Annotated in this window: 46 protein-coding genes (2 of these 46 running past the window's edge); 18 read left to right on the top strand and 28 right to left on the bottom strand. The window is 40.0% G+C overall.

Annotated elements, in window-relative coordinates:
* Positions 1-520, bottom strand: partial view of a response regulator transcription factor gene (locus AAG807_RS02905; protein WP_341900625.1) — the 5' portion only. Its footprint begins 173 nt before the window's first position; 520 of the gene's 693 nt are visible here — the first part of the coding sequence; the start codon lies at positions 518-520; the stop codon falls past the left edge of the window.
* 109 nt (positions 521-629) lie between these two features.
* On the opposite strand from AAG807_RS02905, the gene AAG807_RS02900 reads away from it, so the two are divergent.
* The 4 genes from AAG807_RS02900 to AAG807_RS02885 all read left to right on the top strand — a co-directional run bounded on the left by AAG807_RS02900 (position 630) and on the right by AAG807_RS02885 (position 5821).
* Positions 630-3098: a GEVED domain-containing protein gene (locus AAG807_RS02900; RefSeq protein WP_341900624.1), complete on the top strand. Its 2469-nt coding sequence runs from the start codon at positions 630-632 to the stop codon at positions 3096-3098.
* 1 nt (position 3099) lies between these two features.
* A complete protein-coding gene (locus AAG807_RS02895; RefSeq protein ID WP_341900623.1) occupies positions 3100-4224 on the top strand; it encodes a glycosyltransferase in 1125 nt (374 codons plus the stop codon).
* The gene (locus AAG807_RS02890) at positions 4217-5329 is read left to right on the top strand and encodes a hypothetical protein (protein WP_341900621.1); all 1113 of its coding nucleotides are present in this window, start codon (positions 4217-4219) and stop codon (positions 5327-5329) included. Before AAG807_RS02895 ends, AAG807_RS02890 begins: the two co-directional genes overlap by 8 nt.
* A gap of 114 nt (positions 5330-5443) precedes the next feature.
* A complete protein-coding gene (locus tag AAG807_RS02885) occupies positions 5444-5821 on the top strand; it encodes an endonuclease domain-containing protein (RefSeq protein ID WP_341900619.1) in 378 nt (125 codons plus the stop codon).
* 68 nt (positions 5822-5889) lie between these two features.
* Here AAG807_RS02885 and AAG807_RS02880 read toward each other — a convergent pair whose 3' ends face one another.
* A complete protein-coding gene (locus tag AAG807_RS02880) occupies positions 5890-6600 on the bottom strand; it encodes an ATP-binding cassette domain-containing protein (RefSeq protein ID WP_341900617.1) in 711 nt (236 codons plus the stop codon).
* 236 nt (positions 6601-6836) lie between these two features.
* Here AAG807_RS02880 and AAG807_RS02875 point away from each other — a divergent pair, with 236 nt between their 5' ends.
* Entirely contained in the window at positions 6837-9923 is a 3087-nt protein-coding gene (locus AAG807_RS02875) for a tetratricopeptide repeat protein (protein ID WP_341900615.1), read from the top strand.
* Positions 9923-11647 (top strand): hypothetical protein, encoded by a 1725-nt coding sequence (locus AAG807_RS02870; protein ID WP_341900613.1) that lies wholly within the window; start codon positions 9923-9925, stop codon positions 11645-11647. The genes AAG807_RS02875 and AAG807_RS02870 overlap by 1 nt, the downstream gene beginning before the upstream one ends.
* Here AAG807_RS02870 and AAG807_RS02865 read toward each other — a convergent pair.
* On the bottom strand, positions 11644-12012 hold the full coding sequence (locus tag AAG807_RS02865; protein ID WP_341900611.1) for a helix-turn-helix domain-containing protein: 369 nt from the start codon (positions 12010-12012) through the stop codon (positions 11644-11646). The genes AAG807_RS02870 and AAG807_RS02865 overlap by 4 nt on opposite strands.
* Positions 12013-12182: 170 nt before the next feature.
* On the opposite strand from AAG807_RS02865, the gene AAG807_RS02860 reads away from it, so the two are divergent.
* Positions 12183-12554 carry a DoxX family protein gene (locus AAG807_RS02860; RefSeq protein ID WP_341900609.1) on the top strand — a complete coding sequence of 124 codons (372 nt, stop codon included), beginning with the start codon at positions 12183-12185 and terminating at the stop codon, positions 12552-12554.
* Positions 12555-12603: 49 nt separating this feature from the next.
* Here the strand turns inward: AAG807_RS02860 and AAG807_RS02855 are convergent, their stop codons facing one another.
* The 4 genes from AAG807_RS02855 to AAG807_RS02840 form a co-directional block, all read right to left on the bottom strand.
* The gene (locus AAG807_RS02855; protein WP_341900607.1) at positions 12604-13284 is read right to left on the bottom strand and encodes an ABC transporter ATP-binding protein; all 681 of its coding nucleotides are present in this window, start codon (positions 13282-13284) and stop codon (positions 12604-12606) included.
* Position 13285: 1 nt separating this feature from the next.
* Positions 13286-14536 carry an FtsX-like permease family protein gene (locus AAG807_RS02850; RefSeq protein ID WP_341900605.1) on the bottom strand — a complete coding sequence of 417 codons (1251 nt, stop codon included), beginning with the start codon at positions 14534-14536 and terminating at the stop codon, positions 13286-13288.
* Positions 14533-15609, bottom strand: a complete 1077-nt coding sequence (locus tag AAG807_RS02845; protein WP_341900603.1) for an efflux RND transporter periplasmic adaptor subunit — start codon at positions 15607-15609, stop codon at positions 14533-14535. Before AAG807_RS02845 ends, AAG807_RS02850 begins: the two co-directional genes overlap by 4 nt.
* A 67-nt stretch (positions 15610-15676) precedes the next feature.
* Entirely contained in the window at positions 15677-16888 is a 1212-nt protein-coding gene (locus AAG807_RS02840) for a hypothetical protein (protein ID WP_341900602.1), read from the bottom strand.
* Positions 16889-16987: 99 nt separating this feature from the next.
* On the opposite strand from AAG807_RS02840, the gene AAG807_RS02835 reads away from it, so the two are divergent.
* Positions 16988-18565, top strand: a complete 1578-nt coding sequence (locus AAG807_RS02835) for a T9SS type A sorting domain-containing protein (protein ID WP_341900600.1) — start codon at positions 16988-16990, stop codon at positions 18563-18565.
* A 48-nt stretch (positions 18566-18613) separates the two neighbouring features.
* Here AAG807_RS02835 and AAG807_RS02830 read toward each other — a convergent pair whose 3' ends face one another.
* From AAG807_RS02830 to AAG807_RS02805, 6 genes are all read right to left on the bottom strand, one after another.
* Positions 18614-20080: an oligosaccharide flippase family protein gene (locus AAG807_RS02830; protein ID WP_341900598.1), complete on the bottom strand. Its 1467-nt coding sequence runs from the start codon at positions 20078-20080 to the stop codon at positions 18614-18616.
* The gene (locus AAG807_RS02825) at positions 20081-20863 is read right to left on the bottom strand and encodes an enoyl-CoA hydratase-related protein (protein ID WP_341900597.1); all 783 of its coding nucleotides are present in this window, start codon (positions 20861-20863) and stop codon (positions 20081-20083) included.
* An 80-nt stretch (positions 20864-20943) separates the two neighbouring features.
* Positions 20944-21492, bottom strand: coding sequence for a protoporphyrinogen oxidase HemJ (hemJ, locus tag AAG807_RS02820; protein WP_341900594.1), 549 nt, complete (start codon positions 21490-21492; stop codon positions 20944-20946).
* Positions 21493-21565: 73 nt separating this feature from the next.
* On the bottom strand, positions 21566-22096 hold the full coding sequence (locus tag AAG807_RS02815) for a hypothetical protein (RefSeq protein ID WP_341900592.1): 531 nt from the start codon (positions 22094-22096) through the stop codon (positions 21566-21568).
* 71 nt (positions 22097-22167) lie between these two features.
* A complete protein-coding gene (locus tag AAG807_RS02810; protein WP_341900590.1) occupies positions 22168-22935 on the bottom strand; it encodes a cyclase family protein in 768 nt (255 codons plus the stop codon).
* Positions 22936-22939: 4 nt separating this feature from the next.
* Entirely contained in the window at positions 22940-23746 is an 807-nt protein-coding gene (locus tag AAG807_RS02805; protein ID WP_341900589.1) for a M48 family metalloprotease, read from the bottom strand.
* A 127-nt stretch (positions 23747-23873) separates the two neighbouring features.
* On the opposite strand from AAG807_RS02805, the gene uvrC reads away from it, so the two are divergent.
* Entirely contained in the window at positions 23874-25661 is a 1788-nt protein-coding gene (gene uvrC / locus AAG807_RS02800; RefSeq protein ID WP_341900766.1) for an excinuclease ABC subunit UvrC, read from the top strand.
* A gap of 4 nt (positions 25662-25665) precedes the next feature.
* Here uvrC and AAG807_RS02795 read toward each other — a convergent pair whose 3' ends face one another.
* Positions 25666-26340 (bottom strand): hypothetical protein, encoded by a 675-nt coding sequence (locus tag AAG807_RS02795; protein WP_341900587.1) that lies wholly within the window; start codon positions 26338-26340, stop codon positions 25666-25668.
* 84 nt (positions 26341-26424) lie between these two features.
* Positions 26425-28767 carry a TonB-dependent receptor gene (locus tag AAG807_RS02790; protein ID WP_341900585.1) on the bottom strand — a complete coding sequence of 781 codons (2343 nt, stop codon included), beginning with the start codon at positions 28765-28767 and terminating at the stop codon, positions 26425-26427.
* 44 nt (positions 28768-28811) lie between these two features.
* On the opposite strand from AAG807_RS02790, the gene dprA reads away from it, so the two are divergent.
* The 3 genes from dprA (at position 28812) to AAG807_RS02775 (ending at position 31825) form a co-directional block, all read left to right on the top strand.
* Entirely contained in the window at positions 28812-29915 is a 1104-nt protein-coding gene (gene dprA, locus AAG807_RS02785; protein ID WP_341900583.1) for a DNA-processing protein DprA, read from the top strand.
* 324 nt (positions 29916-30239) lie between these two features.
* Entirely contained in the window at positions 30240-31436 is a 1197-nt protein-coding gene (locus AAG807_RS02780) for a C1 family peptidase (RefSeq protein ID WP_341900582.1), read from the top strand.
* A 65-nt stretch (positions 31437-31501) separates the two neighbouring features.
* A complete protein-coding gene (locus tag AAG807_RS02775) occupies positions 31502-31825 on the top strand; it encodes a BlaI/MecI/CopY family transcriptional regulator (RefSeq protein ID WP_341900580.1) in 324 nt (107 codons plus the stop codon).
* A 227-nt stretch (positions 31826-32052) separates the two neighbouring features.
* On the opposite strand, the gene AAG807_RS02770 is transcribed toward AAG807_RS02775, so the two are convergent.
* The 10 genes from AAG807_RS02770 to AAG807_RS02725 all read right to left on the bottom strand — a co-directional run bounded on the left by AAG807_RS02770 (position 32053) and on the right by AAG807_RS02725 (position 50141).
* Positions 32053-34170: a M43 family zinc metalloprotease gene (locus AAG807_RS02770; RefSeq protein ID WP_341900578.1), complete on the bottom strand. Its 2118-nt coding sequence runs from the start codon at positions 34168-34170 to the stop codon at positions 32053-32055.
* 257 nt (positions 34171-34427) lie between these two features.
* Positions 34428-36749, bottom strand: coding sequence for a DUF2357 domain-containing protein (locus AAG807_RS02765; RefSeq protein WP_341900576.1), 2322 nt, complete (start codon positions 36747-36749; stop codon positions 34428-34430).
* The gene (locus AAG807_RS02760; protein WP_341900574.1) at positions 36736-38262 is read right to left on the bottom strand and encodes an AAA family ATPase; all 1527 of its coding nucleotides are present in this window, start codon (positions 38260-38262) and stop codon (positions 36736-36738) included. The genes AAG807_RS02765 and AAG807_RS02760 overlap by 14 nt, the downstream gene beginning before the upstream one ends.
* A 105-nt stretch (positions 38263-38367) precedes the next feature.
* Positions 38368-40098, bottom strand: a complete 1731-nt coding sequence (locus AAG807_RS02755; protein ID WP_341900572.1) for a response regulator receiver domain — start codon at positions 40096-40098, stop codon at positions 38368-38370.
* Entirely contained in the window at positions 40061-42958 is a 2898-nt protein-coding gene (locus tag AAG807_RS02750) for an ATP-binding protein (RefSeq protein WP_341900570.1), read from the bottom strand. Before AAG807_RS02750 ends, AAG807_RS02755 begins: the two co-directional genes overlap by 38 nt.
* The gene (locus AAG807_RS02745) at positions 42948-44036 is read right to left on the bottom strand and encodes a DNA cytosine methyltransferase (RefSeq protein WP_341900568.1); all 1089 of its coding nucleotides are present in this window, start codon (positions 44034-44036) and stop codon (positions 42948-42950) included. Before AAG807_RS02745 ends, AAG807_RS02750 begins: the two co-directional genes overlap by 11 nt.
* Complete coding sequence (locus tag AAG807_RS02740) at positions 44033-44473, bottom strand: very short patch repair endonuclease (RefSeq protein WP_341900566.1); 441 nt, start codon at positions 44471-44473, stop codon at positions 44033-44035. The genes AAG807_RS02745 and AAG807_RS02740 overlap by 4 nt, the downstream gene beginning before the upstream one ends.
* A gap of 412 nt (positions 44474-44885) precedes the next feature.
* Positions 44886-45503 carry a hypothetical protein gene (locus tag AAG807_RS02735; protein ID WP_341900564.1) on the bottom strand — a complete coding sequence of 206 codons (618 nt, stop codon included), beginning with the start codon at positions 45501-45503 and terminating at the stop codon, positions 44886-44888.
* A gap of 110 nt (positions 45504-45613) precedes the next feature.
* Positions 45614-48955 carry a transcription-repair coupling factor gene (mfd, locus tag AAG807_RS02730; protein ID WP_341900562.1) on the bottom strand — a complete coding sequence of 1114 codons (3342 nt, stop codon included), beginning with the start codon at positions 48953-48955 and terminating at the stop codon, positions 45614-45616.
* 130 nt (positions 48956-49085) lie between these two features.
* Positions 49086-50141: a hypothetical protein gene (locus AAG807_RS02725; RefSeq protein ID WP_341900560.1), complete on the bottom strand. Its 1056-nt coding sequence runs from the start codon at positions 50139-50141 to the stop codon at positions 49086-49088.
* 193 nt (positions 50142-50334) lie between these two features.
* On the opposite strand from AAG807_RS02725, the gene AAG807_RS02720 reads away from it, so the two are divergent.
* From AAG807_RS02720 to AAG807_RS02705, 4 genes are all read left to right on the top strand, one after another.
* Positions 50335-50862 (top strand): DUF4382 domain-containing protein, encoded by a 528-nt coding sequence (locus AAG807_RS02720; protein ID WP_341900558.1) that lies wholly within the window; start codon positions 50335-50337, stop codon positions 50860-50862.
* A 239-nt stretch (positions 50863-51101) separates the two neighbouring features.
* On the top strand, positions 51102-53015 hold the full coding sequence (locus AAG807_RS02715) for an SUMF1/EgtB/PvdO family nonheme iron enzyme (protein WP_341900557.1): 1914 nt from the start codon (positions 51102-51104) through the stop codon (positions 53013-53015).
* A gap of 15 nt (positions 53016-53030) precedes the next feature.
* Positions 53031-53639: a sigma-70 family RNA polymerase sigma factor gene (locus tag AAG807_RS02710; protein WP_341900555.1), complete on the top strand. Its 609-nt coding sequence runs from the start codon at positions 53031-53033 to the stop codon at positions 53637-53639.
* A 1-nt stretch (position 53640) separates the two neighbouring features.
* The gene (locus AAG807_RS02705; protein ID WP_341900552.1) at positions 53641-54252 is read left to right on the top strand and encodes a hypothetical protein; all 612 of its coding nucleotides are present in this window, start codon (positions 53641-53643) and stop codon (positions 54250-54252) included.
* On the opposite strand, the gene AAG807_RS02700 is transcribed toward AAG807_RS02705, so the two are convergent.
* The 3 genes from AAG807_RS02700 to fbp form a co-directional block, all read right to left on the bottom strand.
* Positions 54253-54921, bottom strand: a complete 669-nt coding sequence (locus tag AAG807_RS02700) for a hypothetical protein (protein ID WP_341900550.1) — start codon at positions 54919-54921, stop codon at positions 54253-54255.
* Between the two features lie 97 nt (positions 54922-55018).
* Positions 55019-55375 carry a hypothetical protein gene (locus AAG807_RS02695; RefSeq protein WP_341900548.1) on the bottom strand — a complete coding sequence of 119 codons (357 nt, stop codon included), beginning with the start codon at positions 55373-55375 and terminating at the stop codon, positions 55019-55021.
* Complete coding sequence (fbp, locus tag AAG807_RS02690) at positions 55376-56392, bottom strand: class 1 fructose-bisphosphatase (RefSeq protein ID WP_341900547.1); 1017 nt, start codon at positions 56390-56392, stop codon at positions 55376-55378. It lies immediately after the preceding gene.
* 225 nt (positions 56393-56617) lie between these two features.
* Between fbp and AAG807_RS02685 the strand changes: the two genes are divergently transcribed.
* Both AAG807_RS02685 and AAG807_RS02680 read left to right on the top strand, forming a co-directional pair.
* Positions 56618-57205 (top strand): hypothetical protein, encoded by a 588-nt coding sequence (locus AAG807_RS02685; RefSeq protein ID WP_341900545.1) that lies wholly within the window; start codon positions 56618-56620, stop codon positions 57203-57205.
* A 20-nt stretch (positions 57206-57225) separates the two neighbouring features.
* Positions 57226-57671, top strand: partial view of a DMT family transporter gene (locus AAG807_RS02680; protein ID WP_341900544.1) — the beginning only. 460 nt of this gene lie beyond the right edge of the window; 446 of the gene's 906 nt are visible here — the first part of the coding sequence; the start codon lies at positions 57226-57228; its stop codon lies off the right edge, out of view.

Raw genomic sequence — 57671 nt, 5'->3', positions numbered from 1 at the left:
CCACCTCATCTTTCCTGGAAAAGAATAATTGGATCAGTTCCATTTCGCGTTTACTCAACTCCTGTTTCTCACCGGAAACACTGTTTTCAACTTCAAACGAAGCTGGTAATACACGATAATTTCCGATTTTTATTTCTGAAGGGATGGCAACTTGCTTTTTCGTTGGCTGAACCAAAATGGAACACCGCAGGATGAATTCTTCCAGATCGAACGGTTTCGGCAAATAATCATTTGCTCCCAATTTCAATCCTGCAATCCGATCGATGGTGTTTCCTTTTGCGGAAATGAAGATAATAGGAACTGTTGAAACCTCTCTGAATGCACGGCAAATATCCAATCCACTCACTTCCGGTAGCATCACATCCAGTATCACAAGATTGTAGTTATCCAATTGATTCTTCATTGCCAAAGCCTCTCTACCATTGTTAATTGTGGATACAGAATAGCCTTCCAACTCCAAATTGAATTGAATCATTTCGAGCAAACTTTGCTCGTCTTCGATAACTAAAACCTTATTCATATGACAAACTTCAATAAAAAAGCGTTTTCAAGTTGGTATCTTGTGTTAAAAGAGTGTAATTTTGAGAAAACTACACATAAATATAAGCACAATGCTAAAATATCTTTTAATGCTCGGCATATTCATGTCGGTTGGCACGGCATTAAATGCGCAAATAAGTGAGGGCGGACTTCCGATAGGGTTACAAAAAGTGACTACTGCCGGCGTTGCCCCATTCCAATATCCTCCGTCTGTCTATACGCTTAGCAAACCAAATATTGTCGCTGCTAAAAATGAAGATTCGGCAAATGATTCAAAAGGTGCTTATCGAGTAGGTTTGAATGTGCCTGTTTCCATTTCCATGAACAATTCCGGTAACTGGACTTTATTGCCCAATGGAACAAAGGTTTGGAGATTGGTCATTTCAGGGAACGGAGCACTTGCTCTTGGCTTGTATTTTTCAGAGGCTGTCCGAATTCCCGAAGGAGGAAAATTATTCACATATAATGAAAACGGAAAACAGATCCTGGGAGCTTATTCTGCCTCAACGGATGATTTTCAAGCCATGGAGATGGTGCAAGGTGAAAAGTTGTACCTGGAATATAGTGCACCAACCTGGGTTCAGGAAATTCCCGTTTTTAATATCAATGAGGTCGTTTATTTCTACCGAGGTGTTGAAGAACATCTGAATGCATTCATAAACGACGATATCGTTCATACAAAAGCTGGAACTTGTGAAGTAGATGTGGCTTGTTCTGAAGGGAATAACTGGGCAAATCAGATCAAGTCCGTTGTCCATTATACCTTCAATGATGGAGGCTCCACCTTTGTTTGTTCGGCTTCTACCATTAACAACACTTCAAATGATTGTACGCCTTATATTCTAACCGCCTGGCATTGTGGTGAAAGGGTTGCCGGTCAATCCATTGCAACCTGGGTTTGGTATTGGAAGTATCAAAAAACGACTTGTGCACCAGGTAATGCAAATTACAATGATCCTGCAAAAGGAACGAAGACAATGACCGGTGGAACAGTAAGGGCTTCTTCCGGTAATGGAACACTGAACAATCCGCCGGATCAATACGAAGTGGCCGGTTCTGATTTCTATCTGGTGGAACTAAGTTCCCGACCTCCGACTTCTTATGATGTATATTATGCAGGTTGGGACAGAAGTGCCAATCCTTCGGCAAGTGGTGTGGGAATTCACCATCCGGCCGGAAGCGCAAAGAAAATTTCTACTTACACTCAAGCTTTAGCAAGCGAAACGTTCAACGGCGGTGCTTCCAACGCACACTGGAAAGTGTATTGGGCAACCACTACAAATGGACATGGAGTCACAGAAGGTGGTTCTTCCGGTTCACCAATCTTCAATTCAACTGGTCGGATCGTCGGACAACTTTCCGGTGGTGCTTCCGCTTGTTTTGCCAATGGAGCCGGTACAGGTACCGGACCGGATAAGAACGATCTGTATGGAAAGTTCACGATCGACTGGGATCAGAATGGAAGTGCCGCGAATGCACAATTGAAACCGTGGTTGGATCCAACCAATACCGGAGCAACTTATCTGGTGGGATTAGCCACGCCATGTGCCGTGACACCAACTGAACCCGTAGCGGAATTTATTGCAAACCCGACTACCGTAAGTGTCGGTGGAACTTCACAATTGACAGACCAGTCTACGGGAAGTCCTACCAACTGGGCGTGGGTCATTACACCGGCAACCGGTTGGAGTTATGTCGGTGGAACCAATGCATCTTCGCAAAATCCACAACTTACTTTTTCTGTTGGTGGAACCTATACCGTTCAATTAACTGCTTCAAATTCGGCTGGCTCGGATGTGGAGTTGAAAACAGATTACATTTTCGTAACAACGGCTACTTCTCCCTGTACAGCTACTTCCACTTATTGCGATGAGTTCATTCAAAAAGTGACACTGGAGACAATTAACAATGAAACGCAGTGTACGAATTATACAAACTATAATCTGACCGCGACCCTAATCAAAGGGCAATCATACGATATCACCATTATTCCTCAGATAACGGGTGATAATCCGGGAAGCGCATACGTTGGTGATGAGATAGCTGCTTGGATTGATTTCAACAGCGATTTTGATTTCGATGATTTGGGAGAACGAATTGCTTTTGTATCCGTCACTCCTGGTGTATCGTTGGTTTTCAATTTCCAGGTTCCAACTACTGCTGTGACAGGAATTGTCAAGATGAGAGCCCGCATTACATTCAATGCAGTACAAGGAGGTGAAGGTCCGATAGATCCTTGTGGGATCACGAATTATGGTGAAGTGGAAGATTACAACATCATTCTTTCAAATTCATTGGGATTGGAGCAGAATCATTTGGATGCAATTTCAATTTATCCGAATCCTGCATCTGATGAAGTACGCATAAATCTTTCGGGTATTGAAAGCGGATCCATTTCAATTGAACTTTTGGACATGACTGGAAAAGTCATCCAAACCCAACTTAACATCACAGGCAGTGAGGGAGTCTTCGATTTGAGCAGGGTAGCAAAAGGCAGTTATCATATTCGTATCTCAGACGGAACCATCCAACGCATTGCACGCATCGTAAAACTATAGATTGAAGAAACCAAAAGTGATTGTTAGCGTTATCAACGATTTGAACACCGACCAGCGTGTTCATAAGGTTTGTTCGTTCATTCAGGATCAGGGATATGAGGTGTTGCTTGTTGGGCGCAGACTCAAATCCAGTCAGAAAATGGAAGCCCGAAGCTATCACACCAAACGGTTCCGGATGGTTTTTGAAAAAGGGGCTTTATTCTACGCCTGGTTCAACTTTCGCTTGTTTTGGTTTCTACTCTTTCATCGGTCCGACATACTCGTAGCAAATGACCTGGATACACTGCTTCCAAATTACCTGGTTTCCAGATTGAAACGGAAGAAATTGGTTTACGATTCGCATGAATATTTTACCGAAGTTCCTGAATTGATTAGCAGACCGAAAGTAAAAGCCGTCTGGGAAAGAATCGAACGGTTCATTTTTCCCAAACTTCGGTTCGTGAGTACCGTTAACCAATCCATTGCTCAGAAATATGAAGCAAAATACGGTGTTCCATTAAAAGTGATCCGCAATGTTTCGCCTCTTTGGCATCCCGCAGCTATTCAGTCAAAAAAAGAATTGGGGATTCCGGAAGGAAAGCACATATTGATCATGCAAGGCGCCGGATTGAATGTGGATAGAGGAGTTGAAGAAGCTATCCGCATGATGCCTTTTTTAGAAAATACCGTACTCATCATTGTCGGAAGTGGGGACATCATTCCCGCCATGAAAAAATTGGTTCAGAAAGAGAAGTGGGAAGACCTGGTACTTTTCTTTGGTAAACGACCGTACCGGGAATTACTTCAATTTACGCAACAGGCAGACCTCGGATTAAGCTTTGACCAGCCTACCAATCCAAATTACCTGTTTTCGCTCCCAAACAAAATCTTCGATTATATTCATACCTCCACACCCATTGTCTGTTCCGATCTGATTGAAGTTTCTAAATTGGTGAAAAGCTATGAGGTCGGTGAAATTGTAACTGATTTCGAACCACAACATCTTGCAAAACAAATCCAGGCGATTCTCAGCAATACGCAGTTGATCGAAACCTGGAAAAACAATTGTAAAATTGCAGCCAGCAACGAAAACTGGGAAGTGGAGGTTCAACAGTTAAACGAGTTCTATCCAAAAGTTCATGAATAAACAAATCCATATTGTCTCTTTCGATGTACCGTTTCCTCCGGATTATGGCGGGGTACTGGATGTTTACCTCCGGGCAAAAGGATTGAAAAATTTGGGTTATTCTGTTATTCTTCATTGCTATGAATATGGTCGGGGAAGGAATCATGACTTTTCGGAAATTGCAGACGAAATCCATTATTATGACCGGAAAACCGGGTTTAAGTCGCTCTTTTCAAAACTTCCATACATTGTAAAAAGCCGAAATTCTCACGCACTTCTGAATCGGTTGATGCAGGATCAATATCCCGTTCTATTGGAAGGTCAGCACAACACTTTTTGGGTAAATGAACTCAGCAGGAACAATCGGAAATTAGCTATTCGTATGCACAATATCGAATGGCATTATTACCGCGATCTGGCAACAAATTCCAAGACCTATTCAGAACGAATGTACTGTCGGGTGGAAGCCCGGAAATTGAAAAAACAGGAATTACAACTAAAGAAAATTCCGGTGTTCTGTATTTCCAAAAGTGATTTGGAGTATTATCAGAATTTAGGGTTTCATGGGGTTTATCTTCCTGTAACCATCAACTCAGACCTGATCCTCGAACCGGTGGAAGCGGCGGAAGGAAAATCGTTCGCCTTGTTTCACGGCAATTTGTCCGTTTCGGAAAATCAGGAAGCAATCCACAAACTTATTCAGGAAAATAAACGTGCACCCTTTGATCTTCCGGTCATTATTGCAGGTAAAAATCCAAGTCCGGTCTTGATCAAGAAGATTGAAGCACAAGGTTGGGAATGTATTGCGAACCCGAATGATTCCGAATTGAATGACCTGATGCGAAGCTGCTCATTGCACTTATTGATCGGCTTCAAGACAAGCGGAATCAAATTGAAAGTGATTCGTGCATTACTCACAGGAAAACCGTGCATTGCCACCAAAGAACTGGTCGGACTTCCGACTTTGGAAAAACACTGTGAGATTTGGGATCCGATCTTACCATTGGCCGATAAGATTCAACAGGTAACAGCTAAGAACCAAGTAGCAACAAACCGATTGGAAGAATTGGAAGCGGAGTTTGGAGTGGGGAAATTGGAAGCGGCATTGGCAGAAATTGGGTTTTAAAATTCAATCCTAATAAGGAGATGTTTTAAAACTCCCCCTTGGGAGGGGGACTAAGGGGGAGGATTTTCCAATTCATCCTTTGGAAACAAATTCCAAATTGCGTATCTTAATTAGATGTCTAACAACTATTACAATCCGAATCTGAAAGAATTCGCTCATGAACTACGCACTGAAACAGTTTCAAGAGCAGAAAAGTATTTATGGAAACATGTCCTTTCAAGAAATCAGCAGGGTGTTAAGTTCAAACGTCAGCGACCCATTTTATATTTTATAGTTGACTTTTTCGCACAAGAGATAGGTCTAATAATCGAAATTGATGGGAATTCTCATTCAAATAAAGGAGATTATGATAAAATTAGACAAAACAAATTGGAAGCATTAGGATATACTATTCTTCGTTTTTCAGAAGGAGATGTGATTAATAATTTGGGAGACGTAATCACACAGATTCAACATGTGATTTATTGTTTGAGAGAGACGAAACACATTTAAATTTTTCCTCCCCCTTTATCCCCCTCCAAAGGGGGAAGAGAAAATCCTCTTTGCGAGATCTCTGCAAATTAATCAAACAAAGGCTGGAACGGATCAAAGCGATTCATCATATCCAATGATCGCAACTCCTTGTTTTCTACTTTGTATACCTTTCCGGGGAATTTCTCAATCAAAGACATATCGTGTGTTGCCATGATAACTGCTGCCTTTTCTTCTTTGGCAACAGCCACAATCAGGTGCATAATTTCAGTGGAGGTTTCCGGATCCAGGTTCCCTGTCGGTTCATCTGCAATGATTACTTTCGGGTGATTGATCAATGCACGGGCAATTGCCACGCGTTGTTGTTCTCCTCCGGAAAGACGATGCGGTTGAATGTGTTCCTTTCCTTCCAAGCCAACCATCGATAAAACAGTACGAATCCGCTGATCCATTTCGCGTTTGTCTTTCCAGCCGGTAGCTCGCATTACAAAACGTAAATTGTCATTGATCGAGCGATCCGACAACAATTGGAAATCCTGAAAGACAACTCCCAACTTTCTGCGGAGATTCGGAATTTGCTTCTTCGTCAATTTCTTCAAATCGTAATCTACAATTGAACCGGAGCCGTCACTTAGTTCCAATTCTCCGTAAAGCACTTTCAATAAACTACTCTTCCCGGAACCTGTCTTTCCAATTAGAAAAACCAATTCATCCGATTCCACCTCGAAATTGATGTTATCAAGAACCGTTTGACCTAATTGGTCAATTCGTCCATTTTGAATTCGAATAACTTTCTCCACCTCTTTGAGTTTGTTTAAATGTTCAAAAAGTTAAAAGGTTTCATTTGAACCTATTGAACCCTGTTTGAACAAGCCAAAATTTCAGGATAATACCTAAATGTAAATTTCAGGATTCCAATTCATGAAAATCCGATGTAACAAGATTATCTCTTAACAGTTATACGTTTAAAACTTTTAAACGCGCATCCCCTTTCTCCCTCTGTACTCCTTAATTTTACTATCTTAAAATAGTTGTAATGCGTTTTATTATTTTCCTTTTTCTACTTGTTGCAAGCTCTTCGGCATGGTCCCAAGTGAGCGAGAAGTACCATTCTCCTCTCAGTGGATTCTACAAAGCAGAAGATTTGTTTGAGAAAGAGCAATACAGTGCCGCACGCAAGGAATTTCGGCTATTCATCACTGATTACAAGGGTTCCAAGAATGATTCATACTACATCAAAGCATTGTATTACGAGGGTCTTTCTGCTTTGGAACTCTTCAATAATGATGCGATCGATCTATTGGAAACCTTCAATCGGGAATATCCTGAAAGCATCTACCGAAGCAATATCTTATTCCAGATCGGGCGTTACTATTACCAGAAAAAGGACTACAAGAAATCCATTACCTACTTCAAAGAGCTGAGCCGGTCTTCGGTTGAAAAGGAAAATCAGGAAGAATATTACTTCAAATTGGGTTATGCCTACTTCGATGAGAAGAATTATACCGAGTCCAAGCTGGCTTTCTATGAGGTAAAAGATTCGACCAGTCAATACGGTGCTCCGGCTTTGTATTACTATTCACACATCTGTTATTTAGATAGTTCGTACCAAACAGCGTTGGAAGGATTTGAAAAACTGTTGACCGATAACCGATTCAATCGGGTGGTTCCTTATTACATTACGCAGATTTACTATATCCAGCACAAATACCAGGATGTGGTGGATTTCGCACCAGGCAAAGTGGATAGTTTAAAACCTGCTGAACAGGTAGAAATCAGTCATATCATCGGAGACAGCTATTTTCATCTGGAGAAATACGATGAGGCGCTTCCGTATCTGGAATTATACAATTCGAAATCGAATACCACACGCGACGATGATTATGCGCTGGCATTGGCTTATTCCCGCACTTCCAATTGTACCAAAGCCGTTAAATACTTCGACCGTGTAGCAAGAGAAAAAGATGTTCTCGGTCAAATTGCGCTGTATCATGCCGGAGAATGTTATACCAACTTGGGTGAACTGGTTTACGCGCGAACAGCTTTCGAAGCGGCAAGTCAGTTGGATTTGGACAAAATGATCCAGGAGGATGCCTTGTACAATTATGCCTTGCTTTCCTACAAACTGGACATGAATGCCTACGATGAAGCAGTCGAAGCATTCAAACTATATCTGGAAAAATACCCCGATTCAAAACGCAAACCGGTTATCTATCAATATTTGGTAAACGTTTATACTTCAACCAAAAATTACCAGAAAGCGCTTGAATCCTTGGATCAATTGACCAACAAAGACATTAAACTGAAGTCGGCCTATCAATTGATCGCTTTCAACCGGGGAGTGGAATTATTCCAAAAATCGGAGTATGAAAATGCAATCAAGGCATTCCAGTTGGTTGACAAATACCCGATCGTTCCGGAGGTTAGCGCCAAAGCCATGTATTGGACTGCGGATGCAGAATTCTATTTGAAACGGTATTCTGAAGCTGTGAAAAAGTATACCCAGTTTATGGGAATGTCAGGTTCACAATCCAGCGGCTTGAGAAACGATGCCCTGTACAACAAAGGGTATGCTTACCTGGCTTTGAAAGATTACAAAAGCACTCAGGAAACATTCCGGGATTACCTGAAGCAACCAAACTTGACCGATTTGAACAAAAAGGCTGATGCATACATGCGTCTTGGGGATGAATATTATAGAAACTCTCAAGCAGACAATGTAACCAATCAGGCGGCGATTGATAATTACAAGGCTGCTTATAACATGAAAATGGGTTACGATGATCAGGCTTTGTACTACATGGCCCGTACCTATGGTTTCATGGGGAAATCCAATGAGAAGATCCAAAGTTTGATTGATTTGACCAACAATTATCCGAAATCGCGCTACATGCAACGTGCTATCGAGGAAATTGCTTTCTCCTATTATTCGGTGGAGAATCTGGACAAAGCGGAACGTTATTACAAACAGATCATCTCGGACTATCCAACGAGTTCCCGTGTTCCGGAAGTATATCACTACTTGGGTGACATTGCTTTCAAACGCGCTAATTTCAATCAGGCAGAAAGCTATTACCTGAAAGTGCTCAACGAATTCAATCTCAACGACACCATCTGTGAACGCGAGGTAAGTTCCTTGGCTGATGTCTATCGTGCGCAGCGTTTGTTGAACAAAATTGAAGCATTGGCCGGAAAATACAGCTGTGCCGATTCCATTGCAACTCAAGTCGAAGATGAATACTATCGTCTGGGATTCGATCAGTATGAAAAATCAGAATGGAACGCTGCAATCACGGAATTTGATAAGTATCTGAATAAATATCCGAATGGTAAATTCTACCGGGATGCAATGAATCAAAAAGCGGATGCCTTGTATAAACTGAAAAAAGAAGCGGAAGCGATCGCCATTTATCAGATTACACTTGCCGGTCCGAATGATGATTACACCGAGTTGGCCTCCGTCCGAACAGCAAAATTCCTGTTCAATGGAAGTCAAAAAGAGGCAGCTCTTCCTTACTATAAACGAACGGAAGAATGCAGTTCCAATCCGGAATACCTGAACAATGCCCGAATTGGTTTGATGCGTTGCCATTTCTTATTGGAGAACTACGCAAATGCTGTGGAATACGCTCAAAAAGTATTGGGAGTTCAACAAACCACCCAGTTGAAATTGGAAGGGGAATACATCAAAGGAATCTCGCTTTCGAAAGAAAAACGTTATACAGAAGCGCAGCTTTCCTTGGACTATGTCGTCAAAAATGCCACAACTGTTTGGGCGGCTGAATCAAAGTACACCATTGCAGACAACGCATTCCAGCAAGCAGATTATACCAAAACAGAAACAATCATTCGTGAATTGCTCAAAATGAAACCGGGATATGATTTCTGGATTGCGAAGGGCTTAATTCTACAAACCAAAGTACTCCTGCAGAAGAAAGACTTGTTCCAGGCTGAAAATACGATCAAATCTGTCATTGACCATTATCCTAAAAAAGACGATGGTGTTTTGCAGGAAGCAGGTGAACTGTATGACGAGATTATGCAATTGAAAACACAACCAAAAACTTTGACCAATCCGAGTGATCCGACGGTAATCGAAGTTGACGAAAAAACGGGGAAATAATGAAGAGAGGTACACACATATTCATGCTTATAAGTGCAGTATTGATCGGATCATTTTCGAATGTGTTCGGGCAAGAAAACAATGTAACTATCCATACAACTGGCGATAGATCCGTTGAAGAGGCACACCGTCAGAATTCTCAACCAAAAATTTTGGATACGGTTTTCCCTATTCCGACAACTTCTTATCCATTGCTTTCAATCAATTACGAGCCTACATTTGAGATTCCGAAGATTGAACCTGCAAAAGTGAATTTGCAGCAAAAGTTACCCCAATTGTATAACGGATACGCACGGATCGGGATCGGTTCCTTGTTGATGCCATTGGCAGAAGTCTATTACAACAATGGCCGCAGCCGTAAAATGAACTACGGAGGAAATATTCAACATCTGAGTTCTTTCGGGAAAATGCGGAATGTTGCTCCGGCAAATTTTGACCGCACAAATGTTCGTGGATTTGTGGGTGTGAGCGAAAAGAAATACAGCTGGGATGCTGAATCCTATTACCGCAATCAGGGACTTCATTTTTATGGTTTCCCTAATGAAGATGCAAATAAGGATAGCATTGCCCAACGTTTCAATACCTTTGGGCTGAAAGGAGGTTTCTATTCTCACGCACACGACAGTTTGGGATTAAACTGGAAATTAGGGATCGAATACCGTCATTTTAGCGACAAAAAACCAAAAGAGGATTCGATCAAGGATTGGAATGCGCGGGAGAATTTCTTTGCAATCCGCACGGGAGCCGAATACAAATGGGGAAATGAAATTTTTGCCGCTGATCTCGACATTCTTCACAATTCATACAAGTATGGCGTTTTGAATGATACCATGCCGGTTACCCTGAATACCGGATTAGAGAATAAGAATACGATTATCAGCTTACGTCCAAGCATCAGTACTTATTCCAAAAACCGCAAGTTAAAAGCGAAAATCGGAGTGGACCTGACAGCTAGTCTGGGTACGAAAAACAAAGTGTATCTCTACCCGATTGCAGAAGTGAAATATTCCTTGTTCAATGATATCCTGATTCCTTATGCAGGAGTGACAGGAGGTTTGACACAACAATCATTCAAGCGGATTACGGATGAAAATGAATTCTCTTTATCGAATGTTTCTCTTCAAAATGAGCACAAAGCGGCAGACGGATTCGTTGGAATCAAGGGAACCTTATCCAAACGCATCGGATTCAATGCCTTCATCAGCTTTTCACACGTGAAAAACAAAGCACTTTTTGTAACGGATACGCTTCATTCAGGTAGGAACCGTTTCAATGTCATTTATGATACCATGAACATCACCAAGATTGAAGGTTCGATTTACTATCAGTTGAAAGAAAAAGTGAAAATTGACGCAATCGGAAGATACTATTCCTACAACGCAAGAAACAACATTTTTGCCTGGAACTTACCTCAATTTCAAGTCATTCTGAGAGCAACTTACAACTTGTACGACAAGTTCATCCTGACTGTTGATGCGAATTTCGAAGGCGGAAGAAGAGCGCAAGTATTTGCCCCGGGGAAAGATATACTGGAAGAAAACAACCAATATGCATTGAAACTTGGTTTCCTGGCTGACGCAAATATCGGGTTGGAATACCGTTATAACAAGCGTGTTTCAGGGTTCATCAATTTGAACAATGTCGCTGCTCAGCGTTATAAAAGATGGTATAATTACCCAACTCAAGGTTTCCAGGCCATGGTTGGTGTGACTATCCGTTTCTAATTGCTTGCAGTCGTACTGAATAAATGCTTCCGGTGATTTGTTCCCCAAGTTGCCAATTCGGCAATAATCGGTTCAAGTGTCAAACCGTAAGGTGTGATCTTGTATTCAACCGTAATTGGTTTGGTGTCGCAAACTGTCCGCGTGATTAATTGATTGATTTCCAATTCCTGCAATTCTTTTGAAAGCATTTTCGCTCCAATTCCGGGGATATTCCGTTTCAATTCCATAAACTTCATCGAGTTCTCGAATACCAGGGTTCCGATAATCTGGATTTTCCATTTACCGGAAAGTAATTCTACGGTATCCCGGATCGCCAACATTCTTCCTGCGCAAGCTGCCGGCTCATGAATTAGTTTCTTTTTCATTACCATAATACAAAAATACAACCTTAACCCACTGATTCTACAATGGGTTTCTTCATGGAAACTAGTTTCCAAAAGGAAATATAGGTAAAAAATAAACTGATTATCCTCTAGCTTTGCTCAAAATTCAATCCTGGTCCCGCACGTGTGGGATGAGATCTAAAAAAGAACAAATGAAAAAGAACAACATTATTTATTGGACGACAACTAGTTTATTCTCAGTCATGATGCTATTATCCGCATCTATGTATTTTACATCCCCGGAAGTCCAGGCAGGTTTTATCAAAATGGGATTTCATGACGCTTTCCGAATAGAATTAGGATTAGCGAAAATTATAGGGGCATTGGTATTGATGATTCCATTTTTTAAAGGATCTATTAAAGAGTGGGCTTATGCCGGATTTGGAATTACGCTCATTTCGGCAAGTATTCTTCACGCATCAATTGGTGACCCCGTTTCCAAGATTGCCGCTCCAATTATCTTCTTGGGAATTTTAGCTGCTTCGCACATTTTCTGGAAGAAACGTTTGCAAGCAACAGCATAATAAATGAAAAGATGGCTTCGACTCCGCTCAGCCAACTTTTCAATTCTTCTTACATACGAATAATCGCCCCGTCCTCCATCTCAATGATGCGATGGGTTCTTTCTGCGAATTCATTATCATGGGTAACGATCAACAAGGATTGATTGAACTCTTCTGCCAATTCTTTAAAAATATCGAACACAATTTCCGTGTTTTTTTTGTCCAGGTTTCCTGTTGGCTCATCTCCCATTAAGATCAACGGATTATTGATTAAAGCCCGTGCAATTGCCACCCGTTGCTTTTGTCCACCCGAAAGTTGATTCGGCATTTTGAGTGCTTCATCCTGAATTCCGAGAATTTTCAGCTTTTCATAAGCATGCTGTTCCACTTCAGCGGCACTCAATTTACCCAATTTCAATCCGGGCAACATCACGTTCTTCAATACCGAAAACTCGTTGAGCAAATAATGGAATTGGAAAACAAATCCGATCTTCTCATTTCGGACACGCGCCAAATCCGCTTCTTTTTTACCACGCATCAATTGACCATCCAGTATCAAATCCCCTTGATAGTCTGTGTCCATAGTCGAAAGGATATACAACAACGTTGATTTTCCACAACCCGACTTCCCGATAATGGAGGCGAATTCCCCTTTTTGGATTTCAAAACTGATATTCTTCAATACCTGAATGTCGTAGGGATCATGAAAATATTTCGAAATATCTTTGGCTTGCAGAACTTGTGTACCCATCTTACTTTCCTCTAATGATTACAACCGGATCCACTTTACTTGCTTTCCGTGAGGGAAAATATCCGGCAAAATAGGTCGTGATTATTGAAAAAATTCCCCCTATGAGATAATATCGTGGGTCATAATTGATCGGATAGGTTTTAATCGTTGGAAGAGCTTCTGTTTTAAACGGAATCTGATCGATTCCGGAGGATATCAAAAAACCAAAAAAGAGTCCGAATAATCCCCCGAAAACCCCAATTGTTAAGGCAATGGTTATAAAAACACGTTTGACATCCTTCCCGGAAAATCCGGTCGCTTTTAAGATTGCGATGGTATCCATTTTCTCGTAAATCATCATATTCAGAATGTTGTAAATCCCGAAACCTGCAACAATCAGCAAGGTAATCCCAACAGCATAAGAAATCAGCGTTCTGATAGCCGTTCCGGTTTCAAATTGCGAATTGGCGGTTTGAATATCAACGGCTTCAACTTCATAGATCTGTTCGTACTCCTTAGCAATTGCAGGAGCCTGATTCATGTCTTTCAATTTCACCTGGATGTCTGTGATGTAGCTATTGCTTTCACCAAGTAATTTTTGAGCGGTTGCCAGCGAAACGTAACTCTGTACCTTATCAATATCCTGCAACCCGGATTGAAAATAACCGACGACTTTCAATTGAACACGCTCTCCCTTGGAAGTTGTGATTTGGATATTGTCACCGATGTTTGCCAGAATTTTCTCCGCAGCCCCTTTTCCCAGAATGATGCTATTGGGAACGTATTTGAGATCCTGATAATCTCCCTCAACCACGTATTCGGAAAATGTAAACAACCGGTTTTCTTCTGCAACGTCGATTCCATTCAATACCCCATTCAAATCTACCGCTCCGACATTGTAAAAAACCTGAACGCTCACTTTCGGACTCACTCCCAAAACACGTGAATCATTTCTCAGTGATTTCATTATAGCAGAACTGTTCCGGAGATCCAACAGATCATTTTTCGGTTTTACGGAACTGATGAAATTATGCCCTGTTGATTCATAATCAATCGGCTGCTTTTTAGACGGAAGAACCTCCTTGTAAATATGAACATGCGGCGTCCGGTTGAGAATCAGTCCATCCAACATGATGTTCAGTCCGGTCATAAAACTCAATAGCGTAATGAACATGGTAATACTGAAAGTAACACCAATTGCAGCAATGAGTGTTTGCTTCCACCGAGCCAATAATAAGGCTTTCGAAATACTGATGATCAATCCGAATTTCATTCTGTTTCCAGCATTATTTCATCTTCCGGTTTGATGCCTGAAAGAATTTCTACCAACTCGAAATCACGCAAACCAACGGTCACCTTTACTTTCTTACCATTTTCCAAAAGCACAGAATCTCCTTTCAACAGGTAAGTTCTTGGGATTGTAAGCACTTTTTTCTTTGACTCCAAAACAATGTTAGCCTCAAAAGAAGTGTTCGGGAATACGCGTTGGGGCGCTTTTGTAAATGTCGCCTCCACAATAAATGTCTTGGAGCGTTCATTCATCAAGGGATTAATCTTGGTCACTTTCGCTTCAAAAACCTGCCCTTTGTAACTATCCATTGTAATCAAAACACGCTGGTTTAAGTTCACTTTTGCGATATCGTATTCATCCACTTGCATTTCCAGGATAAAATTGTCTGCCGAACCTAAAACAGCCAGGGGAACCTGGGGACCAACCAAATCTCCTTTTTCAATCAGGACACTGTAAACCCTTCCGTCTATGTCACTTCTGATCTCAAAGTCGGAAGCGGATTTGGAAGACAAAGCCAAATTGTTCTTAGCCTGTTTCGCACTGAAATTGATTTGACGTTTCAGATCGCTGTATCTGATAAGTGAGTTGGAAAGTGCATTTTGAGAACTTTGGTAGGCCAATTCCTTTTGCTCCAACTCCACTTTTGAAATCACATTCTGATTGAAGAGATTTAACTGCCGCACATATAACAAGGAATCTGTCTTTAGTTTTTCACGGGCCAATTGGATGGAATTCCGGGCATCTTCCAATTTATCCTGATTCGAACCCAAATCATAATACGACGCGGAAAGTGCCGCATTCTCTTCATTGATGAGTTGTGCTTTATTGTCAATCTTGAACAGAAGTTGACCTTTTTTAACCAGGTCACCATCATCCACAAAAATTTCTTGAATTATTCCTGCAACAAGCGGTACTGCCTGATATTGGCTCTTACTTTTAATCGTTCCGGATGCATAAACTGAGGATGAAATGTTTTGGGTTTTCGGACGAATGGTCTCCGTTTTTGAGCCACAGCCAACCATCAAAAAAAGCAAAATTGGAACAAGTATTTTCATTGGTGTATCAAACAATAGTTACTACACCAAGTTACGGACTTAATTCGGAATTAAAATATGATCTTAATCATTTCAGGACCCAGGGAGAAATACCCAATGCCTTCAGTTTCGGCTCCAATTGAGAAAATTGCGATGCATTACCGGCAGTAACCCGAATTTTACCGGCCTGCTCCATGATTTGACCCGTCATTCCGTTGGATTCCAATAACTTGATCAGATCTTCAGCGTTCTTTTTATCCGAATAACTTCCAACGATTATTTGTCCACCTTTTGAGGTTGACGGAGTTGGAATTACCGGATTGGCTTTTGGTTGTTCTACCACTTTCTTTGGCGTTTCCACAATCTCCGGCTGACTGGTTTCAGACACAACTTCCTGAACAATTTCCTTCTTCTTATTCAAAGAAACGGGAACATAAGTGTCCTCATCCATTTCATATGAAAAGGTCTTCACATTACTTGGCAGATTATCCAATTGCTTCTTACTTTCCCGTTTTGGAAAACTATAGCTTGTTTCTGGAGCGGCATAAGTTCCCGGCTTCGTTGAATGGAATGGGTTAAAATCAGACAATGAAACAACACCCGATTCCAACACGTCCGTTTTCACGGGAATCCAAAAAGAATAAAATGCAATGGGCAATAGGCAAGCCGCAGCCACATATCTCCAGGCAGTGGCTTTTTTCTTAAGTGGGAAAGCTGTTTGTTGAATGTGTTCTTCATGAACCACTTCCAAAACAGGAACAATTGGCTCTTCATTCAATACAAAGGATGGTTCCGAATGCGGGAGCAATTGTTTTTGTTCCATTTCAACTGCCTTCACCACATGCAATAGTGTTTCATGGGATGCTTTGGCTTCTGCGTCAGCAACTGAAACGAAATGAACAGAACTTAACCCAAATGATTCAAGCAATAGATTGTAGAAACGGTCTTGTTCAAAACAGAGGTTTCGCTCCTGATCATAAAACAGGTTTCCAACACGATCAATGGTAATTCTACCTCCCATTTGAAGTTTGGCTTCCCATTCATTGATATGTGCCTGAACTTCTTCTGCAGCTGCAGTATATGGAATCGAATTCGCTTGTGAAAGAGCTGCTACCAATAGCCCATCGTTGTTAATCAATTGCTTATTGAACAGCACTGATTTCTTTGGTGGAATGATGACTCCTTTCACAGAATCAATTTTCGCAGACGTGCGTTGCGCTACGAATCCACCAAAAGACGGAACGATCACACAATTGTGCTGCAATAATAAATCCCCGATAAGCTGTTCAACTGTCAACATGTCACAAAGTTATGAAATTCACACCTTAATGTACGTAATAAATGAAAAAGAGTTGCAGGTTTACCTGTAATCATTTAGTTTTGAAGCAAAATTAAACTTATGAAACACCTTTACTCACTTGTCTTTCTGCTTTTTGCATTAACAAGTTCTAACCTAATTATGGCACAAATCATTCCGAATGTTACCTATACGAATGATAGTACTATGACTTGTTCCGGAACAGCTTCAGCAGCTCCTAGCGGTGGAGCAGGCGGTTATTCCTTTACGTGGAGTAATGGTGCCACAAGCAGTTCTATTAGTGGATTATGTGCCGGTTCATATTCTGTCTTTATTCAAGATGCAAACCAAAATAGTGTCAGCTTTAGCTTTACCATTACGAATCCGTGTTCAAATCTAACGGTTAATCTTTCTACTACAGATTGTACTCCGGGAAATTGCGACGGAACTGTTCAAATGACGGTAACGGGAGGAAGTGCTCCATATACCTACAACTGGTCAAACGGAGCTGGTGCAACGGTGCAGAACCAAACGAATATTTGTGCCGGAACTTACAGCGTTATTTGTACAGATATGAACGGCTGCACGACTACTGCCAATACGACGGTGAATGACCCTTGTGCTAATTTCTCAGGTTATATTACTTCCACTCCGGCTTCAGGTCCTGCAATTTGTGACGGATCAATTTCATTTACTCCATTTAACGGAACAGCTCCATACACTTACGTTTGGAACATCGCTACAACTGTACAAACCAATCTGAATCTTTGTGCCGGAAATTATACGGTAACATGTACGGATTCAAATGGCTGTGCAATTACTGCAACAGGAACTGTAACGGACACTTCTTCAACCCTTGCCCCACTTTCTGTTAATTTGACAACTACGGATGATTTAACAAATAATTGTAGTGGTTCAGCTTCAGTAGCTCCTACCGGTAGTTCTGGCGTTTATTTCATCGAATGGAGCACGGGTGCGACGACCAATTCCATTAGTAATCTTTGTCCCGGAATCTATTCTGTGCTCACTTGGACCACTCTTTATTTTGACAGTACGATGGTTAGTTTTGTAATTGCTGATTCTTCGTCAACTTACAACAACAATCCCTATCCGAATGGAACAATCAACGATACCTTGTATACGGATTTAGTTACGAATTGTATCATCGATTACAATACCATTGATTCCGCTTCATTGTATCAAGCGGTTTACAGCTCAAGCAATCAAAGTTTGTATGTTACCTGGGCGGTTTACTCACCAACGGATACGGTTTACATCAGCGATACACTTGCCTTGATTGGAAATCCGGGTTATTATTCCCTTACAATCTCGGTTTACTGTCCGAACAAATCCATCAATGACTTCTTCAAAATTGAAAGTGTGATTTACTTCGACGGCTCTTCTGTTTGGACTTCCACTCTTGGTTTGGATGAACAAGATCTGTTGGATCATGTCACCATCTATCCGAATCCATTTAACAACAGCATCTCTGTCGATAACACCGATGGCGTAATCCAATCTGTGAAACTGGTTGACCTGAATGGACGACTTATTTCAGAGATGAGTCACATCAATTCAGGATTGATCGAATTAAACCAATTGGAATCTGTTTCTAACGGAACCTATTTGTTGATCCTTTCAGGAGAAAATTCGTCTAAAACTTATAAGGTAATCAAGTAAGAAAACACTCATTAGTTGAAGACCCCGGTTCGAAAGAGTTGGGGTTTTTTATTTTCTGCGAAGTGAAGAAAGTTTCACTCCTTCCACAGACATCACAATGTAAATGAATCCGATGATGAGCAGGTTATTCAACACGAATTTGATCAAGGAATGATCTCCATACGGAATTTTAACCGAAACAAAGTAGATGAGAATACTCATTCCCAAGTAAAGGAAAAATTTGCGCAGGTTGTATTTGATCGGAAAGTGTTTTTGCCCCCAGATATAGGAAACCACCATTTGAAAAGCATAAACGATGAGCGTAGCCCAAGCGCTTGCACGAAAGCCATATTTGGGAATAAACAGGTAATTGATCGCAATCGTAAGAATTGCTCCCATGATGGAAATATACGCCCCGTATTTGGTTTGATTGGTCAGTTTATACCAAATACTTTGGTTAAAATAGATCCCCAAAAAGACATTAGCCAACAACAAGATTGGCACAACATCCAATCCTGCCCTAAACACTTTGCTGGTGATGAAGTATTGGAAAATATCCAAATTCAGTGAAACGAGTAGGAAAACCAAACAAACTGCAGCCACAAAATAATTCATCAATTTGACATACAGTTTATTGCGGTCCTGGTTCTTCATCTGGTTGAAGAAAAAGGGTTCGGCTGCATAGCGATATGCTTGCAATAAAATGGTAACTAACATGGCCAATTTGTAACACGCGCTATAAATACCAATCTGGGCATCTGCCATTTTAGCTGTAAAACCGTTGGCGGGATCGTAAAGCATCTGCTTTAACATAATTCTGTCAATCGTTTCATTGATGATTCCCGCAAATCCTGCAATTACAATCGGTATTGCATAAACAACCATTTTTTTAAATAACGCGGTGTCAAATTTGAAGCTTATTCTCGTAAAGTCCTTGTAAAGCATTATGGGCTTGACCAAACTTGATAGCAGATTTGCCACCAAAATGTAGATTACTCCCGAACTTGGATTTTCTTTATCAAAGAAGAAACTCAATAACACAAGATTCAATAAAATATTGACACCTATTGATGAAAACTGGATGAGTGCAAATTTCTTGGCATTCTCTTCCGCCCTTAGTTTGGCTAACGGTAAACTGGATGTAGCATCAATCACTACGATTGCACACATCATTACAATGTATTCCGGATTCTCATGAAACAACAATGCGTCTGCGATTCCGTGATCGAAAAAGCAGATTCCAACAAAAAAGAGTAGGTTTAAAAAGATGACCGTCAAAAAACTATTCCGAAAAACCTGATCCTTATTTTCACTATCCTGGATGAAACGGAAATAAGATGTTTCCATTCCAAAAGTGAGTAAAACCATTAAGAAAGCTACAAAGGCATACAATTGAGAAACAACGCCATATACATCAGGATCCTCGCGGAAAATACTGACGTAAAAAGGAACCAATAAGTAATTCAGAGTTCTGCCAAGAATACTTGACAACCCATAAACAGCTGTTTGCCCTAATAATTTTTTAAGCGGATTCAATTATCCTCGGAAGTTTGGTTTTCTTTTTTCAATAAACGCACCTGTTCCTTCTTTGAAATCAGCCGTTCCGAAACACTTGCCGAATTCTTCCACTTCGGCATCAAATCCTTTTTGTCCACCTTCTGAGTACAAAGCATTTACTGCGCGAATAGCCGATGCAATAGCCGTTCCGGAATTCTTCAAAATTTTGGTAGCTAGTTCGTTTGCCAGATCCAACAACTCTTCAGGTGAGCATACATGATTTACCAAACCCCAAGCTTTTGCTTCATCGGCAGAAATCATTCCTGCTGTGAAAATCATCTCGTTTGCCTTGCCACGACCAACCAATTGGGTCAAGCGCTGTGTTCCTCCGTAGCCCGGAATGACTCCCAATGAAACTTCAGGAAGACCCATTTTTGCATTTGACGAAGCGATGCGAATATGCGAAGCCATTGCCAATTCCAATCCACCACCTAAGGCAAATCCATTCACTGCAGCAATTACAGGAGTGGTCATATTCTCAATAAAAGAGAACAACAATTGTTGTCCCTGAGCGGCCAACTCACGACCTTTTTCAACTGAAAAATCTGCAAACTCCTTGATATCAGCTCCTGCAACAAATGCCTTTTCACCTGATCCGGTAAGAATCACAACACCAGTTCCAAGATCCTCATTTGCTGCATTCAGCGCATGGTTCAATTCGGAAATGGTTTGTTTGTTCAATGCATTTAACTGGTTGGGACGATTGATTGTAATTGTTTGGGTATGTCCGCTTTGGGACACGAGGATATTTTCGTAAGTCATTTTAAAGTCTTTTTGTAAAGTTATTCATTTTTGGCGTATTCCCGATCCCATCCTGAATGGGAAATATGCTTGAGGATAATTCAGTTTTTTCGCAACTTTTTATAGAGCCTTATCCCCAACATCAGGGCAATTCCAACTCCAAAAAATCCGATCACTCCACCAATCCATCCCAAACTGGATTTCATGATTACGAGGAAAACGATGGCAACCAGCAAAAGAGTTGCAACTTCATTCCAAAGTCGCAAATGACCCGAAGTCCATTTCGACGAACCATTTTTTAGTCGGTTCATAATCCCCTGACAAATAAAATGATACACCAAAAGAATCGCTACGAACGTGAGTTTGATATGCATCCAGGGCATTTTTAACAACCCTGTATTCGCAATGAGCATCAATGTTCCAAAAACAACTGTCAGGATCATGGCCGGAGTTGTGATAATGTACCACAATCGGTTTTGCATCACATTGAATTGTTCCTGCAGAATGCGTTTTTCATCTTCCGGTCTCGAATTGGATTCCGTGTGATAAACGAAGAGTCTCACCATATAGAACAAGCCGGCAAACCAACTCACTACAAAAATGATATGCAGCGCTTTCCAGACAGCGTAATTTTCAGCTAAAAAATTCATCGGTACAAAGTTAAAAAGAAACGGGAACACAAATTGTGTTCCCGTTTCCAAATTCTTATCTATTCTATTGCTGTTAAACTTTCATTCCTTTAACAACACGATCCTTCCGTTTTGTTTTTTGAAGTTTTTTGATGCGAACTTGCAAAAATGCACTACTTCCACCTGATGAAATCGTATAGGTTTCGTTTCCATATTCCATTGTTCCACCGTTGTTTTTCCAATCTGCAACCAAGTAGTATTTTCCGCTTGTTTGTGTTGCGCGGGTTGCAAACTTGATCACTTTACCGGAACCCACTTCAAAGCGAACAATTACTTCATTGTTTGGTCCGATTTTCTCAAAAACTCCTCTTGTATTCGTAGGAATGATTATCCGATTTTGGGTTTTCGATGAATTAACCACCAATTCTCCGGAACTTCCTGTTCCTTGATTACCTGAAGATTGATTCTTCTCCAAAATAATATTCGAAGAGGTATAAAACTGAACCTTCGTCATGTTCTCCGGTGATAAATCAAAATCCTGTTTTACTTGTTCTGTGTAAGGAATTTTTTGAGCACAACTTACAACAAGAAGAGTTAAAACTGCAAAAGCAAAAATTCGTTTCATGTTTAAATAATTTTCAATTTTGAGACACCCAAAAATAGCGCCACTTTTAATTTTTAGCAAATATAATCTTTTTAGTCCTCCGCATTTCGATGAAGTGGAAACAAAACTGGTCTGCTCGGTGTTGCATCATTTACAAAAGGCGCCGTTTGAAGATTCAACATGTATTCTCCATCCAAGACCTCATCCGGAATATACACCATTTCCGTAATTGTTCTATCGAATCTCTGATTATTGGGAACGCCCCAAAAACCATGATGAAAAGCCAATTCACCGCCATCTTTTTCCCGGTCAACCGAAGGCGTGTCAATCAATAAATGATTCACTCCCAACTTATCCAAGATAGGTAAAATATCCACATCACAATATGCCGGGTTAGTATCCGAATAATTCAAATGCATTTTGCCCTGCTCATTCGGAAGTGTCCGGATAATCAGCGATTCCGCCTTGAAACCTTCCAGTTGTCCGGAGATTGTTGCTGCGGTCACCACCCTGTCAACCGAACCGTCTGCTTGCAAACGGATTTCCGGAGCAACAGTAATCAATACAGAAGAATAAAGCAATTCATCCAATATTCCATTTACCGAATGGACTTCGGAAGTGATATGACCCAGACATTCCGTATGTGTTCCATGACCATGCGGGTTGAAATGAATCGAGCGGAAGTTAACACTTCCACCTTCAGCAACGGCACCCACCCAGCCATTTTCGCGAACAGGTTCAATAACCGGAGGTGAAACATACCAAGCACGTACGTTCTGTTCTGTTCCTTCCAGAGGAATAGAACAATCTATTCCCTCATTTGTTAAAATATAGCTTCCGTCTCCGAGAAATAATTGCATAAATCTATTTAGGTAATTTAGCCATGACCTTCTTATATTCCGAAGCAAAATCATTTACTCCCTGGCAGGCCATTTCTATTCTGTAATTTTTAAAGTTCTCTATTCGATTCTCCGGATTCGGATGCGTACTTAGGAATTCCGGTGTCCGTGATCCTCCGGCAGCATTGATCTTTTCAAAGAATCCTGCTCCGCCGTCTGCTGCATAAACCGTAGGACAAAGATAAGTTACCGAACCTTTATCAGCTTCCGATTCGTGGCTGCGCGAAAATTTCAATCCGATCAATCCGGAAGTGATTTGGGACAATTGCTGGTAATTTCCAGCTACGATGGCAAGTAGTGTTTGAACCCCGTACATCTGTGTCATTTGACGCGTGGAATGACGGAAATCCGCATGAGCAATTTCATGTCCCAATACTCCTGCCAATTGAGCTTCGTTATCCAGGTATTTCAAAATGCCGGTATATACATAGATATAGCCGCCCGGTGTACAAAATGCATTCAATGTACTGTCATCCTGAATGATGCGCAATCTCCATGCAAAATCTGCTTTGTGTTTCACCTGACCGGAATTCAAGATATTGTTTCGGACCTTGTAAAGGTATTGATAGATTTCCTTGTGGGAAGCAGAATCCAACAGTGGATATTCCTTTGGGTTTCCATCAATTTCAGCAGCTACCTGAGCACCTAATTGACGATCCTGTTCCACCGGAAAAAGATTGATTCCCGAACCTAATTCTTTGGATCCTTTACAATTCATCAAAACACTAGCACCTCCGACTAGCAGTAAAGAAAAAACAATAACTCTTCTCATTGTATTGACATTTATGCAAAAATAGATTAATTCCCAAAACTTTAGGCTTCAACCAATCATTTATACTCACAAGTATATGATTGATTTTAATAGTTCTGTTTAACTTTACATAGTGGAGGACAAAAAAATGGATATCGGATTAAAGCTGAAAACATTGCCTGAAAAACCGGGTGTTTATCAATACTTCGATAAAAATGGAACGATCCTTTATGTTGGAAAGGCCAAAAATCTCAAAAAAAGGGTTTCCTCCTATTTCAATAAAAACCATGAGCACACCAAGACTTATATTCTTGTAAAGAAGATTGTTGACATCCAATACATCGTGGTGGATTCTGAAATGGATGCGCTTTTATTGGAAAACAACCTGATCAAGAAATACCTGCCCAAGTACAATATCCAGCTCAAGGACGATAAGACCTATCCGTGGATCTGTGTGAAAAAAGAACCTTTTCCACGCGTTTTTTCCACACGGATATTGGTGAAGGATGGTTCCCGTTATTATGGTCCTTACCCAAGTGGAAGGATCATGCATGCCTTGTTGGATCTGATTCGGGATTTATTTCCCCTCCGGACTTGCGCGCTCGATCTGGCTGCAAATAAAATCGAGAAAGGTGCCTACAAAGTGTGCCTGGAATATCACATCGGAAAATGTAAGGGTCCTTGCGAAGGAAAACAGAAAGCGGAGGAATACAATGGAATGATCGAACAAATCGAAGGAATTCTAAAAGGAAATATTTACAACGTTATTCTGAATCTGAAACAATTGATGCTTCAGGCTTCCACTGATTTCCGTTTCGAAGAAGCCCATGATATCAAGACCCGCATTGAGTTGCTTGAAAAATACAAAGCCAAGTCAACGGTGGTTTCCCCAACCATTCATCAGGTCGATGTGGTGAGTATGGTGGAAGACAACGATCTCGTTTTCGTTAATTACCTGGTCATCAATCACGGTGCCATTGTTCATGGAATCACGGTTGAAGTAAAGCGGAAACTAGACGAAACACAAGCGGATATCATCACCTTTGTGCTTCCTGAATTGCGCGAACGTTTTCAAAGTGAAGCAAAAGAGATCCTGGTCGAAACCGATGTGGATTGGGAAATGGAAGGAGTCCGATTCTTCGCTCCACAACGCGGGGATAAAAAAGCACTGATCGATTTGTCGCTCCGCAATGCGAAATTCTATCGCTTGGAGAAGATCAAACAGGAAAAAATCAAGGATCCTGAAAAACATACCAATCGCATTTTGGAAACCATGAAAACCGATTTGCGCCTGAAGGAACTCCCTGTGCATATCGAATGTTTCGACAATTCCAATATCCAGGGAACAAACCCCGTTTCCGCCTGCGTTGTTTTCAAGGATGCCAAACCGAGCAAGAAAGATTACCGACATTTCAACGTTCAAACGGTAGAAGGTCCAGACGATTTTGCAACCATGCGCGAGGCTGTTTACAGACGCTATAGAAGGCTTCTGGAAGAAGAGCAGCCGTTGCCGCAACTGATCATCATTGATGGTGGAAAAGGACAATTGGGAGCAGCTTTGGAAGCTTTGGAAAAACTGAACCTGCGCGGAAAAATCGCCATCATTGGCATTGCAAAGCGCCTGGAAGAATTGTTTTATCCGGGAGACAGTTTGCCTTTGTATCTTGATAAACGCTCAGAAACCTTAAAAGTGATCCAGCATTTGCGCAATGAGGCCCACCGTTTTGGAATTACCCATCACCGGAACCGCAGAAGTAAAAGTGCTTTGAACAATGAGTTGGAAAGCATTCCCGGAATCGGCGAAAAAACCGTTCAGGATCTGATCAGGACTTTCAAATCCGTGAAGCGGGTAAAAGAACAAAACGAAGAAAGTTTGGCTTCTGTTGTGGGGAAAGCGAAGGCGAAAGTGATCCTGCAGTTTTTCAAACAAGATTGATAACTTACCCTCCCGGACCGACGGCAACCCCACCTAAAAGAAAAATTACCAACCCCAAAATTGCAATTCCGCCAAAAACAATAGCCGGTATTGCAAAACCATAACTCAATCCTTTAAAGCGATATTTTTCCCGATGTTTGCGCAAACCACGGATGACAATGATGGCAAAAATCATCGCGATAAAGAACCCTATTCCAACTCCTATCAAGAACTCCGCATAGAACGTTACGAAGAACATACAAGCAATTGCAATACTCCACATTCCCCAAATCCCCCACATCAGCGGATGCATTCTCCTTTTAGACACCTCTTCATTTTCCGGTTTCTTCTGATCCGATTTAAATGACTTTTCAATTCTTTGAATTTCGGTTGATTCGTGTATTGTCACTGTCTGAACCGTCTTTTCAGATATCTGTTGACCCTCAAGATCATCTATTGGAGACTCATTTTGGGTTTCAATCACTTCACTCAAAACCAAGGAATCTGTATTTCCTTTATTTTCAGAGACCACATCATTTTCTCCCGGTTGGAGTTTTGGTAGCTCTTTCTGCGAATCACTTCCTTTCATTTTCCGGTTCCATTCCACATGATACCCATTTCCAAAATGGCGCTTCGTAATGGTGCAGGAACAGAAGATAATACTTGCACAAAAAAGTAGTAGTAAATTCAGGTATTTCATAACTTATGCTTTCGACAAAGAAATGAAAACCGAAGGTGACAGCTGTTGCGATTTTCCGTACTTGAACTTGAGTCTGTACGATTATTACATCTTATAACTCAACTGCAGCATAAAAGTCCGCGGTGCCTGAACATCTCCCGGTCTGGTCATGTATTCCGCATTGGCAATGTTGTTGACTATAAAAGCTACCTTGTATTTTTCCTTGTAGGTATACCCGATTCTTGCATCGAAAACAATCGTCACACCCTTATGTTCCGCTCTGTAATCCTTCAATCCCGGAAGGATTTGTTGACCCAAAAATCCATTTTCAAAAATGGCATCGATATTTTTCATGTAGCTGTTCAATCGCATCGAACCACCAATACTGATTCCCTTATATTCCAACTGGATATCCGCTTTCGCCAAATGATTGAATCGGTATTTCAATATGTTGCTTGAGGTATCCGAAAAACTTGAGCGGTAAACGGAATCCTGGTTTTTTGAAATCGGATTCATGTAGGTATAACCCAATAAAGCCAAAACAGAGATTGGTCCGATTTTACCTTCCCCGGATATGGAGATTTCTGCACCTGTAATTTCTGCTGATTCTGCGTTTTGTGCTCTAAACCCAAACCAGTTTTTGTAGTAACCCGGTGCATTCGGATTCAGACTGAACGGAATGGAATCCGGTTTATAGAAGCCAAAAGTGAATTCCATCATATTGTCGTAGTGATTAATGAATCCTGCAACATCTACAAATCCTCTCCATTTTCCAATCTTCACACCTTGTTTTAATCCGATTTCCGCAGCCCATCCGGTCTCCGGCTTCAGGTTCGGATTCGCAAAAATAAGTAAGCCACCAACGGAGGTCGTGGTATATCTTTCCGCTACGCTTGGATAACGGACTCCTTGTCCGAAGGAAGCCCTTAAATGCGTGTGTTTCGCCACTGCATAATGGATCCCGGCACGGATAATCGGTCTGATTGGAATTTTAGTTGTCGAGTCTTTCCCAAAATAATAATACGAATCTCCTTGTCTTCCATCCTGCTGAAAATACTCTCCGCGAACTCCGGCAACAATGTTCACTTTTTTCCAGTTCTTTTCTCCTTGCAAATACAGCGCTCCATTTAACGAATTGTGGTCTCCGAACAAATAGGACCTCACTTCATTTGCAATCGCAGTGACCCCGGTAGTTAGCACCCAGGAATTATTGTTCCAGGAGCGTTGGAATTGATAATCTCCATACCAAACTTCTGATTTCGAGCTTTGGGATAGGTTCGTATAATTCTTGTTATCAATAAAATAAAGCCGGCCTTTCAATTGGTGTTTATTCCCAAACTTATCCATGTACTTTACGGTAGGATCTATGGACACGCGCACTCCCCGATTGTATGTCAAACTGGAACCCGCAAGACTTGTATCCGCACCACCGAAAGGTTGATAAGCAAAGGTGTCACTTTGCCAGATAATGAAATTTCCAGCCTTTTGCAATTGGGCATTCCAACCTATTGAGGCTTTGAAGTTTTTGATATTCTTTGGTCTGTAACTGATCGTTCCATTGAATCGCCCGCGGTCTTCGGTTTCTCCCTGGCGATAACCGTCATTGGTATATCCATAGGCTCCAAGGGTCACTCCAAAACGACCAAACTGTTTTGCGAAAGTCAAATCTCCCTGATAAAAAGTAGGGTTTTTACTCCACCACTTTAAGGTTGAACGTTTCGGATTATCGTAAATTCCTCCTTGTACCTGTACATTCAGACTTGCCTTTTCGGTCGGTTCGCGCTCGATCAGGGAAATCATTCCATTCAAAGCTCCGGAACCATACAGGACAGAAGATGCTCCTTTGATGACTTCGATCTGTTGCACATTTTCAATCGGAATCGAGTTCCACTTTGCGTCTCCGGCATCAGCTGAAAGAAGCGGGATCTCATTCCATAAGACCAACACCCTGCTTCCGGCTCCATAGGTAAAACCACTCCCCCCGCGAATGCTGACTTGCCCGTCCATTGCGTAAGCCCCGGGAACCTGATCAACTGCCTGCTCCAAATCCGTGATTCCTTTATTTGCAATTAATTCCGGTTTGATGATGTCTAGCGAAATGGTTAATTCCTGAACCGATTGTTTTCTGCGGGATGCTGCCACAACCACCGGACCCAAATCCTGAATCGGACCCAAGGGTCTGAGTTGAATCACCTCTATTCTATTAGAAGTAATGCTAATGGTGTCTGAATAATAATCCAATGCCGAAATAATGCAGGTCGCAGGAAATGAATCCAACTTGAGGGAAAATGTTCCGTTTTCATCGGTTAAAACCTGAGCTCCACCTACGATTTTTACTTGCGCAAAAGGGATTGATTCCCTTGTTTCAACATTCAAAACCGTTCCTACAATCTCTTGCGAAAAAAGTGTGATCGGGATCAAAAAAAGTAGGAGTAGTACTTGCTTCATAAAGCTAATTTTTCTTATATTCAATAGACCAAAGTACCAAAAAATTGAATTTTACAACTATTCATCATCAAATTGCACTTACCTTTTTAAGTGGTATCGGAAGTCGAAGAGCACGAGTAATTATCTCTCATTTCAATGATCTGGAAGCATTTTTTTCAGAGAAGCGCCTGAATCTTGCCAAAATCCCTGGTATTCCAGCCGACTTTGTTTCATTGAAGTTGCGTTTAAATGCCTTGACGGAAGCTGATAAAGTAATTCAGGAACTGGAACGAATCGGGGGGAAAACGGTTTTTTTTACGGAAAAGAATTATCCACGAAGGTTGAAACAATGCAGCGATGCACCGCTTCTGCTTTATAGCAAAGGAAATATCGAATGGAACCCTCCTAAATTGGTTTCCATCGTTGGAACGCGTCATGCAACAGATTATGGAAAAGCCCTTACTCATGAATTACTGGAAGGGTTGAACGGGCATCAGGTGACCATCGTTAGTGGAATGGCTTACGGAATTGACATCCATGCTCACCTGGAAGCACTGAAACAGAATCTTCCGACATGGGGTGTTCTGGGTCATGGATTGGCAAAAATGTATCCGAGTGAGCACCGGAAAATTGCAGAAAGAATGTTGGAAACAGGTGGAATTATCAGTGAATTTATTCCTTCCCAAAAAGCAGAACCCGCGCACTTCCCCATGCGCAATCGGATTGTTGCCGGGTTGACAGATGCAACAATTGTTATTGAAAGTGGTGAAAAAGGCGGTTCGTTGATCACCGCGAATCTGGCCGCAGACTATAACCGGGATGTTTTTGCCTATCCGGGTGATGTTACAAGACCTTTTTCCTCCGGTTGCCTGAATCTCATTCAAAAAAATCAAGCCGTACTGATCCGAAATTCCGGGGATTTGATCCGGGGAATGAATTGGGAAAAGGAAGAACCCGTTCGGGGACAACAACGGGCTTTATTTATAGACCTCAACCTCCGGGAGGAAAAAATTATTTCCGTTCTGAAAACAAAGCCGGAGTTGACACTGGATACCATCGGTTATCTGTCTTCACTTACTGTCAGTGAAGTTTCCAGCGACTTGTTGAGTTTGGAATTCAAAGGTCTGGTCCGCTCGCTTCCAGGCAGGCGGTTTCAACTTATAACCTGAGTTCGATTTTAAATTTTGTTCAGAACGCCTGTAAATACTTATACTTTAGTAAAAACAGTGAAGTAATAGCGGGCTATTTCAAGGTGTTTTTGCGACAAGGATGAGTGTTTACAGGTGTTAATCTATGATAGGCTATTCATTTTAACCATGATATCTTTCGTTGATTTCATTCATGATAGCTTGCTATCACTAATAAAATCGCCTTGTATATCATATTTAAAATTGAATTCTGAATCTAAATTTAAAGCCGAACTCAGGTTAATACATTAAAGAACAAGTCTGTTTGCGCTTAAATTTCTATTTTAGGAGCCATAAACTAGAAAAATGAAAAAACATCTTTTATTTGGAGTCTTAGCTCTAAGTACACAAATTGCCTTCGGCCAAACAGTAACAAACGCTCCTGATAGTAAATACCAATTCACCAAAGTTGTTCAGCTAGATGCAAATCCGGTTGAAAATCAAGGAATGACCGGAACTTGTTGGAGTTTTTCCTCTTTGTCTTTCTTTGAAAGTGAATTGATCCGTTTGGGACATAAAAACCCGGCTGAGTTATCAGAAATGTACATCGTTCGTAAAGCATATGAATCAAAAGCAGATCGTTTTATCCGCATGGATGGGAAGATCAATTTTTCAGAAGGTGGTGCATTTCACGATATTCCTTACGTTATCAAGCGTTATGGAATCGTTCCTAAAAGTGTTTATACCGGATTGACAAATGGAAAAACGACTTACAACCACGAAGAATTATTCGCTGTATTGAATAGTTTCATGCAAACTGTTCTTGCAGAGGTTCAAAAAGGTCATGGTATCGGAACAGAGTGGAAAAAAGCATTTTCTTCCCTTTTGGACGCGTATTTGGGTCCGGATGTAACTGAGTTCACATTTGAAGGAAAAAAATACACTCCGATGACTTATGCCAATTCATTGGGATTGAAAATGAACGATTATGTTTCCATTACCTCTTTCAGCAACGATCCTTTTTATGAGCCATGTGAAATTGCTATTCCTGACAACTGGGCTTGGGGTGACAGTTACAATGTTCCTTTGGAAGATATGGTCGCTATTGCTGAAAATGCGCTGAAAAATGGATATACTTTGGCTTGGGGTGCTGACGTTTCAGAAAAAGGATTCAATTTCCGCCAGGGAATTGCAATCATCCCTGAAGATGAATCAACCATTCAAACTCGTGGTAAAGACAGCAAATCATTTAACGATGCCGGAGCTGCAAAAACATCCAATGCGTTTTTAGAGCCTGTGAAAGAGCAGACAATTACACAAGAAAAACGCCAGGAAGGATACGACGGAAAAGTAACAACGGATGATCATGGAATGCACATTGTCGGTTTGTTCAAAGATCAAAACGGAACACGTTACTTTTTGGTTAAGAACTCTTGGGGCACTGACAACTTACCACAAGGTTATTTGTATGTTTCCGAGCACTATTTCCGCTTGAAAACAATTAACATTTTCTTAGATAAAGAAGGTCTAAGTAAAGAGGTGAAAAATAAACTAAAATTATAAGTAAGATTGTTGGTGGAGAAAACTTTTTTTGTTAGATTTGACACATTACCACAAACTAATATAACATGGAAAGACTAACACCCGCAGAAGAAAAGGTCATGCTACGCCTTTGGAAATTGGAGAAAGCAACGGTTAAGGAAATCGTTGATTTGTACCCAAGTCCGAAGCCAGCTTACAACACCGTTTCGACTATCGTTCGAATCCTGGAGCGTAAAAAATTCATCAAACACAAACCAATGGGAAGAGGTTACATCTACCTTCCGAAAATTGGACGTGAGCAGTACCGCGACTATTTGGCGGACTACATTTTGAAGTTTTACTTTGATGGAAGCCGAAACGAAATCGTTTCATTCTACAACAGTAATGTTACGCTCAACGAAATTTTATAACACAAAAAACCCCGACTTATCATCGGGGTTTTTTATTTTAATCCGGAAGGAAATGGTGGTTAGGTTAAGCTGCTAAAATTTAAGTGAGCAGGTTCGGTTGATCTTCCGGAATCAGAAACAAATCGGTGCTTTGAATCTTACTTGAATACAAAGATAGGGAGCAAGCTCGTAAGGGATTTACGACATGCTTTTAACACTGCAAAAAGTCTCCGAATAAAGCAATTTATTTACTCAATAATCAATCGCGTAAGGAACCTGGAATTGTTTTGCGTGACTTCCACCAAATAACATCCGGATCTCAGATTTGCATCCAATTGGATCTCCCTTTCAGAGGAAGTCGCCACCAATTCTTTTTGATAAACTTGTTTTCCCTGTAAATCTGTAATCGTCAAATTCGACGCCGAGACATTCAATCCCGAAATAGTAATCGTTCCTCCTTTTTTGGACGGATTTGGAAAGACATTGATTGCCGACAATTCATTATCCGAAATTCCCAAAACACCATCAATGACAAAATTGTCAATGTAGAGATTGTTCGAATAATTGGAAGCTACAAATTCAAACTTGAAACGCGTCTTGGTATCGTTTGCTGTGCTGGTAAATGGAAATGAAGCATGCTTCCATTGATTTTGTGATGGGATAAAATTGGTGTTTTGAGGAGCAAAAGCGGTAACCAATGAAGTATCCTGGAATACTTTTTTCTGAATCCACGATTCTCCACAATCCCTTGAATAATAGACCTTCAGAACTTCCGTTGCAGAATCAGGAACAGCGGCACAGCCAAAAGCATAATCAAACGAAACGGTTACGGTACTTGTTGTCAATAGATCAAAAGCTGGTGAAATTAAGTTGTCCTTGCTCCTATTGATTTGATTTTCAGATATCTCATAACATGCATCTGTTGTGTCAGGATCGTAATGATTCCCCAATAAAAAGCATCCGGTGTTTTGCATTCCGCCTGTACCGATACGCTGAAAATATCCGCTGTCATCACTGGTATTCTGGCTCTGCCAAAAATCTCCTGAGACATCAAAATTTTGAACAGTTGGTCCCGTAAATTCCGCCCAGCTTCCGCTAACATAGATCATTGCATTCCTGGTAGCCGTTGTTGAGCCGTGTGGACTTGTTGCTGTCAATGTCACATCGTAGTAGCCCGGATTTGAATAGGTCACCATCGGATTCTCCAAAGGAGAACTTGAAGGTGATCCACCCGGAAAAGACCACAAATAAGTAGTTGTTCCGGAAGGAATTAATCCATTTTCCGTTGAAAACTGAATGCTATCGCCCGTACAAATCATTCCGAATACAAATGGATGACTATAATTGTTATTACTTAGAATGGAGAACTCAGAACCTGGCGCTGCCAAAGAAACCGGTGCCTGACCGGGACCAGTTCCAGTCGCGATTAAATTGGCAGTCGTCCACAACTGATCTCTGCCGTAAAGCGGACTTTCTGCAACTGATCGAATCACTTCCACCTGACCTGGCGTGAACATTTTCATGCAGAAAGAGACCTCCATAAAGTTTTCAAAGTTATCTCGTGGATCAAATCCCCAATAGGCGAAACTTGCTGCATCATTTGTATCATCGCAAGAATTCGCCACAAGATTACAATGATCATTTCCCTTAGTAATAGGTGTGTCAAAAATCCCATCAGAAAAATCACACGATTGATTTAGATCCTGATTCCCCCAAGTATGGTACAATCCGAAGTAATGACCCATTTCATGCGTTAAAAAATGACTTGCAAAAGCAGATGCGGTTCCTATCGAACCTAAATAATCATGAAGTATCACTATTCCCTGATTACAAGGAGTAAACCCTACAAGCGGATTACTTGTAAATCCGGACAATCCGGGAAGTGTGAATCTCACCACCCAAATATTCACGTATTTTTCAAAGTCCCATGCATTGATCATGGCTGTTTCGTCACCAACAGTCGTCAGTGGACTAAAAATCCGGTCTATTCCATTCGTAGGATTGCCGTTGGGATCAATCGTTGCCAGACGGAATTCGAAGTTTACTTTTCCGATAATTGTGTCGAAGGGAGCTGTTACAAATGAAGTATCCGCATTCAATTTTTGAAAGTCCGCATTCAGGGTCTCCAATGCATCCAAAATCTGCGCCTCACTGATATTCTCAGATCCGTTTTGGTGCAGCACATGGAATACCACTGGAATGATCTTCAAATCCGCAGATTTCTGAGAATGGGCTAAAAGTGATTGGATCTGCTTGAGCGATTCGGTATTCGGATCTGCATGATTGCAGGTAAAAGATCCTTCCTGTCCGAAACAATTGAAAGACAAGATAAATAGGACACTACAACCAAAAAGGATTGATTTCATGTTCGCAGCAATTAAAGTTGCAGGGAAAGTAATCCAAATTTATTGATGGGTTCCTGTGCATTGATTAAAGCGAAGGAATTGTTGATTGAAGAATAAAACACCCGCACATAGCTTACCGGATTGCAGAATAATCGTGTTTCGTTTAAATTTGATGGGAAGATCGGGGAATGTGTTTGGGGTAGATCCGGATGTTCATACCGAGGGTTAAAGTTATTGATGTGTCAATGATTGGTGGGGGAAGTGGAATACTTAATCTCTTATAATTTATTATCAAGTAGTTCCTTAAGAGAACAGGTAAAGGGCAATGCTGAATTATAACCCTTCTTGTAGTTTTTCAGATTTTTAAAATCCCAATTCAATTCCTTCAATTCTTTATCGATTTCCGGATTTACTTTCGTAATAACATACAAATCCTGACTCGGTTCAGGATAATCAAGATCTATCAGATGCTGCTTAGTAATAACTTCAAAATTATTCTCCTTTATCTCAAAAAGAAGAGTTGAATAATTATCGTTTTTAGTATGCAGAAGTAGGTATCTCGCATTAATGGTATCATTATTCAAAATTAATGATCCTCTTTCCGAATTCATCCTGAAATTGTAATGCCCATTCTTGATGATCCACTCAAGATGTGCTTCTGATTTATAGTATCCAACCAAAACGTAGGTTTCGTCTGCGAAAAGGCTCCGGTTTCTTCCATAGGTTTCAGGCATCAAATCGCTGAAAGCGTCTTCATCTGATGGTTTTGTTTTATGAACATCAAAAGTTCTGTAGGCATATTTTTCTCTTTGCGAAGTCCTGTTTGTAAAGTGCTCTATAACTTCAGTAATAAATGACTTTAAATGTTCCATCCCATTATCCGTTTTTGACGGTCGAACAGGAAATGCACCTAAACCGGGAATGATTTCATGAAACCCCTTTTTCCTGGTTGCTTCACTTCCGGGATATAGAATGTAGGCCCCACCGGTTCTTCGGATAGCGTCTTTATACGCATGCATTTTTAAAAGATCTGCATTTTTATAAATTCCCTTACGGTTTTCCTTTTTCTCTTCATCCAGCTGTGTTTCCAGCTCATCTCCACTTTTTCTGTTATCGTTAAAAAGATTAGACACTTTATATTTCGCGTCAAAATGAATATGAACAATCAGCTCCTGCTTTTCGGCCTCCTTATCATCTATTCCCAATGGCCAGAAAGAAAGGGTGTAATCAGGACGTAATGTCGTCGTCCAGCTTCCGGATTTAGGATATACATCTACCGCTTCAAAAGAACGATTATAGTTAAATTGAATGTTTAATTTTCTCCCACCAGTATCGTAAACGCCGGAAAGAACGGCTTTCTTCCCTTGTTTTATTTCTAGTTTCAACTTTTCTTCTTTTGGAACAATAAGTTTAGAAAGGTCTTCTTCTTTTATCCTGAAATAGGATTGAAACAAATCAAGCAGTTTAAAAAACAACCAATATTCATATAATGTGGCTATGTCTTTTTTTCCGCCTTCATACACATCTTCACCGCCTTCCCAAATTAATCTAGCCGCCAGATCAAACTGTAACCAGCGGTTTAAAATTTCCCTATAACCCGCTCTTCTTTGAAGAAGAGGACTATTCAATTGCAGCGAATCCGGCTTGCCAATTTCTTTGAAGAATGGTTGATTTAAAAAGTTATCCAGCTTCTGAATCAAAATCTGTGCTTCGACCGCCTGATTAACGTACTTGAATTTTTGGAATGCCGTACGACAATCATTAGCAAATTGAAGAAACGCTTCCAAAGCATGCTTTATAAAACGGTTTTCATTGGTGTCTACTGTTTCCGTTTTATGATCCGTTTCAATTTTCTGCGGCAGACTTTTCAGGCCAAAAGAATTGAGATAATCGTTTTCTATCCCTATTCTGCCGGATCCGGATGTCATCTGGCGAACAACAGACCGGTTTACCCGTTTTATTTTCTGAACCGGAATCTGCTCAGAAATACGGGCCCATGCAACTGAAGGGTTTTTAATTACCTGTAAAACCGCATTTTCGAAATCTTCACCGTTGATGATAGAATTGACAAAGCTGAAGCGCTGATAAATTGTTTGCGGATTTTGATCAAAATCTACCGTAAAACTCTGCTGTACCGGTGAATTTATCTGCATCAGAATATCAGTACACTTTTCCGTGATCTCCTCCAGCATGATACGATAGTTATCGCGATAACGGGAATCTAACTCCGTATCGAATTTAGTTGCAAGAACCTCCAGGTAAATCGTTTCCTTAATTAATCCGGAACTAATTTCCTGAACTTCCAGTTTCAATTTTCCCACATAAATATTGGGACATATCCGGCCTCTGTACCCATGTCTTTTTGAAGGATTTACAATACTGCCATTACTGCGGCATACCAGCGTGTATTTCTTAGAGTCTTCAAATTCGAATTCATAAAAATTTCCCTCCAGAATTTGGTAAGGGCTTTCATTGAACTCCAATGCCTCGGCATCGGGAAGCTCGTAACAAAGCGAGTTTCCCTCGGGGGTTATAATCAACTTTGTTTGTAATGATCCCAGAGGAATTGACAAGTTCTCTCTTGGATCAGGCTTCAGCATAACTTGCAAATCCGTTCTCAATTGCGCCTTTATGCATCCGTCTTAACTTCTCCATTGACAAGGAATATTTTATTTCCTGCAAATAGGTTTCGTCTAATATTTTCGACTGATCAAAATTATCGGCAACACATAACCCCATTAATTCATTCAACACTTTAACGAGCTTGGAACGGGAGCCATTCAGTTTGGGTAAGAGTTTTTGCATTACTGCAATATCTATACAGTCTGTCGTTGAAATAGTTGGGTCTATTTTCCTTAATTTATCTGTAAGAATCATCATTTCCCTGGCCGAACGGTATCCAAATTCAGCACCAACTTTCGACAATTTTTCAAAGAAAAGAATCAATTCCTCTTGAACCTCATTGTTTTTTTGAATTGTTTTATCTTTTGATAGTTCAAGGAAACTTTCAGCCATTTCTGCTCCTTTGCCACTTATCTCTTCAGAAGTACCACTAGTTTGGCTGAAATATGTTTCAAGGTCTTCTTTTTTCAAACGGAACTCAATCACATTTGCCCTATCAAGAACCTTGGGACTAAACATATAAGTTGTTTCGTCGATATTTACGGTGCCAATAATGAACAGGTTTTCAGGCCAGCCAATTTCATTTGGTATGTCCAAATCGCCTGATTTTCTTTTTTCTCCTGAATACAATGAAATCTCTTTACCGCTCTCCATAATACTTAAGAAGTCGGCGAAATAACGTTCAACATGACTTAAATTCATTTCATCCAGAATCAGGAAATGGGGCAAATCCCTATTGTCTAAGGCATTGATCATTAATTTAAGAACTCCGTTATCAGGCAGTATATAATTTTCCAAATCTAATCCATTCGGATAACCCAACAGAGGTTCCCGATTCGTCCAGTCTGCCCCAACCGGAACAATACGATACTGACTTTCATCCCGGCAAATCCACTCTGCAAAGGTTTGAGCAATTTTCGTTTTCCCGGAACCGGTCAAGCCGGTTAGAATGACGAAGGGTTTGGTGAGGAGGGAAGAAGTGAAACGGGTGATGAGTTTAGTATCGAAGTTCAAACCCGATGTTTTAATCGCTTTATCGAATGCTTTCACATCAAAACCTGTTGAATTTGTGGACACACCCGAAATTCTACCTTCAAGAAAATCTAAATATGTTTTTACCGCCGCCGAGTACCAACCTTTTAAAGAAGCAGAGGGTCTTTCCTTTTCATAATACTTGCCCCCGACGGTTTTCTGTTCTTTCAGTAAATCTCCATAAAGTGCGTCTATCTTGGAAAAATCATTCGTCTCAAAGATGTTATAACCAACAATTCTGGATAAATGTTCTAAAGAAGTAACATACTGTTGTTGGGTACCACCAAGAATAGTCAACGTTCTTTTGGCCCAAGATTTATATTCCGTTTTTAGGTTCATTGTTTTCATTTTTATTTCAAAGCCGTGATCACGCAAAATTTTAAACGGTGCTTCAGTAGAATTTCCAAAACTAGCTAATGTCAATTCTTCACCCCCCTTTAATTTATTGGCTTCTGACAAAACAAGAATTGGTGGATGAATGACGCCCTTTTTTTAATTCAGGCGTACTTTTAATTAAGTTTATTGCTTGTATTAAATTTCCATGGTCAAGTTGAATATTCATAGTTATTTTATTTTCACAAAATCAACTCCAACTCTAGCCGGATGACCAAAAGCATGATTTGCAATTCGTTGAGTATAATCATTCCTTAGTGTGGTAATATAGGTTAAATTAAAACAATTAAGATTTTGATTGAGTTCTTGTTCACTATATTTATTTGAAATATCCCAAACCCTTAGCTTATCATCTATAAGCTTATTATTTTCTACATTAAAAACTTGAGGCTTAACATAAAAAGGTTTATATAAAAACTGTCTATATCCTTCAATTTCATTTGTTAATTTGCGAACTCTATAAGCATCAATACTTTCATTCTCCTTTTGTTTTTCAATTTCAGCAAATTTTGCACTTTCTAAATTCCCCCAATAAACAGCAGTGTTTGTAGGTAGAAAGTTGATAAATGCTGTATCACCAAGTTTGAGAGCTAAATCTATATTTTTGAACTCTTTTCCAATAACGAAATAAAAATTTCCTTGGATTTTATTAGGATCATAACAATCGCATAAAGCAGTTACACATAAATAATAGGTTCCTTTCTCATCAATGAAGACATCACCAAAATTTAAATTTGGGATGCTCTCAGGGTGTAAACCTTTTACAGTCACAGAATTATAAAACACATTTAACTGAAATAAATCATCGTGAGTAGGTGTTTTGTTTTCTAAATCTTGACTCTTAAAATCCAAAAAATCAGGCTTTAATAATTCTAACTTTGCTGTTCTTAATTTCAGGGTTGCTTGTTCAATTAGTAATTTTTTTATTATAGTAGCAAATGTTTTGTCATCTTTTAGATGATTTCGAAATTGAAAGAGTGCTTCCGTTGAGGATTTTAATATTGTTTCATCAATAAAGCGTTCATTTGAATTGAAAACGGATTGCATTTCTAGCCCTAGCAACTGGAAGAAGCTCCCATTGTTTTTAACTATTGCATCAGATATTCTTTTTAGAAGATTGTTATAATCAGAATCAGAATCTACATCCTTCTTTAAAGCCAGAACAAACGTGTTATTAATGATAAATGAATCATTTCCTGCTGTTAAAACTTCGAATTCTCTCTCTGGATTCTCGGGAATTATATATTTATCACTAGTGAGTGATATATAGATGTAACGAAGAATTATGTATCTAGACTTATTTTTTAATTTCTCCAAAGGTAGATTTTCTAAATCGATGTCATTCTCTTGAAAAAAGACATCAATCTTTTCCTCTCCTTCATTCCAAATTTTCTGTATCTCAAAAGGTTCGATATGATTGTATGAATTTTTTATTGTGTCAAATTCATCCTTACTGATACCTGAAAAATAAGTGTCTAAAAAAAGAGGTATTTCATTGAAATTGGTTGAACTTGAATAAATACAACAAAAATTAATATGTGGAGTACTGACAGCTCTACTGAGCAATTTTAAAGAGTGTTCTTGCCCAGCAACACCGGCAAGTTCCCAATCTAACAGAATCAGGTCTCTGCCTTTGAATAAATAATCCAAAGTATTTGGGTTTGTTAAATTCGACACTTCAAATTTATGAACTGCTAAACTCTTGCCATTTTCCTTGAAAGTATTAAATAAATTGACAGACAATTTTTCTTCAAGTATGTCATAATTAACAGGTCCGGTGAAAAAATCTTTGGCTTTTTCATCAATAAAAACAACTGAATTAATAGACGAATTTAATATATCGAAGGCTTTTTGATTAAACATTTTAAGTGGATAGTTGGTTAATAACGAAGCAAGCTCCATTTAAAGAATTGTATTTTTTATCATTGGTTGCGTAAAGATCCAATCCCGCTTCATTTAAGCTTTGTTTGGACAGATATAATCCAATACCTCTTCCATTCGGCCGCTGGGAATAAAACAGTTCAAAAATTCTTTCTAGTCTATATTTGGGTAATTCTTCTCCAGAATTAGCTATTATAATCTCTTTCGTTTCTTCCCAATAATCGAGTTTGATTATTCGTTGTTCTTTATTGCGCATCCAATAAATAGCATTATTAATTATATTAATAAAAACGGTATGAATTACAGGCTCTTTAATAATAATAATATGATTCTTAAATTGATTTGACACGTCAAAGTCGATATTATATTCTGAAATTTGATTCTCGAAAAATTCCTTGAGGTACTTGTAAATTTCACCACCAGATATTTCTTTGGCAAGTGCCCCTGAAATTCTATATAATGGAGATAATAAGGCATATTTGTCCTCTAATTGCTTGAAATTCTTTTCAAGGAAGCTAAATTCTTTTATCGATTTGACAGAGGTGTTATTACTAAGCACTTCCAGTTGATTATTGATTTTTGCATATAATTGATTGAATTCATGATCAATAATTTCCACGGCAATTCCTAATTGGGCTGTATCTCTAGTTTGTTCCCATTGGTATTTCATTTGGTCGTATTGAACTTTATATGCTCCTTGAACTTGCTCTTCATCAATATCAAAGGAGAGGCGATTTATATGTTGGACTAATGGAAATAGGGTCTTTTCTGCTTCTTCCGATAATTGATTGTACCTTTTTTCGATCTCTTTATTCAATTGATTTATTTGCTCTTTTGAAACAATAGTTCCGATTAATGTATCTTTTCCTTCTTGTAACGACCCAATTAATTTTCTCGATCTCTCGTTATAATTTGCAGACAGTCTATTGAATTTATCATTAAGCTGCTCACGATGATTGTCTACTACTTGACTTAAAGCACCTATATAACCATTATATCTTTTTGTAAAGTCAATCTGTAAATCTCTTATTGCGAGCTTTTCTTGTGCTTTTTGCGTTAATTCTTCTTTTTGAGGGCCTACCTTTTCAATATAATTATTTAATCGGTCTTCAAACGTATATAAACGTTCTCTTTGAGTTTCCGTAGGCTTGTATCTTTTGGGAACCTTAGGAATGAGATCGTTAAATTCTAAATCCATTTTTTGAAGTGCGTCTAGTATTCCTTCTACTTGTGAATACCCAACATTAATTTGACTTAGTTTTTCACGCAGTTCATTAAGTAACTGTTCGTATTTGATCTGATGCTCTTCTAATTTCTTTGGGTATTGGTTTAAGGATTTCGTAAAAGCGATTTTTTCTGCCTTTTCTCTCGCTTTATCAGCCTTTAAAGCTTCATTTTGCTCATTAATTTGCTTTTTCTTATTGAGAAATAAAGATTGCTTTGCTTCGGTTGCAAAATAATCAAGTGCCAACGTAATAAAAAAGTTTGTTGTATCTGTATAAAAAGCACGGTATTGAGCATTATTAATTAATCCTTCTCTACTTGATTTATCTTTTAAATCTGGATTTCTATCCCTTGTTAAGTCAAAGTAGCCATACATTCTTCGATATGAGAAATAATATGAGCCTGCTCTTTTTGATCTTCGTTGTTCAAAATTAAGAAAGTCAAAATTTTCTCTCCCATAAGGTAGCACTCTAAAATCATCTCTGAAAATATAAAGACCACCATACTCCCTCAACTTAGTATATAAGCTATTGAATTGTGCTTCTGTAAGTAAAGAGGATTTTTCTTCTCCTTGATTATATCCTAATTCAATTGGTACAGCGCCATAAAAAGAGCGTTTGTCTTTTTTCCTAGGATTGGTATAATTGTAATCTATGGTTTCATCATAAATTCTAATTTTTCCTTTGAATCTACCATTTCCATCGAATTCACCATTAATATATACATCAGCAAGGTCAAAATCAGCTTTAGTAAAAAAGACTCCTTGTGAGGTTAATAAATTATACTTCTCATCCTTCTTATAAATATTAAAAGCTGTTGTAACGTTTATGTTCGTAAGATTTTTAAAAGGATTTGTAAATCCTGTCATACTAGATATGACAAATTTCTTATCTTCAAGACCATCAGTTTCTTTTTCGGATAATTCTAAAATTTGATTTATAGGATTGAATATTAAAAAAAAAGTCCCATGTGAATCATTTGCTTCAAAGAAGGAAAAAATGTTCTGCAAAATCGGTTCATCCAACAATGAACTTTCCGTTTCCGAAATAATCTCCGATTTAAGCTCTAATTGCTTTCCTTCCCATATAGGATTATTGTTGCCATCCGTCTCGTTATCAAAATTTGATAGAAATTCTTTTTTTAAATCAGAAAAAACAATTTTTAGTGTATTTAGATTATCAACCGATTCCAATGGAATAATAACGTCATCTAAAAACAGATTATAATTTTCTAACAGCCTCCAATCAAAATAGACAGCTTGCAATGGATACCCTATCTTCTTTGTCAGCATAAGCATAGGATTGCCTAAATATGCAACCGATAATCGGCCTATACCTTTTTCTCCTGCTTTAATCCGTGGACGCTTCCATAGAGTGTTTTCGGACTCAATATCCAATTCGGCTCTTGATTTTGAATCTGTTCCCAAAACCAACCATTTATCTAAGATATCGGAACTCGACATTCCTTTTCCGTCGTCGGAAATTGTGAAGTACGATTTAGTAAGTCCATTGTATCCCTCTTTATATAAATCTGCTTTTAAGTTATCCGCATATGCGTCATAACCATTTTTCCACAATTCAGTAATAGCAGTAGGTAAATCGGCAATTTGTCCTTTTCCTAATAAATCAACGGCTCTGGCTTTGGTTCTAAACTGCATTGTTGTGGTTTTGAATGATTGCTCTACCAACGGCAGTAGCATATTTTGGCGGCACTGCATTACCAATCATTCTGGTAATATTGCCAATACTGGTACCCTTAAATATATAAGTTTTTGGGAAAGACTGCAATACCGCACCTTCTCTGATGGACAATCCTCGATCTTCTTCCGGGTGAGCATATCTTCCATTGGAAATACTACAAAATTTGGTGGTAATCGTAGGAGAGGGTTTGTTCCACCACAACCTACCAAAAGTATCTATAAATACATTTTCTTTTCCAACAAAACATTTCAATTGTAGATCCGGGTTATTTGCAAAGCCCATTCTATTGCCTCCATTCTTTTTCACCAATTTCAAACGTTCCTTATTGATATCGGTTAAATTAGTCGTTGTATGAAGAAAACCGGTCTCATCCTTATGACCTGGTCCAATTTTCGGAAATCCGTTCTCAACCCCCAAAACATCTTCTACTACCAATTTTTTTCCGATTGTCTCTATCGGTTTTATTTCTTCTTCTGTGACACGGCTTGCAATTAAAGTAAAACGTTTCCTGTTTTGCGGAACACCAAAATTATTAACATTGTGTACTTCAAAATGAGGGTTTTCATATCCGTTTTCCTTTAACCAGTCAATGAACTGATTCAATCCGCTTTCCTCTTTTCTTCTAAGAACTCCGGGAACATTTTCTACTACGACATAACCAGGCCGAAAATACTCTACAAAACGAGCAAATTCAATCAATAAATTTTTTGATTTTTCCGACTTTGTTTTATTTGTGTTAATTCTGCTCCAAAATTGACATGGACTACATCCGATCAAAATAAGGTTATCATCATTTCTGTTCAATTTTAGCTTTTTTTCAAGCTCTTGTTCTTTTAACTCAAAAACATCGGCGTGAATGAATTCAGCTCCTTTTATGTTAGCTTCATACGTTTCTTTACAACTCTTATCAAAATCGATTCCTGCCAGAATTTGAATACCTGCATCCTGCATTCCGTAACTCATTCCTCCTCCGGAACAGAAGAAATCTACTGCTTTTAACGTATTGTTTTCTTTCTTTGATGTTGCTGATTTCATTTCAAAAACGATTCTGTTTTGTGATTTTGAATGGTTTTTAAGATTTGTACCAACGTATTGTCTCTTGTGTTCTTTTTAAGTTCACAACCGAATATTGTAAGCACATTCCATTCCTTGTTTTTCAATTGCTCGATGTTTTCGAGATCTCTTTTTTTATTCCCCTCTATCTTATCTTTCCAAAATTCGGTTCTCGTTTGAGGTAAAACTGCAAGTTTACATCCTTCGTGTCCGTGCCAAAAACAGCCATTTACGAAAATGACCGTTTTATACTTTGGTAGAATAATATCTGGCTTACCGGGTAATTTCACGTCATGCAATCTAAAGCGTAATCCATTGGAAAACAAAAACTTTCGGACCATTAGTTCGGGCTTTGTATCCTTACTTCTAACCCTACTCATATTATAGCTTCGTGTCGCTTTATCGTGAATATCCGGCATTTAACAAATCTAAAAAAGAAACCAGCTAATCAATTCATTATTGACAGGATTTAATTAACAAACCATTTTTCATTATGAACTATTGATTTAAAATGTCTAACTGTTATAAAACACAAAATCCCCCAAACCCTCTTCCTCATCATCAAATTTCATCACGATCAATGATGTCATCCGTTCCACCCATTGCTCAATTTCTTCTTTCGACTCTTTCTTGTGAAGAAACGCCAATCGTGCATCTTCCGGTTCGAAATCACTCAGGTAAAAAGTATGTCGGTTTTAAAACTACCGGAATAGGAATCTCCGATATTCTCTAGGTTGGATTTTAAGATTTCTACCTTTTCACTAAAAGAGAGCATATCCATTCAATTCAAACACAAAGTTCGCATCTGAGTTTGTAAGGTATTTACGCTCTTCAATCCAGCTTGACCATAACTTCCTGCTCTTCCACATCAATGCTTATCCAATACCGGTGATCGCTATCCGGAATGCATGCTGTCAAATCGAGGTCCCGTTCGTAATAGTCCAATGCCTTTGGCCCAAGTTGAATCGTCAGCTCGTATTTGTCTTGTCCTCCTTTTCCAATGCGGGCTTCCGTTATGATTTGCCGGTTCTGTTGAATGGCTGCTTTTGACAAACTTTTCATGTCGGGAGGAAAAGCACTGATCCCGTCACACCAAAATCCCTTTACTTCTTCTACTCCAAGGTTGTCAAAATCCAGTGACCATTCCAGGCGCGAACAAAATGCTTCGTTGAAAGGCAATTCTTTCAGATTGTAGTTAAATGCACCACATTCCGGGCATTCCGCGTTTTCTCCTTTTAGTTCATCAAAATCACATTGGTTGCAGTGACCTATTTTCGGATTCAAATGATCTGCAATGAGCTTGGAATCGCTGTGGCTTACTCCTTGTTCCAAGAGTTTCCTTACAAGGAAAAGCTTTAGCCCATGAGCCACCAAACCACGTGTCTCAAGCAGCTGTTCTTCGGAAAAATTCAATTCCGGAATCTCGTTGGTGCATTTTTTACAGATCATGCTTTTCGCTTTTAGTTGGTAAATTCTAAGCCTCCTCCCTTAATCCCTCCTCAAGGAGGGAGATTTTAAAACCACACCTTCATTCGTAATTCGGCACTCGGCATTCGTAATTAAATCACGATCTCCCCCAATCGCTCAAATGCCTGATCCATGTTCATCACGTTGCTGTAAAGTAAGCGCAGACGATCGTTCTTCTCACTCATCTTGCAGTCTTTCGGATTGCTTTGGACATACTTCAACACTTGCGTAAACATCGGTGAATCATAGTATTTGGATTGAGAATTTGCCACGAAATAACCGATCATCGATCCCTGTTTGATCACCAGTTTCTCGAAGCCGATTTCCTGTGCCAGCCAACGCAATTCGAATGAACGAAGCAATTCTTTCACTACGCGGGGAAGTGGACCGAACCGGTCGATCAGTTGTTTTTTGTATTCCTCTATTTCTTCTTTGGTATTGAGGTTGTCCAAATCCTGATAAATACTCAACCGTTCCGAAACATTGTTGATGTAATCTTCGGTGATACGCAGCTCGAAATCGGTTTCCAAAACACAATCCTTTACGAAGTGCGCACCCATCGTTTCGGTATTGCGATCGTCGTACAAGTCTTTGAACTCTTCCTCCTTCAATTCATCCATAGCTTCGTTCAGAATCTTCTGATACATCTCGAAACCGATCTCGGAAATGAATCCGCTTTGCTCTCCACCCAATAAGTTTCCTGCCCCACGAATATCCAAATCCTTCATCGCAATGTTGAATCCGGAACCCAGATCGGAGAACTGTACCAGGGCTTCCAATCGTTTGCGCGCTTCGGAAGTTAGTAAACTGATTGGTTGTGAAATCAGATAACAGAATCCCTTTTTGTTGGAGCGACCCACACGACCGCGCAACTGGTGCAAATCACTTAACCCGAACATGTGGGCATCGTTGATGATGATCGTGTTCGCATTCGAAATATCGATCCCGGATTCAATGATGGTAGTCGCTATCAAGACATCGTATTCGCCCTGAATGAAATCCATCATCACCTTTTCCAACTGCTTTCCGTCCATTTGTCCGTGACCAATTGCCACGCGAACTCCCGGACATAAACGGGAAATCATCCCGGCTATTTCTTTGATATTCGCCAATCTGTTATTTACGAAGTAAACCTGTCCGCCACGACTCACTTCATAGGAAATGGCATCGCGGATATTTTCTTCATTGAAGGTAATTACCTCCGTTAGAACCGGCTGACGGTTTGGCGGCGGCGTATTGATGATGCTCAAATCGCGTGCACCCATCAATGAAAACTGCAGGGTTCTCGGAATCGGAGTTGCCGTAAGTGTCAATGTGTCGACGGTTGTTTTCAGCGTTTTCAACTTGTCTTTTACCGCTACCCCGAACTTTTGCTCTTCGTCAATAATGATCAAGCCCAAATCTTTGAACTTTACCTTGTCGCTGACAATTTTGTGCGTCCCTACCAAAATATCGATCTCCCCGCTCTCTACTTTTTTCAAGGTCGCCGTGATGTCTTTCGCAGATTTGAAGCGGTTGATGTAATCTACATTCGCAGGAAAATTCTTGAACCGTTCCTTGAAACTCCGCGCATGCTGATGACTCAAAATGGTAGTCGGAACCAAAACCGCTACTTGTTTGCTGTCTGCAACTGCTTTAAATGCTGCACGCATGGCAATTTCCGTTTTCCCGAAACCGACATCTCCACAAACCAATCGGTCCATCGGCGTGTCTTTTTCCATGTCTTCTTTTACGGCTTGCGTCGCTTTCAATTGGTCCGGAGTATCTTCATACATAAACGATGCTTCCAACTCGTTTTGCAAGTAAGTATCCGGAGAAAACGCAAAACCGGGTTGAGATTTGCGTTTTGCATAGAGTTGGATCAAATCGAAAGCCAGTTCCTTGATGCGTTTTTTGGTCTTCTGTTTCAGGGTTGCCCAAGCCTGAGTTCCCAATTTATTCATCTTCGGAGCGGCACCATCTTTTCCTGTAAACTTCGAAATGCGGTGTAAGGAGTGAATACTCACATACAAGACATCGCCATCGCGGTAAACCAAACGAATCGCTTCCTGTGGTTTTCCATTTACATCTATGGTTTGAAGTCCGGAAAATTGCCCGACTCCGTGATCGATATGCGTTACATAATCTCCTTTTTGGAGGTTGTAAATTTCCTTTAAGGTCAAAGCTTGCTTCGCCTGGCGGAATCCTTCCTTTAATTTGAAACGATGGTAACGTTCAAAAATTTGATGGTCCGTATAACAAACCAATTTCAACCCCGGAATGATAAATCCTTCGTGCAGGGCGATATTCATCGGTTCAAATTCCACTTCTGCGCCAATGTCCTCAAAGATCTGGTACAAGCGTTCGATCTGTTTCGGTTGATTGGAAAAAATGAGGTTTTCTGATCCGGCTTTTTTACGTGCGACCAAATCGTCTTTCAGTAAGTCAAAATCCTTGTTGAATGACGGTTGGTGCAAGGTTTCGAATGTAATGGTATCACTTGCCTTAAACGCATATTCCGGTCCGATCTCCACGATCGAATGTGCTGTTATTTGCGCTTTCCAATCAGACGGGTGCATATACAATTCGCCCGGCAAGCTGTGTTTGATCGTGTTTTTTGGAAGCGCATCGTAGATCTTTACTGCCTTCTCGTAATCCTTTTCCAACGTTGCTTTTACCAAATCATTCGAAGCAAGCCAAATGGTTGTTTGCTTTCCAATGAATTCCAAAAATGTTCCGGTTCCATTCAAAACCAATTGCCGCTGCACATTTGGAACAACAGAAAAATGGGTGTGTGTTTTAATGGATAACTGGGAAACCGGGTCAAAAGTTCGGATCGAATCCACCTCATCTCCGAAGAACTCCACGCGAAACGGTTGGTCATTCGAAAAAGAGAAAATATCGACAATTCCCCCACGAATGGAAAATTGACCGGGCTCGTACACAAAATCCACCCGTTCAAATCCATATTCCAACAACAACTCGTTGAAGAAATCAATCGAATAGGTTTTGCCACGTTCCACGCGCATGGTATTTTCCGAAAGTTTTTTCTGCGTAGGCACACGTTCAAATAAGGCATGTGGATACGTAACGATCCACGTATTTTTTCCGGTATTCACTTTTTCCAGCACCTCTGCGCGTGCAACCACATTTGCATTGTCTGTTTCCTCCAATTGATAGGGCGTTCGGTAAGAAGCCGGGTAAAAGAAGATGTGTTTATTATCCGGATACAATTGTTCCAGGTCGTTCAGAAAATACGCAGCAGCTTCCTTGTCCTCCAAAACAAATAAATGATTTCCGGGAACTTGCTCGCAAACAGAAGCCACCGATATTGACTTGGAAGAACCGATCAGTCCTTTCCAATGAATGCGGATTTCTGCCTGTTGCAATAAGTCAGCTGTCTGATCGAGTCCTTTGAGCTTTTTGAAAAGTTGTAAAAAATGTGCCTGGTCCATATTTTGAATAAACAGTTTAGGGGGAACAGCGCACTGTACCCCCATGTAAATCCCGATAGTTTTCGAGACGGTGCAAAGGTAATGGATTGTTTTTGTTTTATTGATGACAGTTATTCATCTATGAAGAAAATTAATACGTGTGCAATGCTTTTTGAAATACCCAGCCGATCACCTTTTGGGGAACCCGCGAATGGTCTGAATCATCTACTTCTTCTTCATTATAAACTAACAGATCCAATTCAACTCGTATCCATTCCAAACCAAATTCGTCCTTGACATAATCCAATATTCGAATGCAGCTGACGTAATCGGTTTCTTTTCTTGTATAAAGAACCTCTGATGTATAGGCGGGGTTCGTAAAAATTTCGCATTCAGCAACCCCGTAATAATTGGTAAAGTAATCTAGCCGAACTTTCACCGTTTCAGTTAAACAGATTGTATCCATGCTGCGATTGCAATCATTTCGTATCTCAAGTTTATTGACATAAGCTGTATCGAAGCGAATGGAATCTACTTTAAATGAATAATCATCTTTCCCGGCACATGCGTTACTTTCCCAATTTGGTTTAGCTGCACTGTTGGCAGAACAAATCATCCCCTGTTTATTGTAGGTCGATTGAAATACACTGTCGCGAATCGACTTGTTTTTAAATAAGGTGCAATAACCGGAATAAAATTCAGGCAAATAACTATGAGAATAATTATGAAAGACTTTAGGCGTATCCTTTTGATTTACTTTCAAGCAGTTTAGCTCCATTTTGAGGTGTTTTTTACCAAACCATGCTTCTTTTAGTTTTATATGAATGGTCAAATTCATTCGTTGCAGATGATCATATCGTTTTTCATCTTCACTTACTGCTGTTGGACGCTGCTGTTGGATAGTATAGGTTGATGATTGAAAAGGATGCTTTCCCTTCAACACGAGATTTCCAACCGATTCGGTTGCGTACAATCCGATGTATTTGAAATTATTCCAAGTACGATCCTTCTTATTCACAAACAGGTTTATGTAGTAAATCGAATCGACAAGTTCTAATACAACTTCAATATCTTTGACTTCCGTTTTCCGCTCATTCATTTCAATTCTACCCCGATAAATTCCATTATAGGAAAAGTGGATTGCTTCCTGACCAAAATCATGAAAACAGATCAAGACAAATGCAAGAATCAATAAGATGTGTTTCATAATTGTAGCGACCATATTCAATAATAAACATATTCCTTTATTCTGTTACACTCAAACATCGAGAAATAGGACTCTGCTATTTGAAATAGAAATTTTCATTTTGAAAAAAACGAGTCGGCAGACAAATCAGTAAAATCAATGATTTGTCTTTTTTGCATAGCTTTTATAATCCTATGACAAGAAAGTGAAAATTATGAAAACGATAGTATATTTTGTGGCGTTGGTTGCAGTGGGATTGTTGGGAGTTTCTACCGGGTGCAAGAAGAAAGAAGGAGAAAGTCATATGACTGTGAAGATGGTGGATGCACCTGGTGATTTCCAACAAGTAAATGTAGAGGTTCTGCAAGTTCAGGTTCATCACAGCGGACAAGGCTGGATCAATCTTCCAACGAATTCTGGTGTTTATGATTTGTTAACCCTGCAAAATGATGTTTCCGCCACATTGGTGAATGTCGGAACTTTGCCTTCGGGACATTTAGAGCAATTTCGCCTGATTCTGGGAGATGAAAACAGCGTCATGGTTGACAGTTTGTATTATCCATTGGCAACTCCATCTGCTCAGCAATCAGGTTTAAAGATCAATCTGAATACTGATTTCGCACCGAATAGCACCTATGAGGTCTTGATTGATTTTGACGCAAATAGTAGTATCGTTACTCAAGGTAATGGTTCTTATTCCTTAAAACCCGTAATAAAAGTTTTATCGATCAATCCCATTTAGGTGTGGTGTAATAAGTAGTAGTAGTATGTCCAGAAAAGCCACTCGTGGAAACGAATGGCTTTGTTGTTTTATGGCATGTCGTTTTCTCCGCCTGAAACCCACTGTTTGCTGCGGTTTTTTTGTGTTCAGTAAACTTTTTTCAAAAAAATGTTTCTTTCAAATGAACCTTTGCCGGGTGGTTGAGTAATCCTATTAGAACCCGAAAGTCAAGCGCGCTGATTTTTCTTTAAATTAAACACATGAAATACTTACTGATCGGATTTACATTTTTGACTTGCCTGAATGCATTTTCTCAAGAACCAAAACCGGAAACTGTTTACAGTATCACAAAGGAAGAGAAGGAAATTTCCTGGTATGAAATACAGATTAAACTCTGGAAAGCCGAGATTGATAAAAACAATCAAAACGGTAATGCTTGGATTAATTATTACAGAGCTAACCGCGCTTTAAGGAATCTGGCACAAACGGAAGAAGAACGCACCAAATGGCAATCACAGTGTAAATCCATTCACGAACAGGTTTGGAAGGCGATTCCCAAAAGCTTTGAAGCTTATTTCATTCAATATTCTGAAAACGGTTTCCATGACAGTAGCGGTTCGGAAAACGAACTAAGAGCACAAGACCTGCTGAATGCACAAGCCTTGCGACCAAATGATCCATTGATTCAGGATTTGCTCATGATCCATTATGAATTGCAAAACGACCCCGAAAAACGCAATTTCTACGCTAACCGTCTGTTTGAGAACAATGAATTGTCGGTTGGAATGCTCAACTGGGCTTACAATATCCTTTCCGAACTGGATGAGAATGCGATTCTTTTCACGTATGGAGATAATGATACTTATGCACCCTGGATTGTTCAGGCCGCAAAGAATTTCAGAAAAGATGTATCAATCATAAATCTTCATTTAATCAATATGGACGATTATAGGAATCGCTTGTTGAAACAATTAGGGTACGAACCTTTAATATTGAAGGAAACCAAAACAGAGGAAGAAGCGAAAGCCGTTTCCAAACAGTTCTATGAGCATTTTCTCAAAGGCAAGCGTCCGGCTTATTTCTCTGCCAGTGCCATCAGTGGATTTGAAGATGTTTTCGGCGACAAACTTTATCTTACAGGTCTTGCTTACAAATACAGTGAATCGAGTTTTGATAATACCGTGATCATTCGCAGAAACTACGAAAAACGATACTTATTGGATTACCTGAAGGAAGTGTTTTCCTATAATATCGGGGACATGAAAGGTGAAGTGTTCAACGGAATGTATCTTCCTTCGATGATTAAATTGTATCAGCATTATGCAGAAAGTGAAGAGTTGACCAAAAAGCTCGAACTAGAACCTCTTCTTTTAAAAATTGCCGAACAAAGCGGTCAACAAAGTGATGTGTTGGAATTATTGTCCGGTAAAGACAAATCGACTTCTTTTCTTTCAACCGTATTGGATTTGAAAACAATGGAAAAGAATATGATTCCCGTGAAAGGAAACGTTTATCTGGACAAATACGAAGTATCTAATGGCGATTACAACAAATTCCTAAATAACTTGAAGGTCTCAGGTAAAACGGATTTGTTTCAGATTGCTTTGTATGATTCTACCCAATGGACAAAAGGGAAGTACGCAGTTAGTTTCAATGACCCAATGATGAATTTATATCACTGGCATCCAGCTTATGAAAACTACCCTGCTGTTTGCATTTCTTACGAAGGAGCTAAAGCTTACTGTGAATGGTTGACCAAACAATACAATTTACAGCGAAAAAGAACATACACGCAGGTTGTTTTCCGCTTGCCGACCGAATTGGAATGGCGAACTGCAGCCGGTTCCGGAGACCCGAAAGCCATTACTCCTTTCCCTAATAATGATATTAAAGCAGACGATAAACATTACCTTGGAAATATCCGTCCTTCGAAAGACCGTTTTTTTGATGACGGCGGGTTTCACCAGGTGCAAGTGAACATGTATGATCCGAATAAAATGGGATTCTACAATACCTTCGGGAATGTTTCAGAAATGACTAGTACCAAAGGAAAAGTATTGGGAGGATCTTGGTATGACTTGTTCGAAGAATGCACCTTTGATAAAACACAATCCTATTCAAACCCGGACCCAACAATCGGCTTTCGAGTTGTGATGGAAATCATAGAAAAGTGAAAAGCCTAAGTAACCTTGAAAAGTTTACATCATAAACAACAAAGCGACGAAGAGTTGATGGTTCAGGTAATGGACCATCACTCTCCTTTGTCTGCCAAACAGGCAGAAGCTGCATTGGTGGAATTGCATCACCGGTACAGTAAAAAGTTGTTGGGTTACTTTATCAAAATGCTGAACAAGGATGTGGATCTGGCACAGGACTTCGTGCAGGATATTTTCCTGAAGTTGATGGAGAAAAAACACTTGTTCGATCCCAATAAAAAATTCTACTCCTGGATTTTCACCATTGCTTCAAATATGTGTAAGACTGCTTACCGTCATCATGGAAAAACGGTTTCACTTTATCCGGAAATGAACCATCCGAGTGGATTGGCAGAAAACCTGGCGGAAAAACAACTCTTTCTAAAAGCATTGCAAGAAGGTATCGATCGTATGGAACACCACCACAAAACGGTATTTGTATTGCGCTACCTGGAACATTTTCCGCTGAACGAAATTGCAGAAATAACGGAGAGTTCATTGGGAACCGTCAAATCACGCCTGTTCTATGCCACCAAAAAAATGTCGGATCAATTGAAACACTTTGACCCGAGCTTTGAAACAACACTTTTTAAATTGAATTGATATGGAAGAGCAACACGAACGCTTATTCGACCTGATCGAATCCAAATCTTTTGAGGAACTCACTTCAGAGGAACGGGAATTTGTCCTGAACCATCTGACTGAAGCGGAATACACCCTTCAAAGAACGGTTATTTCTGCTACAGCAGCATTGGAATACGATTCCGTGGAACCGCGTGCACTTCAGATCCGGGAAAAGAAAAAGTCCATCCTGAACAGAACCATTCCGCTTTACCAGGCATTGATCGGTGCCGCTTGTTTGGTGATTCTTTTTCTTGCCGGGAACCAAAAGAATTACTCTCTGAACTGGCGGTTCTCCGGAAATCCTTTGGAGATTTCCCTGACCAATGGAACTTCCGCTTCATCTGTACAAATCATTCATGATACGATTGTCCGGGAAATTCCGATTATCACTGCCTCAAAGATTATCCGCGATACCATCACGGTAGTTCAAACGATTTTGCAACAGCCTGAAAAACGCATGCTGGAAGTTGGTAAATCGGTCAGCTATCCGGAATTAACTGAGAAATTATTGGAAGGTAAAGGTTCCTCCTATAAGGACGATCAAACTGCACAATTCCTGCCTTCCAATCCGGTTGTGAACACCATGAAATAATTAAAGCGACCCTGCAACAATAAAAAGTAACAAGATAAGCGTTCCCAGAACCAATAAACCCAATGCAATCACAGCAAAAAAAGTTCCCCAGAAATTCCCTTTGTTCCGTTTCCATTTCACAATCGCAACAATTGCAAGGGAGAGGGCAAGCAGAAAAGAAATAATGGCCAATGCAAACAAACTGGTGTAAATTGTAATGAAGCTGAGGATGACATAACCAATCGAAAAGACTAGGGAATTAATGGCAAAAAGATTGGGAGTTTTTTCAAGTGTTTCCGCTTCCTTTTTCAGGCGTTTCTTTTCCTTGACGCTTTCCACTGCGTCATTCAATCGCTCTATAAATGCCGTTTCAGCATGTTGAACTATTGGTTTTTCAATCACCGAATCATTCAAATGAATTCCTTCCATTACCTGAAGCGTATCCGTTTTTTCACAAACAAATCGTTCTTCTTTTGCTTTCGCGTCTGCATTACAAATCGTATCTATAGAACCCGTTGATTCAGCTAGCTGCTCATTTTTCGCCGTGACTTCATCCTTTGGTTGAGTTTTGTCCTTTTTTACGGACCTATTCCACGAGACATAATACCCGTTTCTGAATGTTCTTTTTTGAATCGTACAAGATGATGTAAGAATACTTGTAACTATGATCACTAAAATAAGCAGGCGCATAACCGGTCGTTTTGTTTCTGCAAACTAAGTGAAACCCGATCTTTTGATTGTTGCGAAAATCCGTACTTGAAAATGGGATTCCGTACAGAAGGATGAATTATTGGGGGCCTTTCTCCCTGGAAAGAATCTTTGAAACGAGCTCTTTCCCATAAAAAACCAATAACAAAAGAATTCCAAGAGCGAAAAAAATCAAGGCAAGAGGTCGGGTTGTATCGTTGAAGAAAAATTCACCTACCATCCAGGCAGAATTTGCTAGAATCCAAAGGATCACTGCCAGGTTGTGCATGAGTTCCGAAACAGATTTGCGCATTTTCCAGGTCAACCAGATTGCCACGGAAATGGTCGGCAGGATCATAAACGTTCCCAGCCATTTCAAATCAGCAGCCCAACAAATGTCTTTGAGAAGCCAAAGTAAGATATGCAGGTTTTCTATTTTCCGGAAATCCAGGAACATTTAAGCTTTCGCGCGTGCTTTTTCCAAACAATCGATTGCTTTTTCCATCATCTGTTTCGATCCTGTGAAGAATCCGCAGCGTTCGTGCAATTGATGTGGTTCCAAATCCAGGATGCGGTCGGTTCCATTCGTTGCCATTCCTCCGGCCTGTTCTGCAACATAAGCCAATGGATTACATTCATAGAGCAAACGCAGTTTCCCTTTCGGACTTTGGTTGGTAACCGGGTAAATATAAATTCCTCCCTTGATCAGGTTTCTATGAAAATCTGCAACCAATGACCCGATATATCTTCCGGAGTAAGGTCTTCCATCAGCTTGCACTTCCTGGCAAAATGAAACGTAGTCTTTCACTCCTTGTTCACATTCGTGGATATTTCCTTCATTCATGGCGTAAATGCGGCCCGTTTCAGGCATGCGCATATTGGGGTGCGACAAACAGAATTCACCGATTGATGGATCCAGTGTAAATCCGTTCACACCATGTCCGGTCGTATAAACCAACATCGTGGAAGAACCATACAATACATATCCGGCTGCCACCTGTTGTGTTCCTTTTTGCAGCATATCTTCCAAAGTAGCTGCTGTTCCTTTTGGAGAAATCCGTTTGTAAACAGAGAAAATAGTTCCGATGGAAACATTGCAATCAATGTTCGAAGATCCATCCAGCGGATCAAATAACACGATGTATTTTCCACTTTGAGCACGCTCAGTTGTAAAGGCTAAAAAGTCGTCATTTTCTTCAGAAGCAATTCCACAAATCTCACCACTTGATTCAAATACTTTTATGAATTGCGTATCTGCGATCACATCCAGTTTTTGTTGTTCCTCACCCTGAATATTCGTGTCTCCGTGAGAACCCAAAATGTGATCTACCAATCCGGCTCTGCGAACATCACGTGCCACAATTTTTGATGCAATGGAAATATCGTTCAAAATACGCGATAATTCTCCCGATGAACCTGGGAATTCCGCTTGACGTTCCATAATAAAATCGCTCAATGTGATGATGTGTGACATAACTTCTGTTTTTACAAAGATAGCCTTTTAATGCAGATTTTGAATTAAGAATGCAGAGATGATTTACTCCTAATTTTACTTTTTGAATTCTTAATTCGATAACAAACTTCCTTTCTTCACTTCCCCGTTTTAATTTTTCCCTTTCACCTTTCGGTTGAATGATTTCGATCGCTTTTAACAAGTTCAAAAAATAGGCTACTTTTAATCGAACTATATAATCCGGAAATGAAACAAATCCTGTTTTTCAGCTGCTTTCTGATTCTTTTGGGTGCTTGTACTTCATCAAAGACTGAAATTTATTCAAATCCTCCGGGTAAGGAATTCGTTCGCTTTTGTTCGGATGTCACAGCTAAAATAGGGAGTTCGGATACCACGCGTCTGGTGAGCAAACAGCTTTACGGTGAATTGTCTTACAAATCCATTCAATGGGTGGAAGGTCAGCCATTTTATCCGATTTTATTTGAAAACTCCCGGATCAACAGTTTCTTGAAATCAGAGGGTAAATCGCTTGAAGGGTGTGATGTCTTTGCGCGTGCAGAGACGATTTGGGGATATTTTTATTACAAGCAAAATCCAGACGGAATGTTTCCGGACGGTGTGATTGAAGAATGGAAATTTACCAATCAGGCAGATGCGAAAATTGCTTCAGAAATCTTCGATCAAATCGGTACGGAAGTCTTTTTCAATACCGAGCCCTACCATTGCGTCATTGGTAATCGCTTGTATCTATTTCACACTCGCGCCATGGCTTTCAGCTTCGACCAAAAATCCATTTTCGAAGAATTTGTCAAAAGAAACAAAGCAAGCATTTAAATAAGGGCTACTTTTACGACATGTTTCAAAAGTTCCGGTATTATATCTTAATGCACCTCATTATTTTTATGTGGGGTTTCACGGGAATTTTAGGAAAGCTCATTCATATTGAAGCACAATACCTGGTGTGGCACCGCATCCTGATCGCATTCATTTCCCTCCTAATCGGTTTGTACTTGTTGAAAATGCCCATGCGCATTCATAATCGAAAAACCATGCTGAAGGTTTTCGGAACAGGAATTATTGTGGCACTGCATTGGATTACTTTCTACAGCGCCATTAAACTTTCAACCGCTTCCTTAGGAATCTTGTGTTTATCCACAGCAACCCTTCATGTGACCTGGATTGAACCCCTCGTGTTCAAAAAGAAGTTTTCCTGGGTCGAGTTCCTGTTCGGCTCCCTGGTGATTTTTGGGATCTACTTTGTTTCCTCCGACTTTGACGAAAAACAATACCTGGCACTTGC

This window comes from Fluviicola taffensis DSM 16823, assembly GCF_943372375.1.
Classification (GTDB): domain Bacteria; phylum Bacteroidota; class Bacteroidia; order Flavobacteriales_D; family Crocinitomicaceae; genus Fluviicola; species Fluviicola taffensis_A.
Note: the sequence above shows the minus strand (reverse complement) of the source record. Positions and strands in the feature narration are given on the sequence as shown.

Bases quoted from the DNA above. Each gene is read 5' to 3' on its own strand.
- fbp (WP_341900547.1), bottom strand. From the start codon at position 56,392: ATGTCACACATCATCACATTGAGCGATTTTATTATGGAACGTCAAGCG.
- AAG807_RS02720 (WP_341900558.1), top strand. From the start codon at position 50,335: ATGAAAACGATAGTATATTTTGTGGCGTTGGTTGCAGTGGGATTGTTG.
- AAG807_RS02900 (WP_341900624.1), top strand. From the start codon at position 630: ATGCTCGGCATATTCATGTCGGTTGGCACGGCATTAAATGCGCAAATA.
- AAG807_RS02855 (WP_341900607.1), bottom strand. From the start codon at position 13,284: ATGGGTACACAAGTTCTGCAAGCCAAAGATATTTCGAAATATTTTCAT.
- AAG807_RS02845 (WP_341900603.1), bottom strand. From the start codon at position 15,609: ATGAAAATACTTGTTCCAATTTTGCTTTTTTTGATGGTTGGCTGTGGC.
- AAG807_RS02860 (WP_341900609.1), top strand. From the start codon at position 12,183: ATGAAAAAGAACAACATTATTTATTGGACGACAACTAGTTTATTCTCA.
- AAG807_RS02740 (WP_341900566.1), bottom strand. From the start codon at position 44,473: ATGCCGGATATTCACGATAAAGCGACACGAAGCTATAATATGAGTAGG.
- AAG807_RS02780 (WP_341900582.1), top strand. From the start codon at position 30,240: ATGAAAAAACATCTTTTATTTGGAGTCTTAGCTCTAAGTACACAAATT.
- AAG807_RS02805 (WP_341900589.1), bottom strand. From the start codon at position 23,746: ATGAGAAGAGTTATTGTTTTTTCTTTACTGCTAGTCGGAGGTGCTAGT.
- AAG807_RS02795 (WP_341900587.1), bottom strand. From the start codon at position 26,340: ATGAAATACCTGAATTTACTACTACTTTTTTGTGCAAGTATTATCTTC.
- AAG807_RS02885 (WP_341900619.1), top strand. From the start codon at position 5,444: ATGTCTAACAACTATTACAATCCGAATCTGAAAGAATTCGCTCATGAA.
- AAG807_RS02745 (WP_341900568.1), bottom strand. From the start codon at position 44,036: ATGAAATCAGCAACATCAAAGAAAGAAAACAATACGTTAAAAGCAGTA.
- AAG807_RS02725 (WP_341900560.1), bottom strand. From the start codon at position 50,141: ATGAAACACATCTTATTGATTCTTGCATTTGTCTTGATCTGTTTTCAT.
- AAG807_RS02735 (WP_341900564.1), bottom strand. From the start codon at position 45,503: ATGATCTGTAAAAAATGCACCAACGAGATTCCGGAATTGAATTTTTCC.
- AAG807_RS02890 (WP_341900621.1), top strand. From the start codon at position 4,217: ATGAATAAACAAATCCATATTGTCTCTTTCGATGTACCGTTTCCTCCG.
- AAG807_RS02810 (WP_341900590.1), bottom strand. From the start codon at position 22,935: ATGCAATTATTTCTCGGAGACGGAAGCTATATTTTAACAAATGAGGGA.
- AAG807_RS02685 (WP_341900545.1), top strand. From the start codon at position 56,618: ATGAAACAAATCCTGTTTTTCAGCTGCTTTCTGATTCTTTTGGGTGCT.
- AAG807_RS02790 (WP_341900585.1), bottom strand. From the start codon at position 28,767: ATGAAGCAAGTACTACTCCTACTTTTTTTGATCCCGATCACACTTTTT.
- AAG807_RS02875 (WP_341900615.1), top strand. From the start codon at position 6,837: ATGCGTTTTATTATTTTCCTTTTTCTACTTGTTGCAAGCTCTTCGGCA.
- AAG807_RS02835 (WP_341900600.1), top strand. From the start codon at position 16,988: ATGAAACACCTTTACTCACTTGTCTTTCTGCTTTTTGCATTAACAAGT.
- hemJ (WP_341900594.1), bottom strand. From the start codon at position 21,492: ATGAATTTTTTAGCTGAAAATTACGCTGTCTGGAAAGCGCTGCATATC.
- AAG807_RS02870 (WP_341900613.1), top strand. From the start codon at position 9,923: ATGAAGAGAGGTACACACATATTCATGCTTATAAGTGCAGTATTGATC.
- AAG807_RS02765 (WP_341900576.1), bottom strand. From the start codon at position 36,749: ATGCTGAAGCCTGATCCAAGAGAGAACTTGTCAATTCCTCTGGGATCA.
- AAG807_RS02840 (WP_341900602.1), bottom strand. From the start codon at position 16,888: ATGTTGACAGTTGAACAGCTTATCGGGGATTTATTATTGCAGCACAAT.
- AAG807_RS02850 (WP_341900605.1), bottom strand. From the start codon at position 14,536: ATGAAATTCGGATTGATCATCAGTATTTCGAAAGCCTTATTATTGGCT.
- AAG807_RS02750 (WP_341900570.1), bottom strand. From the start codon at position 42,958: ATGCAGTTTAGAACCAAAGCCAGAGCCGTTGATTTATTAGGAAAAGGA.
- AAG807_RS02705 (WP_341900552.1), top strand. From the start codon at position 53,641: ATGGAAGAGCAACACGAACGCTTATTCGACCTGATCGAATCCAAATCT.
- AAG807_RS02770 (WP_341900578.1), bottom strand. From the start codon at position 34,170: ATGAAATCAATCCTTTTTGGTTGTAGTGTCCTATTTATCTTGTCTTTC.
- AAG807_RS02865 (WP_341900611.1), bottom strand. From the start codon at position 12,012: ATGAAAAAGAAACTAATTCATGAGCCGGCAGCTTGCGCAGGAAGAATG.
- AAG807_RS02700 (WP_341900550.1), bottom strand. From the start codon at position 54,921: ATGCGCCTGCTTATTTTAGTGATCATAGTTACAAGTATTCTTACATCA.
- AAG807_RS02755 (WP_341900572.1), bottom strand. From the start codon at position 40,098: ATGGAGCTTGCTTCGTTATTAACCAACTATCCACTTAAAATGTTTAAT.
- uvrC (WP_341900766.1), top strand. From the start codon at position 23,874: ATGGATATCGGATTAAAGCTGAAAACATTGCCTGAAAAACCGGGTGTT.
- AAG807_RS02775 (WP_341900580.1), top strand. From the start codon at position 31,502: ATGGAAAGACTAACACCCGCAGAAGAAAAGGTCATGCTACGCCTTTGG.
- AAG807_RS02815 (WP_341900592.1), bottom strand. From the start codon at position 22,096: ATGAAACGAATTTTTGCTTTTGCAGTTTTAACTCTTCTTGTTGTAAGT.
- mfd (WP_341900562.1), bottom strand. From the start codon at position 48,955: ATGGACCAGGCACATTTTTTACAACTTTTCAAAAAGCTCAAAGGACTC.
- AAG807_RS02715 (WP_341900557.1), top strand. From the start codon at position 51,102: ATGAAATACTTACTGATCGGATTTACATTTTTGACTTGCCTGAATGCA.
- AAG807_RS02695 (WP_341900548.1), bottom strand. From the start codon at position 55,375: ATGTTCCTGGATTTCCGGAAAATAGAAAACCTGCATATCTTACTTTGG.
- AAG807_RS02825 (WP_341900597.1), bottom strand. From the start codon at position 20,863: ATGACTTACGAAAATATCCTCGTGTCCCAAAGCGGACATACCCAAACA.